At 72.5% G+C, this 54073-nt stretch carries 50 protein-coding genes and 1 pseudogene; 31 read left to right on the plus strand and 20 right to left on the minus strand.

The genetic code is table 11. The annotated features are described in order from the left end of the window. On the plus strand, positions 1-762 hold a 762-nt coding region (gene tilS / locus B0E54_RS21075; RefSeq protein WP_234587417.1), incomplete at its 5' end, for a tRNA lysidine(34) synthetase TilS. Here the strand turns inward: tilS and B0E54_RS21080 are convergent. Beyond that, positions 749-1729 carry a GlxA family transcriptional regulator gene (locus B0E54_RS21080; protein WP_234587419.1) on the minus strand — a complete coding sequence of 327 codons (981 nt, stop codon included), beginning with the start codon at positions 1727-1729 and terminating at the stop codon, positions 749-751. The two genes, tilS and B0E54_RS21080, sit on opposite strands and share 14 nt — an antisense overlap. Before the next feature lie 138 nt (positions 1730-1867). Here B0E54_RS21080 and B0E54_RS21085 point away from each other — a divergent pair, with 138 nt between their 5' ends. From B0E54_RS21085 to folE, 4 genes are all read left to right on the plus strand, one after another. Continuing rightward, positions 1868-2017, plus strand: a complete 150-nt coding sequence (locus B0E54_RS21085; protein ID WP_234587421.1) for a hypothetical protein — start codon at positions 1868-1870, stop codon at positions 2015-2017. A 100-nt stretch (positions 2018-2117) separates the two neighbouring features. Next, the gene (gene hpt / locus B0E54_RS21090; RefSeq protein ID WP_030328005.1) at positions 2118-2693 is read left to right on the plus strand and encodes a hypoxanthine phosphoribosyltransferase; all 576 of its coding nucleotides are present in this window, start codon (positions 2118-2120) and stop codon (positions 2691-2693) included. Positions 2694-3264: 571 nt separating this feature from the next. Beyond that, on the plus strand, positions 3265-5283 hold the full coding sequence (gene ftsH / locus B0E54_RS21095; protein ID WP_234587425.1) for an ATP-dependent zinc metalloprotease FtsH: 2019 nt from the start codon (positions 3265-3267) through the stop codon (positions 5281-5283). 35 nt (positions 5284-5318) lie between these two features. Beyond that, positions 5319-5984: a GTP cyclohydrolase I FolE gene (gene folE / locus B0E54_RS21100; protein WP_234587526.1), complete on the plus strand. Its 666-nt coding sequence runs from the start codon at positions 5319-5321 to the stop codon at positions 5982-5984. 116 nt (positions 5985-6100) lie between these two features. Here folE and B0E54_RS21105 read toward each other — a convergent pair whose 3' ends face one another. Beyond that, complete coding sequence (locus tag B0E54_RS21105; protein ID WP_234587528.1) at positions 6101-6802, minus strand: hypothetical protein; 702 nt, start codon at positions 6800-6802, stop codon at positions 6101-6103. A 46-nt stretch (positions 6803-6848) separates the two neighbouring features. After that, positions 6849-9410: an FtsK/SpoIIIE domain-containing protein gene (locus B0E54_RS21110; RefSeq protein WP_234587427.1), complete on the minus strand. Its 2562-nt coding sequence runs from the start codon at positions 9408-9410 to the stop codon at positions 6849-6851. Positions 9411-9604: 194 nt separating this feature from the next. Between B0E54_RS21110 and B0E54_RS21115 the strand changes: the two genes are divergently transcribed. Then, positions 9605-10162: a hypothetical protein gene (locus B0E54_RS21115; protein WP_234587531.1), complete on the plus strand. Its 558-nt coding sequence runs from the start codon at positions 9605-9607 to the stop codon at positions 10160-10162. Here the strand turns inward: B0E54_RS21115 and B0E54_RS21120 are convergent, their stop codons facing one another. The 7 genes from B0E54_RS21120 to B0E54_RS21150 are packed head-to-tail and all read right to left on the minus strand — an operon-like array spanning position 10163 to position 18579. Further along, positions 10163-10762: a hypothetical protein gene (locus B0E54_RS21120; RefSeq protein ID WP_234587430.1), complete on the minus strand. Its 600-nt coding sequence runs from the start codon at positions 10760-10762 to the stop codon at positions 10163-10165. Between the two features lie 13 nt (positions 10763-10775). After that, positions 10776-11951 (minus strand): M23 family metallopeptidase, encoded by a 1176-nt coding sequence (locus tag B0E54_RS21125; protein ID WP_234587433.1) that lies wholly within the window; start codon positions 11949-11951, stop codon positions 10776-10778. Continuing rightward, positions 11948-12505: a hypothetical protein gene (locus B0E54_RS21130; RefSeq protein WP_234587435.1), complete on the minus strand. Its 558-nt coding sequence runs from the start codon at positions 12503-12505 to the stop codon at positions 11948-11950. The genes B0E54_RS21125 and B0E54_RS21130 overlap by 4 nt, the downstream gene beginning before the upstream one ends. After that, positions 12502-14454: an MFS transporter gene (locus B0E54_RS21135; RefSeq protein ID WP_234587437.1), complete on the minus strand. Its 1953-nt coding sequence runs from the start codon at positions 14452-14454 to the stop codon at positions 12502-12504. Before B0E54_RS21135 ends, B0E54_RS21130 begins: the two co-directional genes overlap by 4 nt. Position 14455: 1 nt before the next feature. Continuing rightward, positions 14456-17839 carry an ATP-binding protein gene (locus tag B0E54_RS21140; RefSeq protein WP_234587440.1) on the minus strand — a complete coding sequence of 1128 codons (3384 nt, stop codon included), beginning with the start codon at positions 17837-17839 and terminating at the stop codon, positions 14456-14458. Between the two features lie 49 nt (positions 17840-17888). Beyond that, a complete protein-coding gene (locus tag B0E54_RS21145; protein WP_007466101.1) occupies positions 17889-18251 on the minus strand; it encodes a hypothetical protein in 363 nt (120 codons plus the stop codon). Positions 18252-18264: 13 nt separating this feature from the next. Beyond that, positions 18265-18579, minus strand: a complete 315-nt coding sequence (locus tag B0E54_RS21150) for a hypothetical protein (protein WP_007466099.1) — start codon at positions 18577-18579, stop codon at positions 18265-18267. 346 nt (positions 18580-18925) lie between these two features. On the opposite strand from B0E54_RS21150, the gene folP reads away from it, so the two are divergent. From folP to B0E54_RS21185, 7 genes are all read left to right on the plus strand, one after another. Further along, positions 18926-19825 carry a dihydropteroate synthase gene (gene folP, locus B0E54_RS21155; protein WP_234587442.1) on the plus strand — a complete coding sequence of 300 codons (900 nt, stop codon included), beginning with the start codon at positions 18926-18928 and terminating at the stop codon, positions 19823-19825. Then, on the plus strand, positions 19822-20187 hold the full coding sequence (folB, locus tag B0E54_RS21160) for a dihydroneopterin aldolase (RefSeq protein WP_234587444.1): 366 nt from the start codon (positions 19822-19824) through the stop codon (positions 20185-20187). The genes folP and folB overlap by 4 nt, the downstream gene beginning before the upstream one ends. Further along, a complete protein-coding gene (gene folK, locus B0E54_RS21165; RefSeq protein ID WP_234587447.1) occupies positions 20184-20711 on the plus strand; it encodes a 2-amino-4-hydroxy-6-hydroxymethyldihydropteridine diphosphokinase in 528 nt (175 codons plus the stop codon). Before folB ends, folK begins: the two co-directional genes overlap by 4 nt. 19 nt (positions 20712-20730) lie before the next feature. Further along, positions 20731-21270 (plus strand): DUF3180 domain-containing protein, encoded by a 540-nt coding sequence (locus tag B0E54_RS21170; protein ID WP_234587449.1) that lies wholly within the window; start codon positions 20731-20733, stop codon positions 21268-21270. 120 nt (positions 21271-21390) lie between these two features. After that, positions 21391-22605 carry an ABC transporter permease gene (locus B0E54_RS21175; RefSeq protein ID WP_234587451.1) on the plus strand — a complete coding sequence of 405 codons (1215 nt, stop codon included), beginning with the start codon at positions 21391-21393 and terminating at the stop codon, positions 22603-22605. Between the two features lie 52 nt (positions 22606-22657). After that, a complete protein-coding gene (locus B0E54_RS21180) occupies positions 22658-22966 on the plus strand; it encodes a hypothetical protein (protein ID WP_234587453.1) in 309 nt (102 codons plus the stop codon). A 56-nt stretch (positions 22967-23022) separates the two neighbouring features. Continuing rightward, positions 23023-23523, plus strand: coding sequence for a hypothetical protein (locus tag B0E54_RS21185; protein ID WP_234587456.1), 501 nt, complete (start codon positions 23023-23025; stop codon positions 23521-23523). Positions 23524-23583: 60 nt separating this feature from the next. Here B0E54_RS21185 and B0E54_RS21190 read toward each other — a convergent pair whose 3' ends face one another. Continuing rightward, on the minus strand, positions 23584-24588 hold the full coding sequence (locus B0E54_RS21190; protein WP_234587458.1) for an ABC transporter ATP-binding protein: 1005 nt from the start codon (positions 24586-24588) through the stop codon (positions 23584-23586). A gap of 2 nt (positions 24589-24590) precedes the next feature. Here B0E54_RS21190 and B0E54_RS21195 point away from each other — a divergent pair, with 2 nt between their 5' ends. The 4 genes from B0E54_RS21195 (at position 24591) to B0E54_RS21210 (ending at position 29171) form a co-directional block, all read left to right on the plus strand. Continuing rightward, positions 24591-25277 carry an ABC transporter permease gene (locus B0E54_RS21195; RefSeq protein WP_234587461.1) on the plus strand — a complete coding sequence of 229 codons (687 nt, stop codon included), beginning with the start codon at positions 24591-24593 and terminating at the stop codon, positions 25275-25277. After that, positions 25274-26011, plus strand: coding sequence for an ABC transporter permease (locus B0E54_RS21200; RefSeq protein ID WP_234587463.1), 738 nt, complete (start codon positions 25274-25276; stop codon positions 26009-26011). Before B0E54_RS21195 ends, B0E54_RS21200 begins: the two co-directional genes overlap by 4 nt. A gap of 212 nt (positions 26012-26223) precedes the next feature. Beyond that, positions 26224-27228: a glycine betaine ABC transporter substrate-binding protein gene (locus tag B0E54_RS21205; RefSeq protein ID WP_234587465.1), complete on the plus strand. Its 1005-nt coding sequence runs from the start codon at positions 26224-26226 to the stop codon at positions 27226-27228. A gap of 110 nt (positions 27229-27338) precedes the next feature. After that, positions 27339-29171: a hypothetical protein gene (locus B0E54_RS21210; protein WP_234587467.1), complete on the plus strand. Its 1833-nt coding sequence runs from the start codon at positions 27339-27341 to the stop codon at positions 29169-29171. 56 nt (positions 29172-29227) lie between these two features. On the opposite strand, the gene B0E54_RS21215 is transcribed toward B0E54_RS21210, so the two are convergent. The 3 genes from B0E54_RS21215 to B0E54_RS21225 all read right to left on the minus strand — a co-directional run bounded on the left by B0E54_RS21215 (position 29228) and on the right by B0E54_RS21225 (position 32698). Beyond that, positions 29228-30415 carry an NADH-quinone oxidoreductase subunit D gene (locus B0E54_RS21215; protein WP_234587470.1) on the minus strand — a complete coding sequence of 396 codons (1188 nt, stop codon included), beginning with the start codon at positions 30413-30415 and terminating at the stop codon, positions 29228-29230. Next, on the minus strand, positions 30412-31689 hold the full coding sequence (locus B0E54_RS21220) for an SAM-dependent methyltransferase (protein ID WP_234587473.1): 1278 nt from the start codon (positions 31687-31689) through the stop codon (positions 30412-30414). The genes B0E54_RS21215 and B0E54_RS21220 overlap by 4 nt, the downstream gene beginning before the upstream one ends. 94 nt (positions 31690-31783) lie before the next feature. Beyond that, positions 31784-32698: an SDR family oxidoreductase gene (locus tag B0E54_RS21225; RefSeq protein ID WP_234587476.1), complete on the minus strand. Its 915-nt coding sequence runs from the start codon at positions 32696-32698 to the stop codon at positions 31784-31786. A gap of 119 nt (positions 32699-32817) precedes the next feature. On the opposite strand from B0E54_RS21225, the gene B0E54_RS21230 reads away from it, so the two are divergent. The 8 genes from B0E54_RS21230 (at position 32818) to B0E54_RS21265 (ending at position 40432) form a co-directional block, all read left to right on the plus strand. Continuing rightward, a complete protein-coding gene (locus tag B0E54_RS21230; RefSeq protein ID WP_234587478.1) occupies positions 32818-33384 on the plus strand; it encodes a TetR family transcriptional regulator in 567 nt (188 codons plus the stop codon). A gap of 128 nt (positions 33385-33512) precedes the next feature. After that, positions 33513-34484 carry a Rossmann-like and DUF2520 domain-containing protein gene (locus tag B0E54_RS21235; protein WP_234587480.1) on the plus strand — a complete coding sequence of 324 codons (972 nt, stop codon included), beginning with the start codon at positions 33513-33515 and terminating at the stop codon, positions 34482-34484. After that, positions 34481-35329 carry a pantoate--beta-alanine ligase gene (gene panC, locus B0E54_RS21240; RefSeq protein ID WP_234587482.1) on the plus strand — a complete coding sequence of 283 codons (849 nt, stop codon included), beginning with the start codon at positions 34481-34483 and terminating at the stop codon, positions 35327-35329. The genes B0E54_RS21235 and panC overlap by 4 nt, the downstream gene beginning before the upstream one ends. 45 nt (positions 35330-35374) lie before the next feature. After that, entirely contained in the window at positions 35375-35803 is a 429-nt protein-coding gene (panD, locus tag B0E54_RS21245) for an aspartate 1-decarboxylase (RefSeq protein ID WP_234587484.1), read from the plus strand. Positions 35804-35899: 96 nt separating this feature from the next. Further along, positions 35900-36796, plus strand: a complete 897-nt coding sequence (locus B0E54_RS21250) for a septum formation family protein (protein WP_234587486.1) — start codon at positions 35900-35902, stop codon at positions 36794-36796. A gap of 94 nt (positions 36797-36890) precedes the next feature. Further along, positions 36891-38588: an L-aspartate oxidase gene (locus B0E54_RS21255; protein ID WP_234587489.1), complete on the plus strand. Its 1698-nt coding sequence runs from the start codon at positions 36891-36893 to the stop codon at positions 38586-38588. 171 nt (positions 38589-38759) lie between these two features. After that, positions 38760-39656: a carboxylating nicotinate-nucleotide diphosphorylase gene (gene nadC, locus B0E54_RS21260; protein ID WP_234587494.1), complete on the plus strand. Its 897-nt coding sequence runs from the start codon at positions 38760-38762 to the stop codon at positions 39654-39656. Positions 39657-39673: 17 nt separating this feature from the next. Beyond that, positions 39674-40432 (plus strand): type III pantothenate kinase, encoded by a 759-nt coding sequence (locus B0E54_RS21265; protein ID WP_234587497.1) that lies wholly within the window; start codon positions 39674-39676, stop codon positions 40430-40432. 38 nt (positions 40433-40470) lie between these two features. On the opposite strand, the gene B0E54_RS21270 is transcribed toward B0E54_RS21265, so the two are convergent. Beyond that, positions 40471-41211: a class I SAM-dependent methyltransferase gene (locus B0E54_RS21270; RefSeq protein WP_234587499.1), complete on the minus strand. Its 741-nt coding sequence runs from the start codon at positions 41209-41211 to the stop codon at positions 40471-40473. An 89-nt stretch (positions 41212-41300) separates the two neighbouring features. Between B0E54_RS21270 and lysS the strand changes: the two genes are divergently transcribed. From lysS to B0E54_RS21285, 3 genes are all read left to right on the plus strand, one after another. Continuing rightward, positions 41301-42809, plus strand: coding sequence for a lysine--tRNA ligase (gene lysS, locus B0E54_RS21275; RefSeq protein WP_234587501.1), 1509 nt, complete (start codon positions 41301-41303; stop codon positions 42807-42809). A gap of 112 nt (positions 42810-42921) precedes the next feature. After that, positions 42922-43266, plus strand: coding sequence for an Lsr2 family protein (locus B0E54_RS21280; RefSeq protein WP_234587506.1), 345 nt, complete (start codon positions 42922-42924; stop codon positions 43264-43266). Positions 43267-43794: 528 nt separating this feature from the next. Beyond that, positions 43795-46338, plus strand: coding sequence for an ATP-dependent Clp protease ATP-binding subunit (locus B0E54_RS21285; protein ID WP_234587510.1), 2544 nt, complete (start codon positions 43795-43797; stop codon positions 46336-46338). Between the two features lie 725 nt (positions 46339-47063). Here B0E54_RS21285 and B0E54_RS21290 read toward each other — a convergent pair. Continuing rightward, positions 47064-47975 (minus strand): A/G-specific adenine glycosylase, encoded by a 912-nt coding sequence (locus B0E54_RS21290; protein ID WP_234587512.1) that lies wholly within the window; start codon positions 47973-47975, stop codon positions 47064-47066. Between the two features lie 96 nt (positions 47976-48071). On the opposite strand from B0E54_RS21290, the gene B0E54_RS21295 reads away from it, so the two are divergent. From B0E54_RS21295 to B0E54_RS21305, 3 genes are all read left to right on the plus strand, one after another. Further along, positions 48072-48584 (plus strand): glycine cleavage system protein R, encoded by a 513-nt coding sequence (locus tag B0E54_RS21295; protein WP_234587514.1) that lies wholly within the window; start codon positions 48072-48074, stop codon positions 48582-48584. Further along, positions 48581-49177, plus strand: coding sequence for a peptide deformylase (locus B0E54_RS21300; RefSeq protein ID WP_234587517.1), 597 nt, complete (start codon positions 48581-48583; stop codon positions 49175-49177). Before B0E54_RS21295 ends, B0E54_RS21300 begins: the two co-directional genes overlap by 4 nt. A gap of 118 nt (positions 49178-49295) precedes the next feature. Further along, the gene (locus B0E54_RS21305; RefSeq protein ID WP_234587519.1) at positions 49296-50042 is read left to right on the plus strand and encodes a hypothetical protein; all 747 of its coding nucleotides are present in this window, start codon (positions 49296-49298) and stop codon (positions 50040-50042) included. A 6-nt stretch (positions 50043-50048) separates the two neighbouring features. On the opposite strand, the gene disA is transcribed toward B0E54_RS21305, so the two are convergent. The 4 genes and pseudogenes from disA to B0E54_RS21325 form a co-directional block, all read right to left on the minus strand. Then, positions 50049-51230 carry a DNA integrity scanning diadenylate cyclase DisA gene (disA, locus tag B0E54_RS21310; RefSeq protein ID WP_007466050.1) on the minus strand — a complete coding sequence of 394 codons (1182 nt, stop codon included), beginning with the start codon at positions 51228-51230 and terminating at the stop codon, positions 50049-50051. A gap of 131 nt (positions 51231-51361) precedes the next feature. Next, positions 51362-52819, minus strand: coding sequence for a DNA repair protein RadA (gene radA / locus B0E54_RS21315; RefSeq protein ID WP_234587521.1), 1458 nt, complete (start codon positions 52817-52819; stop codon positions 51362-51364). 86 nt (positions 52820-52905) lie between these two features. After that, positions 52906-53700 carry a hypothetical protein gene (locus tag B0E54_RS21320; RefSeq protein WP_234587523.1) on the minus strand — a complete coding sequence of 265 codons (795 nt, stop codon included), beginning with the start codon at positions 53698-53700 and terminating at the stop codon, positions 52906-52908. Positions 53701-53839: 139 nt separating this feature from the next. Further along, positions 53840-54073: pseudogene (locus B0E54_RS21325) on the minus strand (hypothetical protein); the annotation flags it as partial.

Consider the following 54073-nt stretch of genomic DNA (forward strand, 5'->3'; position numbering starts at 1 on the left):
GGCTGGGCCCGCGAGTCCGGGTTCGCGCCCGTGACCGTCGCCCGGGTCGAGGTGGCCGGCCGGGTGGGTGGCCCCGAGGCGGCGGCCCGGGAGGCCCGCTACGAGGCGTTGACCGAGGCGGCTCGGCGGCACGAGGCGGTCGCGGTGCTCACCGGGCACACCCGCGACGACCAGGCGGAGACCGTGCTGCTCGCGCTCGCCCGGGGCGCCGGTCCACGCGGGCTGGCCGGCATGCCCGGCCGACGTGACCTGGGCGGGGTGCCGCTGCTGCGGCCGCTGCTGGAGATCGGTCGGGAGCAGACCCGCGCCGCCTGTGCCGCGCTCGGGCTCAGCCCGTGGCAGGACCCGCACAACACCGACCCGTCGTACGCCCGCTCCCGGGTGCGCGCCGACGTGCTGCCGGCGTTGGTGCGGGCGCTCGGGCCGGGCGTGGTGGACAACCTGGCGCGTACCGCCCGGCTGGTGGCGGCGGACAACGCCGCCCTCGACCAGACGGCGGCGACGGCGCTGGCGGCGGCCCGGCACGCCGCCGGTGGGCTCGCGGTGCCGGAGCTGGCCGGTCTGGCCGCCGCCGTACGCACCCGGGTGCTGCACGCCTGGGCACGGGAGCTGGGCGCGGTGCCCGGGGCACTGTCGCACCGGCACGTCGCCGCGCTGGACGCCCTGGTCACCGACTGGCACGGTCAGGGTCCCACCGACCTGCCCGGGGGTGTGCGCGTACTCCGTCGTGGCGACCGGCTGACGGCCCTCAGCTCGGGCTGAGCGCCCCGGCGGCGTCGGCCCGGTCCCGGAAGGTGGTCCGGTAGCTGTGCGGGGTGGCGCCGACCCGCCGGCTGAAGTGGTGGCGCAGCGCGGCGGCGTCGCTGAAGCCGGCCTGGTCGGCGACGGCCTCCACGCTCAACGGGGTCTCCTCCAGCAGTCGCCGGGCGAGCAGCACCCGCTGGTTGGTGAGCCAGTCGTGCGGGGTGGTGCCGGTCTCGGCGCGGAACCGGCGGGCGAACGTGCGCGGGGCCATGCCGGCGCGGGCGGCCAGCTCCTCCACCGTGATCGTCCGGTCCAGGTGCCCCATCAGCCACTCCAGCACCGGTTCGAGGGTGGGCGCCTCGGGGGCCCGGGGGATGGGCGCCTCGACGTACTGCGACTGGCCGCCGTCGCGGTGCGGCGGGACCACCATCCGCCGGGCCAGCCGGGTCGCGGTGGCCGAGCCGTGCACCTGGCGGATCAGGTGCAGGCAGGCGTCGATGCCGGCCGCCGTGCCGGCGCTGGTGAGCAGCCGGCCATCCTGGACGTAGAGGGAGTTGCAGCGCACCCGGGCGCGGGGATGCCGGCGCTGCAGCTCGTCGACGTAGCGCCAGTGGGTGGTGCACTCCCGGTCGTCCAGCAGGCCCGCCGCGCCGAGCAGGAAGGCGCCGGAGCAGACGCTGAACAGGTGCGCGCCGCGCGCGTCGGCGCGGCGCAGCGCGTCGAGCACCGCGTCGGGGATGACGGTGCCCGCGCTGTGCGCGGGGACGGCCACCAGGTCGGCCTCCTCCAGCGGGCTGAGGTCGGCGTTCGGGGTGAGGTGGAAGCCGGCGGACGTCCGGACGGCAGCGCCGTCGGGGCTGCACACGTCGAACCGGTACCCCGGGAAGCCGTCGGCCGTCCGGTCGGTGCCGAACACCTCGGCCAGCACGCCGAGCTCGAAGGGAGCGACCTGGTCGAGGGCGAGGACGGCGACGGATCGGAGCATGTGACGAGGGTAACCCCAGAGGTGGCAGTAAATCGATGCCCAGTGGCATCTCTGCCACTGTCCGGCCGACGGGAGTCGGCGGAGACTGGTCTCAGTCCGGTGCGCACCGGCGGCGAAACCGACAGCAACCATGCGAAAGTGAGCGCCGCCATGGAGTTCCTGCTCTTCCTCCTGTTCCTCGTCCTGCTCGTCGCCGCCTCGGCGGCCGGCCTCACCGCGGACAGCCACGACTCGGCCGACTGGAAGCCCAGCGAGGACGGCCGCCGCTGGCGGTCTCGCACCAGCTGATGCGTTTGATGTCCTTTGCGCCGAAGATCCCCGGCGGGACCGCGCCGAAAGGTGCGGCCCCGCCGACGGAGGCCATCGGACGTACGGCAGGCTAGGAGTCATGGCTGACGGCTCCTGGTACGACGCCGACATCGACCACGTGATCATTTCCGAGGCGCAGATCCGCGAGAAGACAGCGGAGCTGGCCAAGCAGGTCTCCGCCGACTACGCCCACGTGGGCGACGGACTGCTGCTGGTCTGCGTGCTCAAGGGTGCGGTGATGTTCATGGCGGACTTCGCCCGGGCGTTGGGCCGCAACGGCCCCCCGGCCGAACTCGACTTCATGGCCATCTCGTCCTACGGCCAGGGCACCACCTCCTCCGGGGTGGTCCGCATCCTCAAGGACCTCGACCGGGACATCGCCGGTCGGCACGTGGTGGTCGTGGAGGACATCGTCGACTCCGGCCTGACGCTCTCCTGGCTGCTGCGCTACCTGGAGTCGCGCTCGGCGGCGAGCGTCGAGGTGGTCGCGCTCTTCCGCAAGCCGGACGCGGTCAAGGTGCCGGTTCCGGTGAAGTACGTCGGCTTCGACATCCCCACGGAGTTCGTGGTCGGGTACGGCCTCGACTTCGGCGAGCGGTACCGGGAGCTGCCCTACGTCGGGGTGCTCAAGCCCGAGGTCTACGCCCGGTCCTGACGGCCGGCAGCCGGTCTTGGCCGCCGCTCGCCTGGTTCTGACGCCGCCCGGGCCGGCCCGGACGGGTCGCGCCCCGGTCGAGTGAGAGCAACTCGCATCGGTATTCGTCAAGCCGACGTTCAGCGGGCTCTCAGCTGTTCCGGTTACCGTGGAGCCCGGTGGCGCGGAGGCAACTTCGCGCCCGGCCCCTCGACCGCGTGACCGGGCGTGCGGGTGGCCGGGCCGGATTCCCCGCCACGCCGGTTCTTGCCCGGACCCGCCGTACGCCTGGTGCGGGGCTGGCGAGGCCGCTCACGGAGCCCGTCGTCGATGGCGACGGACAACCGGGGGTGGGACTCGCGGGCCTGCTCCTCACGTGCACGGGCCTTCGATTGATGCACCACTGCGGGGCTCGCAAGCTCACTCCTCGCGTACACGGTGTACCGTCGAATGACCGCGGCGCGGCAGTTTTCGCGCCTCGGGGTCGAGGCCGGCCCGCACGGCGGCTCCGACGCCGCCCAGGGCGGCGACACCATCAGACGGTCAGGACGTCGATCAGGAGGATGCGGGCGCTCCGGCGCTCGACAACAGTATGGAACGTACGCGTTTCTTCCGCCGACCGGTGGTCTGGATCATCCTGGTCATCCTCGGCGCCGTTGTGCTCAGTCAGCTGTTCACCGCTGGTCCCAGCTACCACCGCGTGGACACTTCCGTTGCGCTCGACCAGCTCCACACCGCTCAGATCAACAAGGTCGTCTTCCAGGACAAGGAGCAGACGCTCCAGCTGGACCTGAAGAACAAGACCAAGTTCGGTGACACCAACACCGACCGGATCGAGGCCCAGTTCCCGTACCAGGCTGGGGACGAGATCTGGAATGAGGTGCTGGACGCCAAGGCGGCCAACCGGGTCACCGGCCCGGCCGACGCCAAGGTCTCGTCGGACAGCATCTGGGTGAGCCTGCTGGTCAACCTGCTGCCTATCGCGCTGCTCGTGCTCCTGCTGCTGTTCTTCATGTCGCAGATGCAGGGCGGCGGCTCCCGGGTGCTCAACTTCGGCAAGTCCAAGGCGAAGATGATCACCAAGGACACTCCGAAGACGACCTTCGCGGACGTCGCGGGTGCCGAGGAGGCCGTCGAGGAGCTGCACGAGATCAAGGACTTCCTGCAGAACCCCGCGAAGTACCAAGCGCTGGGCGCCAAGATCCCGAAGGGCGTGCTGCTGTTCGGCCCGCCCGGCACCGGCAAGACCCTGCTGGCCCGCGCGGTCGCCGGCGAGGCCGGGGTGCCCTTCTACTCGATCTCCGGCTCCGACTTCGTGGAGATGTTCGTCGGTGTCGGCGCGAGCCGGGTCCGCGACCTCTTCGAGCAGGCCAAGTCGAACGCCCCGGCGATCGTCTTCGTCGACGAGATCGACGCCGTCGGCCGTCACCGCGGCGCCGGCATGGGCGGCGGCCACGACGAGCGGGAGCAGACGCTCAACCAGCTGCTCGTCGAGATGGACGGCTTCGACACCAAGGGCGGGGTCATCCTGATCGCGGCCACCAACCGGCCGGACATCCTCGACCCGGCGCTGCTGCGCCCGGGCCGGTTCGACAGGCAGATCCCGGTGGACGCCCCCGACATGGAGGGCCGCAAGGCCATCCTGCGGGTGCACGCCAAGGGCAAGCCGTTCACCCCCGACGTCGACCTCGACTCGGTGGCGCGGCGTACCCCGGGCTTCAGCGGCGCCGACCTGGCCAACGTGATCAACGAGTCGGCCCTGCTCACCGCCCGCAAGGACCAGCGGGCGATCACCAACGACTCCCTGGAGGAGTCGATCGACCGGGTGATCGCCGGTCCGCAGCGACGGACCCGGGTGATGAGCGACCAGGAAAAGAAGATCACCGCGTACCACGAGGGTGGGCACGCGCTGGTCGCCTGGGCGCTGCCGCACGCCGCGCCGGTGCACAAGGTGACGATCCTGTCCCGTGGCCGCTCGCTGGGCCACACCCTGGTGCTGCCGACCGAGGACAAGTACACCCAGACCCGCGCCGAAATGATCGACACCCTGGCGTACGCGCTGGGCGGCCGGGCCGCTGAGGAGCTGGTCTTCCACGAGCCGACCACCGGCGCCGGCAACGACATCGAGAAGGCCACCCAGCTGGCCCGCGCGATGATCACCCAGTACGGCATGAGCTCGAAGCTCGGCGCGATCAAGTACGGCACGAGCGGAGACGAGCCGTTCCTCGGCCGCAACATGGGCCACGAGCGGGACTACTCGGACTCGGTGGCCGCCGAGATCGACGGCGAGATGCGGGCACTTGTCGAGCTGGCGCACGACGAGGCCTGGGAGATCCTGGTGGAATACCGGGACGTCCTGGACAGCATCGTGCTCGAGCTGATGGAGAAGGAGACCCTCTCCACGGCCGACATGGCGCGGATCTGCGCGCGGGTCGTCAAGCGCCCGCCGCTGGCTCCGTACAACGGCTTCGGCAAGCGCCAGCCGTCCACCGAGCCGCCCGTGCTCACCCCTGCGGAGAAGGACAAGCTCAAGGCGCAGGCCCAGGCCGACGGCGCGCAGGCGTCCGTTGGTGGCGGCACGCCGTCCAACAACTCGGACGGTACGCACTGAGCAACGACCCGACGGCCAGCTCCCCTCACCGGGAGCTGGCCGTTTCCGCGACCGAGCCCGACGGCGACGACGGGCTGGACTACGTTGCCGCCCGGCTGATCAGCGGCCGGTTGACCGGCCGTCCGGTCGAGGACGCAGTCGACCTCGGCCGGATCGAGAAGGCCGTCCGGGAGATCCTGATCGCCGTCGGCGAGGACCCGGACCGCGACGGGCTCCAGCAGACCCCGGCCCGGGTGGCCCGCGCGTACGCCGAGCTCTTCGCCGGCCTGCGCGTCGACCCGGCCCAGGTGCTCAGCACCACCTTCGAGGCCAACCACGAAGAGCTGGTGATCGTCCGGGACATCGACGTGATGAGCCTCTGCGAGCACCACCTGCTGCCGTTCCGGGGCAGCGCGCACATCGGCTACATCCCCGGCCCGGACGGGCGGATCACCGGCCTGTCCAAGCTGGCCCGCCTCGTGGAGGTCTTCGCCCGCCGACCCCAGGTGCAGGAGCGGCTCACCTCGCAGGTCGCCGACCTGCTGATGAGCAAGCTCGCCCCGCGCGGCGTCGTCGTCGTGCTCGAATGCGAGCACATGTGCATGGCGATGCGGGGCATCCAGAAGTCCGGTGCCAAGACCATCACCTCGGCGGTGCGCGGCATCCTGCAGTCCGACTCCAAGTCGCGGGCCGAGGCGATGGCGCTGATCATCCCCCGCTGACCTGGCGAACGCGACAACGGCCGGCCGTCCCCTCCGGGGTGGCCGGCCGTCGCATATCCGGGTGTCGCCTCTGCGGTGGCCGGCGCTCGTTTCGGGTTGGCCTGCGCGGCGGCGGGTCAGCCGGCCAGCAGGGCCAGCAGCAGGCCGGCCGTGACCAGCACCGCCGGCACCAGACAGACCAGCGCACCGAGGCGTACCGTCCGGTCCAGCCGCTCGCCGGGGCTGGCGTGGAACACCCGACCGACGGTCACCCAGCCGGCGACGAAGGCGACCGCCGGCATCGGGAGCCCAGCGATCAGGGCTGCCACGCTGGCCGGGCCGGTACCCGTCGTCGCGTACACGATGACCTGGATCAGCGGCACCAGCAGCGCCAACGGCCCGTACACCAGGAGGTTGCGCGCCCGCGCGGGCCAGGAGGCCGGTCGGAGGCCGCGACGTGCGGCCAACGCCGCGTCCGCGGCCTCGGCCTGACCCCGCGCGGCCCGCAGCGCCGCCAGCACGGCGGCCGGACCGCCGGCCATCGACCGGGCCGCCTCGGTCAGCTCCGGCGGCGACGGCACCAGCGAGATCGCCGGTACGCCACGCTCCCGCAGCCGCTCCTGCTGACTCGCCAGCCCGGCGCGCACGACAGTCAGTTCCTCCCGGGCGGCCTCCGCCGAGCGGGCCTGCTCACCGGCAGCGGCAGCCGCGCCGCGCCGGATCGCATCCAGTTGCCGCGCCGCCGCCAGATACTCGGCCCACCCGCTGACGGGTTCGGCAGCCGCCGGCGTGCCATCGCCGTCCGACCCGGCGGTCCTCTGCCGCCCCGGCCCGGTCACCGTAGCGTTCGACCCCACACCGACACCTCCCGCGCGCACCGCCCGCTCACCCCACCCCGTCGGCGAACGGCACCAGGACCGTGCCCCGCTCGTCCGGACCGTCCCACAGCGCCGCCCGCTCCGGGTGCGCCCGCCACTCCACCGGCCGGCCGAAGACGGCGGCGAGCTGCGCCGCCGGCACGTCCAGCACCACCACGGCGGCGAGCTTGTCGACCTCGCCGTCCGGCTCCAGCAGCGCGGCGAACGGGGGCACCGCCCGCCACCAGCCCAGCAGGTGCCGCCCCGCCGGCGGCCCGTCCCGCAGCAGCGCGCGCAGCCGGTCGGCCGGCAACTCCCGCGGCCCGGGCCGATCCAACCCGAAGACCACCAGGTACGTCGGCAGCTCCCCGTCGGCGTCCGCGAGCAGCGTCGGCACGTCCACCAGGCACGCCGGATGGCGGGCCGCCAGCTCGGTCGTCAACTCCTCCGCCAGGGGGCGTGCCCCCTGGTCCGGGGCGGCCACCAGGAACCGGGCGGTGCCCGGCGGGTGATGAGCCGCGGTGCTCCGGGCCGCCGTCGCCAACAGCCCACCCGCCGCCGGTCCCGAGCCCAGCACGGCGAGGTTGCGACCGGCCGCCGGCCCCATCGGAACGGCAACCGTCGTACGGGCCACGTCCACCGCCCGGCCGAGCAGAGCCGCCGGCCCGTGCGCCTGGCCCGCCAGGGCCGCCCGGTGACGCGGATCGTTGCTCAGCAGCGGACGAGCGTAACCGGCGAACACCACAGGTGGCGCCGACCCGGCCGGCCGGGCCGCCCACAGCTCGTGCCGCAGTTGCTCGACGACCTCCGGATGGTCCAGCGGATCCGGGTGACGGATCAACCGCTCGTGGCCACGGATCGCGCCCCGGGGGCCACCCAGCCCTCCGGCGGTGTTCACCACCGCGCTGCCCACCGGCAGCCCCGCGGCCGAGTCGTTGGTCGGCTCCAGCACCGGGCCGCCACCCGGCAACGCCACCCGCACCGGGAACTGTCCGAGAACCGAATCCCGGTGCCCGGCGTCCGCGCGGCCACTCAACCCCAGCTCACCCGCGCCGGCCAGCACCAGGTGTACGCCGTACGCCCGACCGGTGCGGGCCAGCTGGTCTACCTGCGCGGTCAGCTCGCCGGCCAGCCGATCGCGCTCAGCGAAGAGCAGCGGCACATTGTCCACCATACAGACGATGCGGGGCAGCGAGCGGTGCTGGCGCAGCTCCGCGAAGCGCTGCCCGCCGGCCCGCCCGGCCGCCTCCGCACGGCGCTGCACCTCGGCCGTCAACTGGTCGAGCAGATCCCGGACGTACTCCCGGTCGGCCGCCATCGCCGCAGCCCGCACGTGCGGGATCCAGGAACGGTCCCGCTCGGTCTGCAGAAACTCCACGAACGACTCACCGTCGCCCAGATCCGCCAGGTACAGCGCCAGGTCGTCCGGGCCGTACCGCGCAGCGAGCCCCAGCAGCGCGGTGGTCAGGAACGCCGCACGTCCCGCCCCGGAACGGCCGCTGACCAGCCAGTGCGGGGTCAACTCGGTGAAGCCCAGCGGCACCGGCCGGCCCCCGGCGTCACCCACCATCGTGGTGAGGCTGTCCGAGGAGTCCGCCTCCCAGAGTTGCTCACCCGTCGCCGGCAGGAGATCGGCCAACGCCAGCCGGGAACCCGCCTCCACCTGGGCTGCGAGCCGTCGACAGACCGCGTCGACGAGATCCGCCGGCGGGTCCGTCTCCACGAAGACCGGTGAGTTCAACCCGCCAGGTGGCTCGGCACCGGGGCTCGCGAACGACGCCCCCGGCGGATCGCCGAGCAGCGCGTACGCGTTGCGCAGCACCAGCGAGGTCGCCTGCGGCAGCGGCGCCCGGGACGCGTACGGGCCCGGTGGCGGCCAACCGGCCACCACCAGGTGCAGGCCGGCCGCGGGCCCCTGCTCGGCCAGCGCCTCGATCCGGGCCAGGTCGGTCGGGCCGGTCAGCTCCGGCAACGCGGCGACCACCAGCAGCAGGGTGCGGTCGTGGCGACGACGCCCGCTCGCACCCGGGGTCACCCACTGCTCCGCCTCCGTCAACACCGCCCGCAGACCCGCCACGTCCACCGCCGGTGGCGGCAGCAGCCCGGCATCGCCCAGTGCGGCGAACGGCGTCAGCGCCGCACCCGTGGCGTCCACCGCGCGCACCAGCAGCGCACCGGCGGGCGCCCCGCCCAGCAACCGCAGCAGCACGGCCCGCAGCAACCCCGCCACCCGGGGCTCCCGCGCATCGGCGTCCACGCTCAGATGCCCGGCCCCGATCAGCGGCACGAGCGCCGGGAAACGGGCGTCATCCAACGGTGCCGCCGTACCCACCCGCACGAAGGGCGGCGGGCCGTCACCCGCCGGGGAATCCACGGTGAGCGAGTCCAGATTGGCGCCCGACCAGCCCGGGGCCAGCCGCGCGGCAACCACCCGCAGCCGGTCGGCCAACTCGTACTGGCGGCGCTGATCCGCGGGGGCCGGTCGAGTCTCGTCGAGGATGCCGGCCGCGGCGGTCACGACAGCTGCGGCCCGGCGGTGCAGCGCCGCCGCTCGGTTCGTGCGTGCCTTCGGACCGGCCACCGTGTCCACCCCCTCACCCGAGGTTGGCAACCCCTCCCCGAGCAGTGACGGTAACCCAGCCCGAGCCGCTCCTCCGGGAGGTACCACGGCGGTGCGCCGGTGTTGTCGCGGATCTCACCGGTGGGGAGGGGTCCGTCACGATCCGCTGGATCTGAGGCATTGGCTCCGGGCCGTCCAGCCGATAACTTCAGGAGGTGGAATCAGTGCAGCCCCCCGCCGGTTCCCAGGTCTCCCGCGTACCGGCCCAACGGACTCCGTCCGAGCAGCTGCCGCCGGCCCCGCCAGCGCCGGCACCACAACCACGCCGCCGCCGACTGCGAACCGTCCTCACCGTGGTCGGTGGGGTGCTCGCCCTGCTCTGCCTCGGTGCGGTGGCGACGGGGTACGTGTTGTACACCCGCGCGGCCGCCCCCGACCGCAGCGCCCCCGACGTGGTTGTCGTCAACTACCTACAGGCGGCGCTTGTGTCTCGCGACGTCAACAGGGCCAAGCAATTCACCTGTGACGGTGCAGTTCCGGCGCTGGATGAGTTCGGCGCACAGGTAGTCCGACGAGAACGAGAACTGGATGTATCGTTTTCGATCAACATCGAAGGTGTCGTCGTTTCCAAGGTCAGTTCACGTGACGCTTCGGTTATCGCTGTTATCCGCCGTAGCGCATCAATCGACGGAGTTCAGCAAAGTCTGGCTGACACCTGGCGGTTCGATGTTCAAGACAGAGATGGCTGGCGTGTGTGCACCGGCAGCAGGGTCAGCCAGTAGTCATTCGATCCACAGCAGATGGACCGGAACCTCCAGGGTGGTGGGTGACTGGCCACGCCAGGCCCAGCGGTACCACTCGACTTCGGGCGTGATCCGCACGCAGATGTCGCCCTCGGCCCCGGAGTAGGTCTCGGTGACGGCCCGCATGTCCCGGTGCTCCAGCCCACCCTCGACGTGCACCACCCGGCGGCCGGTGACCGCGTCCGCCTCGAACACCGGCGTGGGGGACCGGTGGGACGGCCCGTCCAGCGAGACCAGCCGGATGCCGGTGTCCCGGGTGCCGTCCGATCCGGGCCGTTCACCGACAGTCTCCACCCAGACCCGCTCCACCGGCACCAGCGGCGCGAACACCTCGACCTGGTCGGCCTCGGCCCGGTACCACTCGTGCTCGGGGATGACCGGCACGTAGGTCCGGGCACCCTGCACGACGCGGTCGTCCGCGCGCAGGTCCCCTCGCCAGCCCAGCCCGGGCAGGCCGACGAGCACCCGCTGCCCGCGTAATTCCACACGTCCGGTGGCGGGCACGATGGCGAGTGGGCGGGGTGGCCGGGGCGCCCAGTCGGGCTGGTCGGCGAACGGGTCCGGCATCGGTCCGGTCATGCCCGCGACAGCCTCACTCCGCGGCGCGCAGCGGGGCGCCCCGCGCGCGCATGAACGGAATCGGGTCGGTCGCGCCCCGGCTGGACCTGTCGTTTCGCAGGTGCACCTCGAAGTGCAGGTGTGGACCGGACGAGTTACCGCTGCTGCCCACCTGCCCGATCACCTCGCCGGCCGGCACGATCTGATCGGGTGTGACCCGGGGGCGGACCACCATGTGGCAGTACCGGGTGATGTAGCCGCCGGCGTGCAGGATGTCGACGAACCAGCCACAGCCGCCCTTGCCGGGGTACCCGTCCACGTCGCAGCTCCGCCGTCCGCGCTTGTCCGGGTCGCAGCGGGCTACGAGCACCCGGCCGGCGGCCGCGGCACGGATCTCGGTGCCCTTGCCCGCTCCGATGTCGACGCCGTTGTGGCTGGGTCGGTCGGCGGTCTGGAAGCCGGAGCCCACGTCACCGGAGATCGGCGCGGTCCAGCCGGAGGCGGCGATCTGGCCGCGCTCGGCCGCATCGCACACCGCCTTTCCGTTGATCTCGACGGTGCGGGCCGCGCCACCGGCCAGCGCGTCCACGATCTTGCTGGCCAGCTCCTCGTGCTTGGCGTACGCGTCCGGATAGGCGCTGACCTGGACCTGCTGGGCCACGACGGTCAGCGGTCGGCGCTGCCAGCTGCGCACCTTCACGAGCTTTTCGTAGAACTTCCGCGCCGTGTACGCGGGAGTCATCCGCTCGGCGACCGAGCCCCATCCCGGCCGCTGCTGGAACAGACCCAACGAGTCGTGGTCCGCGCCGACGCCCTCGTGCGGCAGGGCGAGCGAGGCGGGCACCCCGGTGTTCGCCAGATTACGCAGCGCGGACTCCTGCATGGCGGTGGCCAGGGCGATCACCCAGCCACGCGAGGGCACCCCCATGTCCTGGCCGACCTTGATGATGATCGCCGCGTTGCGGACCTGCGCGTCGCCATACTCGGCGAACCGGGGCAGCTCGCCGACAATGTCCACCGGGTGCACTGGTCCGCAGCCCCAGCCGGCCAGGGCGTCCCCGTTCTCCGCATCGCCGCCGAGACCGCTGAGAAAGAACGCCGCGGTGCCTCCGGTGCAGCAGAGCAGGAGCAGCACCCCGGTGAGCACCGAGGCGATCACGCCGACCCGTATCGGGCGGCGAAGAGCGCGGCCCGCTCGGCCGGCGGTCACTGTCGCTCCCAGTCGATCACGTCGACCAGCCAACCCTCGTCCGCAACCACCAGCTCCAACCGGAGCCGCCCGGTGTCGAGCGGTAGCAGGACCTCCACGAACGTGTCGGTGCGCGATCGCACCGATGGTGGGCCGGTCACCTCCCCGTCCGGCACACCACCGGGCTCGGCACCGGCCAGCTTCTCGGTCAGCGCCGGGGTCGACAACGGCCGCAGGCCGGCCTGCCACTGTTCGGTGGTCATGCCGGGTCGACCGAGCCAGGCCGAAGCGAACCGGTCGGCGGTCTGCTCCGGCGTGCGGGCGCCGGGCCGGGTGACCGGCGACGGCGGAGCCTCGGTGGAGATCACCCCGTCGTCACCGGCCGTCGGGTCGACGGTGGTGATCGGCCGGTTCGGTCGGCTGCTCAAGCCGTCCGCCGGGTCCATCGGGCCGGACGCGAGGCGGGCCGCCCCGATCACCCCGAAGACCAGTACCGCGATCACCACCGCCACTCCCAGCCGAGACCGCAACGCCCGGGTGAAGAGGAATTCCAGGGCCCGTCGCATCGCTGTCACCGAGCCTCTGAGCGCACCCGAGGTCCGGTGCGGTCCGGCACACGTTCGGTGGAGCCCGGCCGGTAGACCACGAACGACGGGTTCTCCGACGGTACGTCCGGTTCGGTCCAGGTCGCCGGCTGCCGTCGACGCGGCTGCGGCGGCGCCTGACGACCTCTGTTGCCGGTCTCCTTCGCCGGCGCCTCATCGGCGCGTTCCTGACCGTCCGGTCGACCGTCGCTGCCGCGTCCGCCCGCGACCGGGGTTGGGGTCGGCGCCGGGGCCGGGTCTTCCCGGCGGGCCTCCGGACGCAGCCGGGTCTGCTCGGCGACCGGCGACCGGCGGCGTCCGCCCACCGGTTCCATCGTCCCCCCGGGCTCGGCCACGTCGAGCCGGGCCGCCGTCCGCATGTCCCGGAAGAACCGGCGGTGCCAGGACCCGGCCGAGCTGACCGCCTCGCTGCTGTCCTTGCCACCGAGCTGGGTGATCCGCCGGTACGGCCGCAGCAGCAACCAACCGACCACTCCGCACAGCCACACCAGCACGACCTGGAGCCAGCCAGGCAGCGTGGGCGTACTCATGATCAGATCGACCGCGAACAGGTAGATGGCGGCCCCGGTGCCGAAGATGGCGATGTTGAAGATAGCGGCGACCACGGCGTTCGCGAGCCGCCGCAGGCCGGCACTGGCCGGTCGGAGCAACCCGACAGTGCCCAGAATGGGCGCCGCGATCACTGCCCATCGGAAGATCAGGAAGCCCAGCAGGACCAGCAGCGACGCGGTCAGGTCGAACATGGCGAACAGGATCGAGGCCAGCACCGCGATGAACCCGGCACCGACCCGGTCCATGTCCCGGACACCCTGGAGGTACTCGTACGCCTCCGGGTCCTCGGTCTGAATCTGCTCGGCCACCCGCGCCCACTGCTGCTGCTTGGCCTTGATCGTCGCCTCCCGGGTGGCCGGGTTGGCGCGCATGGACTGTGCTTCGCCCCAGGTCAGAGATCGCGCGTCGTAAAGTGCCGGACCGTACTTGCGGGCCGTCTCACTGTCCGCCGAACCGAGGACCCCCCGGACCCAGTTCCGATAGAGCATGGTCTCGGTAGCGGTGTCGCTCGCGCGGACGGCCGGGGTTCTGAGGTCTTTGCAGCGATCTGGGTCGATGCAGCGTCCGGGGGCCGGTTCCTTTGCCTGCGGGCCCACCGCGTCGTGCACCACCCCGAGGCTGGTGACGAGTGCGCCGTCTGCGATGTTCGCCGATTTCACCGGCCATGCGGCGAGGGCGGTTACCGCTACCATCACCAACAGAGCCCAGCCCGCGGTGGTCATGGCGTTGCTCATGTCCGACTGCCGAGATCGCCAGAGCAGGTAGAGCCCTACCACGCACAGCGTGACGATCCCGAAGACACTGAACACCTTCTCGTAGACGGACTTGGTGGCCTTCTCGACCAGGGGGTCCGCCCAACCCCACATCGAGCCGGGATCCCAGGCGCGTTCTCTGAGGGCGTTCGAGGCACCGATGACCGCCGTGGCGACCATGAATTCGCCGTTCGCCACTGTCGTAGTGAACTTGTAGTCCGGATGCAGCACACTCGACGCGCAGCCGCCGTCGATGTCGTAGGTGTTGTAGCTGTAACCCGCGTAGCCGTAGAGGCTGTACCGACCGGCTACTCCGTTCGCCGCCTCAGCCGGCGGCGCGGCGGCGAACCAGCCGGCGAGGCCGGAGTCCGGTGCGCCCGGGGTCGGCGCGTTGCGGCACTTGACCTCGTCCTCGCTGACCGCCTGGAGCTTCCCTACGCAGGCCCGGAAGTCCGCCTGCCATTCGGCTGTCGTGCAGAGGTCGGCGCGGGCCTGGGCGACCGGTGGGGCGGCCGCGGCCGCCTCCGCGCCGAGCAGCGGCCAGCTGAGGGTGGCCCCGGCCAGCACACCGAGCGCGAGCAGGAACGATGCGATCCGTGCCCGGGGCCCAGCCATGTCACGCCTCCAGATCCGGCAGGGAGATGCTCGGCAGGACTCCGGCCGCCGCGGCGATCGCGGCGGGCGTCGTGTCGAGGTGGTCCAGCAGGCCTTCGACGTACGAGACGTCGACGCGGACCTTCTGCACCCGGCCGTCGACGTCGCGCATCACGAACTCGCGGAATCCGAGGCGGTTGGCCGAGTTGGTGTCTGCGGCGGAGAGCGAGGCCAGGGTGGCCTCGTACCCGTCGTTGACCGGCACCCGCAGCAGCCGCAGCGCTTCGGAGGCGATCTCGGCGTCCTCGGCGATGCGGCCGACGAAGACTGTGGAGACCAGGTTCTGCACGTCGAGGCCGAGGATGTCGCGGGGGTTCTGCGAGGCGACCAGCGCGGCGAGGTTCCACTTGCGGGAGTCCCGGGCGAGCCGGACCAGGAACGACCGGCCCGACCGCCAGCCCTCCATGAAGTGCGCCTCGTCGAGGCCGACGAGCTTGCGGGACGACATCGACCCGCCGTAGCAGCGGCGGACGGCGAGCCGGTGCGCGGTGTGCAGCATCGGCAGGGCGAGGGCCTCCTCGGCCGACCAGTACTCTCGTTCGATCTTGAGGTCGGGCAGCCGGAGCCCGGCCATCGTGATCACGGTGAGCGCCGCGTCGGCACCGAGCAGACCTTCGGGCGGCCGACCGAAGAAGAGCATGGCCAGCGGCATTTCCGCGGTGTCCAGGAGCAGGTTGGCCAGTTCCTTGCCGGCGTCGTCGTCGAGCCGCCCGAGGCAGCTCACGACGTCGTCCAGGGTGGACGTCTCCTCGGCGGGGACCTGCCGGACGGCGTGCCGGAACAGGGTGGCGGTCGACGCCTCCCGGGCCACCTGCGGCGGCACGAGCATCATGCAGATGTCCTGGACCAGCATGCGCCGCTCGGCCCGGGCGTTGGAGACCGCGATCTCGAACTCGCGGTCACCTGCGGCGCCGGTGGCGAACTCACTGCGCAGGGGCGTCGGGATGAGCGAGTAGGGCGCCAGGGTGCCGTGCTCCGAACCGGTCAGGTTCAACACCCGGGAGTACGGCCGCAGCTCGGGCATGGCGCAGAGCCGGGCCAGCGGCCCGGACGGGTCGAGCAGGGTCACCTGGACCCCTCGGCGGGCGGCGAGATAGCCCAGCGCGCCGAGCAGGGTCGACTTGCCACCACCCGGTTCGGCCACGAAGACCGCGAGCCCGGAGCGTTCGCGTACCTCCATGGGGAAGTGCAGGTCGAGGAAGACCGGGCGGCGGCAGGTGCCGGCGGTACGCCCGATGAGGTCGCCCCTGCGGTCGCCGACGGTGGACGCGGCCTGGGGGAGCGCGGCGGCGAGCAGCGGGACCGGCATCCGGCGGACGTAGCCGGTGTTGGCGATGGGCTCGCCGGGGATGAACTCGCGAGCCAGCCAGTCCTGGTTCTTCGGGTGCTGCAGGGAGATGCGCAGCTCCCGGGAGTAGAGCTGGATGAGCCGGCGGGCCCGCTCCAGGCACTCCTCCCTGGTCCGGCCGCCGACCGCGATCCGGTGCCAGCCGTGGGCGCGGGCCGAGTCGACGGGCAGCCCGGTGGTCATCTCGTCGCCGATCACCAGCGCCCGCTTGGCGAGGCGTTCCAGCTCCGGTGGTGCGTCGATGCCGTGCTCGGCGTAGTCGAGCTGCTGGGAGCGGATCATCCGAAGCCGGTGTTCGAGGTTGCGGAACGAGTCGCCGGAACCGAGGATGTCGACCCGGGTGGAGATCTCCATCGGCCAGGGCAGGCGCTCGTGGAAGTGCAGCCAGGGCTCGTGCCGCTCCGGGATCTCCAGCGGCTCCATCCGGCCGACGGCGAGCACGGCCACGTGCCGTTCCTCGCCGGTCATCCGGTTGACCAGCTTCACTGTCGAGCCGTACGGGGTGCGGTAGCGCTCGACCTGCTCGGTCAGCGCGAGCAGGTCACCGCGCTCCCAGTGCCCGTCGGTCACCGGGGAGAGCCGGCCCGGGGGTGCCATGCACAGCGCCACCGAGCGGTAGAGCAGCCACTCCAGCTCCTGGGCGGTGACTCGTCGGCCGCGCATGCCGAACGCGCCGAGCACCTCGTCGAACTGTTCCACGGTGCGGCCCAGCTTGCGGCGCTCGCCCTCGGCGGTGCCCCGGCCGAAGGTGCGGAGCAGGCGTTCGGTCATGGAGTCGCCGAGGGAGCGGCGGGCGAAGGTGACGCCCAGGTAGGTCTGCCCCTCGGCGTGGTTGACGGCCATCAGGTGCCGCTGGGCGGCGACCAGGTGGTCCGCCCAGCCGGTGGTGCCGGCCACGTCGGGCAGCGGTGCCGGGGTGTGCGCGTCGATGGTGCGCGCCCACTCGTCGGCGGGGAACGGTCGGGTGGTCCGGCGCAGGTGCAGCCGGAAGCCGGCCAGGCCCGCGTACTGCTCGGAGATCGCCGACAACAGCGCCTCACGCTCGGCGTCCGGGCGGAAGGCCCAGCGGACCTCGGGCAGCCAGTACCAGGCGGTGACCGTGTTGGGGGTGAAGGTCAGGTGGCCGGCGATCTCGGTGATGGCCAGCTCGACCGACGGATCCCGGTCGCCGAATTTGATTTTCGGAGCGCGGACGCGGGTCGGCTTGATCGGCCGGTCCTGGTTGCTCGCGGCCCGCTGACGGGGCGGGGCGACCTCTTTCCCGGCCTCCCTGGACCGCTCCGACCCGGAGCGGCGTGGCGCCCGCTCCAGCGCCGGCCGGTCGCTCGGGGCGGCGGTGGCCGGCCGTTCCGCCGGCACGGTCGGCCGGTCCTGCGTGGCGGTCGGACGCCGCACCGATGCCGCCGGTGGGGCGACGGGCGCGGTGCTGGACGTCCGAGGTGCCGAGCCGATGGCTGCGGCGCTCGGCTCGGGGTCGTCCGAGGGGTGCGGCATCGGGTGGCGGTCGCCCGCCTGATGCGGCACCCGGGATTCACCGGCCGGGTAGACGTCCGCCCGTCGTGGCTCGACGGCCTGCCGGTCGCTGGTGGACCGGTCGTCGGGCGTCCACGGTGGCTCCAACTCGGGAGCCGGCCGGGCCGGCGTCGGGGCGGCCGCGGGCGGCTGCTGCGGGATCGCCGGCTGGCTCCGGGTCGCGGGGCCTGCCGTCACGGCCCGTGGACCACCAGGTCGCGCGCCACCGAACAGGTCCAGGAACGGCGAGTCGATGTCGGCGTTCTCGCCGGCCGAGACCGTGCTGGGCTCGGCGGGCGGCGTCCGGCGGGTGACCGGCCGAGGTGCCTGGAACACACCTACCGCGCCGTGGCCGGGCGAGGTCACCAGCGCGGGATCGAGCGCCACCTCGTCCTCGGCGTCGGGGTAATCGAATGACTGCGCACGGTGACTGGCCGGCACGGCCGGGCGGCCGGCCGGGGGACCCGGCGGGGACGAGCGACTCATGCGACCGCCTCACCCGCGTCGTGCAACAGACCGCTCGGCGTACGCCCGGTCATGCCAGCTCCTCCCGGATCCTGATCCGGCTGCCGACCAGACGCGGGTCGCGCTGCTCGATCGCCGGCTCCCGGGTGCGTCGCCAGTCGGTCAGCGCGGTGCGGATGACCACCCGCGCCGGCCGGTCGGGGTCGACGTGCCGGAAGATGAACGACGTGGTCACGATGGCTAGCGCGATCTCCCACGCTGGGAAGAGCTCGACAGTCAACGTGAACAGCCAGTGGATGAACATGTAGAGGGGGACGAGCAGCATGAAGAGCCCGTACTGGGCGTAGGGCAGGTGGACCGGAAGGGTGTAGCCGGGCGGCCCGAGGTAGACCAGGCGGGCCCGGTAGATGTCGTCGTCGGTGCGTAGCCGCATCTGGTGAACGCGCCTATTCGAAGATCAGGTCGATCAGGTAATCGCCGACGAAGAAGAGTGTTGCCGCGCCGGCGATGAAGGCGAGCCCGACGATGGCGATCGCGGAGCTGGTCAGCACCTTGGAGATCTCGCCTCGGCTGGCGCGACCGATGAAGATGACGCCCAGGACGGCGAGCAGGATCGGCGCGATCTTGCTGGCGAAGAAGGTGACGACACCGCTGGTGTCGATCCCCTTCGGTGCCGGCTCCGCGAGTGGAGCCGACGCCAGAGTGGAGAGCGCGTGGGCGACGCCGGAAGACGCCGTCTCCATGAGCTCGAAGGCGATCACTGGAACCTCCCCATAGCGCGGCCGGCGGTGCCGCAGCGGTGCAATGGACGAGCCTGGCGGGAAATGTGCTCCACAGGGCGCAGCGTTCTTGACCCTGCGTTCGTTACTCACCACGGAGGGTGGCGAGGTTTGGGCGGTTTTCCCCCGCTTCGGCCCTCCCTCCAAGCTTCGCCATCTCGATGCTGGCCAATTCCAAAGCGTACGGGCCGCCCCGCTATGCGACAAGCCGCGAAGGGACTGCCTGATGCTGCCCGGATGACCGATCGTACACCTGTTCTAATGAGCACGTCAGGGGTGGTCGACCCGGGCCGCCGGGTGCCGCCGCCGCGACCGGTACCGTCTAGTCGTGACCGATCTGGTGCGGGCTCCGGGCCCGGTGGTGATGGGCGTCCTCAACGTCACGCCGGACTCCTTCTCCGACGGCGGACGGTACGCCGACCTCGACGCGGCAGTCGGACACGGCGTCCGTCTGCGCGAGGCCGGGGCGCACCTGATCGACATCGGCGGCGAGTCGACCCGCCCCGGCGCCGAGCGGATCGACGCGGTCACGGAGGCGGAGCGGGTGCTACCGGTCATCCGCGAGCTGACCGCCGCCGGTGTGCCGGTCAGCATCGACACCAGCCGGGCGCGCGTGGCCGAGGCCGCGCTGGGTGCCGGCGCGGCAGTGGTCAACGATGTCTCCGGTGGGTTGGCCGACCCGGACATGGCCCGGGTCGTCCGCGACGCCGGCTGCCCCTGGGTCCTGATGCACTGGCGGGGGCATTCCCGGCAGATGCGCGACCTGGCCAGCTACACCGACGTGGTGACAGATGTGCGGGACGAGCTGGCCCAGCGGATCGACGAGGCACTGGCCGCCGGGGTCACTGCGGACCGCATCGTCATCGACCCCGGCCTCGGCTTCGCCAAGACGGCCGCCCACAACTGGGAACTCAGCGCCCGACTGCCGGAGCTGCTGGACCTCGGGTACCCGCTGCTCTTCGGCGCCAGCCGCAAGTCCTACCTCGGTCGACTGCTCGCCGGGGCCGACGGCACACCACGACCCACCGCCGAACGGGAGGCCGCCACCGTGGCCACCAGCGTGCTCGCCGTAGCGGCTGGTGCGTGGGGTGTACGCGTGCACGACGTGCGGGCCACCGTGGACGCGCTCGCCGTCTGGGCCGCCACCGGCAGCCCGCGTCTGGTGCCGGCCGGCCCGGCTGGGCCGGCCGTACGCGCAGCCGCCGGCCGACGAGAGGGAGACCGATGAGCGACCGGATCCAGTTGACCGGCCTGCGGGCCCGCGGCCGGCACGGGGTGTACGACTTCGAACGGGCCCAGGGGCAGGACTTCGTGGTCGACGCCGTCCTGGAGTTGGACCTCGCCCCGGCGGCGGCCAGCGACGACGTCACCGCCACGGTCCACTACGGCGAGCTGGCCGAACGTCTGGTGGCGGTGGTGACCGGCGAGCCGGTCAACCTGATCGAGACCCTCGCCGACCGGCTGCTCGCCGTCTGCCTGGCCGACGAACGGGTCCGCACCGCCACGGTCACCGTGCACAAGCCGGAGGCGCCGGTGCCGCACACGTTCACCGACGTGGCGGTCACGATGACCCGGACGCGTACCCGATGACCCGGGCCGTGCTCTCGCTCGGCAGCAACCTCGGCGACCGCCTGGAACACCTCCGGACGGCAGTCGCCACGTTCGGCGACACCGTACTTGTGGTCTCCGGCGTGTACGAGACTCCACCGTGGGGGGACGCCGACCAGCCCGCGTACCTCAACGCTGTGCTGCTGGTGCAGGACGCCGCCGCCACGCCCCGCGACTGGCTGGAGCGGTCCCGGGTCGCGGAGCGCGCGGCCGGCCGGGTCCGCGACCCGGGGCGGCGGTTCGGGCCGCGGACACTCGACGTGGACGTGATCGCGGTCTGGGGCGACGACGACGAGCCGGTGCTCAGCGACGACGAGGAGCTGACCCTGCCGCACCCCCGGGCGCACCTGCGCGCGTTCGTGCTGCGACCGTGGATCGACATCCAGCCGTACGGGCGACTGCCCGGCCACGGTTGGTTGACGGACCTGCTCACCGCCGGTCCGGTCGCCGACGACGCGCTGGAACTGCGTCCCCGGCCCGAACTGGCGTTAGAGTCGACGGCATGACCCAGTGGAGCCGGCCGGCATGACGCAGGCGAAGTCCCCACCACCGGGCGGGCCGGGCCCGGACCGGTCGCGGATGGGCCCCACCCGGATCTCGACCCTGGTCGTGGCCGCCCTGGGCGCGGCGGCTGTCGCCTGGCTGCTGATCAGCACCCTCTACTACAGCGGCATCCCCCGTCTGCCGTGGCTGCCGGTGGTGACGCTGGCCGCGCTCGCGGTGCTGGAGGCCTACGCGGCCGTCAACACCCGTGGTCGCATCGAGCGCAAGCCCGGCCGGGATCCGGTGAACCCGCTGATGGTCGCCCGGTTCGTGGTGCTGGCCAAGGCGTCGGCGCTGGCCGGGGCCATCTTCGCCGGTTTCTACGCAGGTCTCAGCGGCTGGCTCTTCGTCGAGACCACCCGGGCCGCCATCGAGGACCGGCCGGCCGCCGGGGGCGGGTTGCTGGCGTCGCTGGCGCTGGTCGGGGCCGCACTCTGGCTGGAGCGATCCTGTCGGGTCCCGGAGCGCCCGGACGACGAGCACGAGCCCGACCAGCGTCAGAGCCGTCCCGGCCAGCGCTGAGCAGGGGGTTACGCCCGGCTCCGGGCGCGGGTACGGTGCCTCCGATCGGAGAGCAACGGCCGCCCCCGATCCGTCCGTGCGCCGGACCGGGGGGCGGCCGGCCACTGGGGAGGCGGTGCCATGGGGTACGAAGACACGGGCCGGGACCGGTCGGTCGAACCCTCGTCCGGGGTTCCTGCCGCCGTCCTGGAGAACGTCTTCGACGATCCCACCCACGGCGAGCCGGGCCGGGACCGCGTCGGCGTGCACATGATCTGGGAATTCCTGCTGCTGGTCGGTCTCGCCGCCCTGGGCTGGCTGCTCTGGCGGGTCGACCCGGACGCGCTGCGCGGCGCCGGCCTGCGTGCGTTGCTGGTCGGCGCGGTCGGCCTCGGGCTGCTCGCTCTCGCCGCCGGGCTGAGCCTGCGCACCTCCGCCCCCAACCTGGCCGTCGGACCGGTCGCGGTCGCCGCAGCGCTGCACTACGCGGAGCAGGGCGACCGGGGTCTGACGGCGTCCGTCGGGTCGGCTGTCGTGGTCGCCGCGGTGGGCGGTCTCGTGTTGGCGCTGGCCGTGGTGGTGTTACAGGTGCCCGCCTGGGCGGCGAGCCTGGCCGCGGCGGCCGGGGTCGTGGTGTACATCGAGCGCCGTTCGACGTCGATTCTGGTGCAGGGGGACTACGACCCGCGGCGCTCCGCCGGCTACCTCTTCGTCGGGTTCGCCGCCGTCGCGGTCCTCGGCGGTCTGTTCGGCACGATCAGGTCGATCCGCCGGCTGGTGGGTCGGTACCGGCCGGTGGCCGACCCGGCCCGTCGCCGGGGCACGCTGGCAGCCGTGGTAGCCGCCGTCGCGCTTGTCGGTTCCACGGTGCTGGCCACGCTCGCCGGTGTCCTGCTCGCCGCCAACGGCCCCGGGGCGGTCACGCCCACCTCCGGGCTGGACTGGACCGTCCTGGCCATCGGCGTGTCCCTGCTCGGCGGCACCAGCGCGTACGGCCGCCGCGGCGGGGTGTTCGGCACGGTGCTGGCCGTCGGCCTGGTCACCGTCTTCCAGGCGTACGCGCCGGAGCGCGACTGGACGGTGAGTCGCTGGGCGCTCGGTGGCGTGGCGCTCGGCGTCGGGCTGCTGGTGACCCGGCTGGTGGAGACGTTCGGGCGACCCCGGCCGGGCAGCGTGGAGAGGATCGAGCCGGTGGGCGACGGCACGATCAGCACGGGATGGAACGTGCCCCGGCAACCGCCGGCCGAAAACTGGCCTCCGACGCTGCCGACACCGCCCGCACCGGAACCGGCCGACCCGTGGCGTGACCCCCGTTGGGAGACCGGCCCGCGGCACTGGGACGCCGACGGCAGGTGAGCCGTGTCCCGTCCGCCGAGCCGGCGCTGATCTCGACCGTTAGGCTCGCCGCATGACCGACACACCTGCCGCCACCCCCGGCGGAACCTCGTTCGAGGAACTCGACGCGCTGTCCACGGAGGAACTGCGGGAGCGGGCGTTCGCCCGGGCCCGGGAGCGTCGCGACGTGGGCTTCTACTGGTCGGTGCTGCGGCACCTGCCGAACGCGGACGAGGCCACGGTGCTGGACGGTGCGCCGAACTCGATCGGCCCGACCATCGACGAGGCGAACGCCCTGTGGCGGGAGCTGACCGGGCACGGCTACGAGGAGTCGGCGCCGCTGCTGCGGGCCGCCTTCATCGACTACCTGCTGAAGCACTGAGCCGTTCGGGGCAGCCCAGGTCCGCCCGGCCGGCCGGCACGGGACCTGGGCGGATCATGGGGCTCGTCCGCACGGGTCCGGTCAGCGGCTACGGGACGGCCGCCGGCACCGGCGCGCTCGCCGTGCTGCTGCTGGTCGGCATCTGTGGCAGTCCGGCGTACACCGGCTGGGCCGCCGCCACGCTCACCGACCCGGACTCGGCAGGTGGCTTCTATCTGCGACTGCTCGCCTGGCCGGCCTGGCGGCTGGACGCGGACGGGCAGGCCGGCGGACTGTTCGCCGCCGACCTGCGGGCCGTCGCGCTGGTGGTCCTCGCGGTGGCGCTGCTCTATCTGCTGCCGGCCGCCCAGGTGGCCCGGGTGCCCGGTCCGGTCAGCCAGTTCTTCTCCGGCTGGGCCGCGTACGTGCTGGCCGGCGGGCTCGCCGCCGTGCTGGCGGCGCTGCTCGGCCCGGACCCGTCGCTGCTGACAGCACTGCGCGACGCCAGCAGCGGCGCCGGCTACGGCTTCCTCACCGGCTGGATCATCGGCACCGCGAGCCTCGGTGGTCGCGCCTGACCCGAGCGACACCCGGCCGGACGGGTGCCGCCGACGGCCGGCCGGGTCACGGGCCCCGGGTCAGCTCGGCGAACGGCCCAGGTCGAGCAGACGTTGACGGCTGAGCGCGCCCACCGGACGACCGTCGTCGGTCACGACGAGCCGGTCCCGTCCCGACGTGAGCAGCACCGCCAGCGCGTCGTACGCCGTGCCGTCCAGCGCCACGGTGGGCAGATCCGCGGCGGCGCCTGAGGGCACCGGCTCCAGGGACTCCCGGTCGAGCGGGGTGACCGCCAGCCGGCGGATGCCCCGGTCGGCCCCGACGAATTCGCGGACGAACGGGGTGGCCGGTGCGCCGAGCAGGGCGGCCGGCGTGTCGTACTGCTCAAGATGCCCGCCCTGGGACAGCACGGCGATCCGGTCGCCGAGCCGGACGGCCTCGTCGAGGTCGTGGGTGACCAGCACGATCGTCTTGCGGACCTCGGCCTGGAGGCGGAGGAACTCCTCCTGGAGGCGGGCCCGGACGATCGGGTCGACTGCCGAGAACGGCTCGTCCATCAGCAGCACCACCGGGTCGGCGGCGAGCGCGCGGGCCACGCCGACCCGCTGCCGCTGGCCGCCCGACAGCTCGTGCGGATAGCGGCGGCCGAACTGGCTCGGATCCAGACCGACCAGGTCGAGCAGCTCGTCGACGCGGGCCCGGGTCCGATCCCGGGACCAGCGCAGCAGGCCCGGGACGGTTGCCACGTTCGCGCGAACGGTCTGGTGTGGAAAGAGGCCGACGTTCTGGATCACGTAGCCAATCCGGCGGCGTAGCCGCACCGGGTCGACGTCGGTGACGTCCTCGTCGCCGAGCATGATCCGCCCGGCCGTCGGCTCGATCAGCCGGTTGACCATGCGGAGCACTGTCGACTTGCCGCAGCCGGACGGGCCGATCAGCACCACCAGCTCGCCGGCCTTGACGTCCAGGCTCAGGTCCCGCACGGCCTCGGTGCCGTTCGGGTAGCGCTTCTGGATGCCCTGCAGGGAGATCGACGCCGCGCGAGGGGATTCGGCCACGCTGGCGGCCTCCGGGGTAACGTCCACGTATGTCCTTCCGCCTGAGCTACCGGGCCGACCCGGGTAACCCCTGGTTCTCCTGGCAGTACGTGCGGGACAACTCTGACACGATCCTCGCCGCCGTGCGCGAACACGCCTCCCTCACGGGACGCGCGGTGCTGATCGCGGTGCTGATCGCCCTGCCGTTGTCCGTGCTCGCGTACTGGGTCCGCCCGCTGGCCGGCCCCATCCTCGGCGTCACCGGCGTGATCTACACCATCCCGTCACTGGCGCTGTTCGCGTTCATCGCGCCGTACCTGGGCACCGGCGCCACCACGGTGCTGGTCGGGTTGGTCCTGTACGCGCTGCTGCTGATCGTCCGCAACGTGGTGGCGGGGCTCAACCAGGTGCCGCCGGAGGTCGGCGAGGCCGCCGAGGGCATGGGTTACGGCCGCTGGCGACGGCTCTTCCGGATCGACCTGCCGCTGGCGATCCCCGGCATTCTGACCGGCCTGCGCCTGGCCACCGTGTCGACTGTCGCGCTGGTCACTGTCGGTGTGCTGGTGGGGCACGGCGGCCTCGGCCAACTGATCTTCGCGGGCTTCCAGAACAACCTCTACAAGGCCGAGATCATGACCGGTACGGTGCTCTGCGTGGCGCTGGCGGTGCTGCTGGACCTGCTGCTGGTCCTCGTCGGCCGGCTGCTCACCCCCTGGTCCGCCCGGGGTGTCCGGTGAGCGCCGCGGCCAACCCCGTGCACCAGGCGGTGCTCTGGCTCAACGACCCCCTGAACTGGAGCAACCCGGGCGGCATCCTGGACCGGCTCGGCGAGCACCTGACGATCTCCGCCCTGGCCGTGGCGCTGGGCTGCCTGGTGGCCTGGCCGGTCGGTCTGTGGCTCGGGCACACCGGCCGCGGCGGTGGCCTGGTGGTGCTGGTGTCCAACGCCACCCTGGCCATTCCCACCCTGGCGCTGCTGACCATCCTGCCGCTGACCTTCCTCGGCTTCGGGCGTACGCCGGTGGTGGTGGCGCTCGCCGTCTTCGCCGTCCCACCGCTGCTGGCCAACGCCTACACCGGCGTACGTCAGGCCGATCCGGAGGCGCGCGACGCGGCCCGCGGGATGGGCCTGTCCGGCGGGCAGTTGCTGCGCCGGGTGGAGCTGCCGCTCGCGGTGCCGTACCTGGCTGCCGGCTTCCGAACCGCCGCCGTGCAGGTCATCGCCACGACCGCGCTGGCCTCGTTCGTCAACGGTGGCGGTCTCGGCGAGATCATCCGTACCGGATTCGGTCTGAGCATCGCCGCCGGTGGCGGGCAGATCGTGGCCGGCGGTGTGCTGGTGGCCGGGCTGGCACTGCTGGCCGAGTTGCTCCTCGGGATCGTCGAACGCCTGGTCACTCCCCGTCCGCTGCGACGCGGACGGCAGCGCGCGGGCCGCCCCCGGCCCGCCGACGCCACCGGCCGCGCCTGACGCCCTTCTGATCCGTCCGGGTGAGTGGACGCCGAAGCGGCGACCAGCGGCGGGCCGGTCGGTGACGATGCGGTGACGAAGCCCATCTCAGGTTGTCGGTCGCTCGCGGACCATGTTGGGTGGAAGACGCGGGCGGCCACAGTCAGGTTCGCCCGTCGGACACGCGGCCGGCCCGGGACGGGTCGCGCCGGGACACGGAAGGCGGGCGACACATGCGCGCACGTACACGTCTGGCGATGGGCGCCATCGGCGCCGTCGCCGGGGCAGCACTCCTCACCGGGTGTGGTGATGCCGGCTCGTCCGGCACCGACGCCCCCCAGACGAGCGCCTCCGGCGCCGGGTGCGCCCCGGTCGCCGGTCAGCAGCTCATCGCCCTGACGGACGACAAGAAGCTCCAGAACTCCGACAACGTCATTCCGGCGGTCAACAGCAAGGTGGCCAACCCGCAGTTGATCGCCGCGCTGGACAAGGTCTCCGCGGCGCTCGACACCCCGAAGCTGGTCCAGCTCAACAAGGCCGTCGACGCCGACCGCAAGACTCCCAAGGTGGCCGCCGAGGAGTTCGCCAGCGCCAACAACATCACCGAGGGCATCGCCAAGGGCCCGGGCGGCGAGATCGTGGTGGGCGCCGGCAACTTCAGCGAGAGCCAGACCCTGGGCGAGCTGTACCGGATCGTGCTCACCGCCGCCGGTTACCAGGTCAAGGTGCAGCAGATCGGCAACCGGGAGCTGTACGAGCCGGCGCTGGAGAAGGGCGAGATCCAGGTCGTCCCGGAGTACGCGTCGACCATGGCCGAGTTCCTCAACACCAAGGCCAACGGCAAGAACGCCCAGCCGGTGTCCTCGCCCGACATCAACGCGACGGTGACCAAGCTCAAGGCCGAGGGCGACAAGGTGGGCATCACCTTCGGCGCACCTGCCGCCGCGCAGGACCAGAACGCGTTCGCGGTCACCCAGCAGTTCGCCGACAAGTACGGCGTGCGGACCCTCTCCGAGCTGGCCGCGAAGTGCTCCGGCAGCGCGACGGTGCTGGGCGGCCCGCCGGAGTGCCAGCAGCGTCCGTTCTGCAAGCCGGGCCTGGAGAAGACGTACGGGCTCTCGGTGGGCTCGTTCTCCTCGCTTGACCAGGGCGGGCCGCTGACCAAGAACGGTCTGCGTGAGGGCAAGATCAGCGTCGGTCTGGTCTTCTCCTCGGACGGTGCCTTCGCCACCAGCTGAGGCCCTCCTCGGTTGTGCCGCGGACGCCCCCTCCCCAGCTCGGGGCGGGGGCGTCCGCGCGTCCGGGGACCCGTTCCCTCCGCTGGGGATCGTCGGTAGGCTGCACACCCATGCCAGCCCCGGTCACCCCCGACGCCCGGCGTCAACCGCTGCTGCTGACCGTGCTCTTCTGGGGCGGCGTGGCCCTGGCCCCGGTGGCGGCGCTGATCCTTCTGGTCGCCGACGGTAACGGCCCGCTGCGCTTCGCGGCGGTGCTCGCCATCGCGGCGGTGGTCCTGATCGGTCTCTCCATCGCGTTGCGCCCTGACGGTGACGACGCTCGGGCCGATGAGCTGCTGGACGAGATCGAGGAGCTGCGCCGGGAGTTGCGCGCCGAGATCGTGGCCGCCGCGCAGCGCGGCAACCAGGCGCTCGACCAGGCGCAGCGAGCCCAGGAGGGGATCGCGGCGGTCCGCCGTCGCCTCGATGCCACCGGAGCGGCCCTCGCCGGCGCCGCCCCGCCGGCCGAGCCCGTCGGTGCCGGCCGGGTGCGGGTTCCGGCCGCCGATCAGGTGGACGAGACTCCGCCCGCCCGCAGCCGCGTACCGGTCCCCGGCGACGCCCCGGTCGCCCGGGTCCGGGTGCCCGCTCCGGATGACGCCGGCCGGGTTCCGGGACGCGGGCCGGACGAGATGGCCGGTCGGGTTCGGGCGCCGGCTCCGGACGACGTCGCCGGTCGGTGGGGTCGCGACGAGCGCGCCGACGAGGAACCGGCGTACCGCCACCGCGCCGTCGCCGACGTGCCACCCGAGCCGACCGCCGGCGGTGTCTACGGCGCCGAACGGCCCACGCCCGGGTACGCCGCCACTCCCCGCCCTCGTGAGCACGACCGCCCTCGTGAGCACGATCGCTCCCGTGAGCACGACCGCCCTCGTGAGCACGACCGCCCTCGTGAGCACGAGCGTCCGGAGCCGGCGCACCGGCCGGTCGGCGTGGTCCGGCACACCGAGACCGTGCACGTCACCACCCGGCACACAGTCGTCGACGGCGGACCGGCCGAGCCGGGCGGGCGCTACGGCGGCGGGTACGCCGGCCAGTGGAACCCGCCGGCCCAGGAGTGGACCCGGGGCGGCGGCACGGAGGGACGTGCCCGCCCGGCCGACCGCTCGTGGGGCGACCCGGAGAACCCCCGGTCCACGTACGCCGACGACCGTGCCCGCCCAGCCGACGACCGGTCCTGGGGTCAGCAGCCCGCCGCCCGGGGTGAGCCCGGTTTCGGGGGCGCCCGGGACGGCTCGGGCTCCGACCGGAACGGGCCCGACCGCGGCGACGAGAAGCCGGGCTGGACGGCTCGCCGCGACGAGCCGGAGTGGACCGGGCAGCGCGACGGGTACGCCCAGGCCGACCAACCCGCCTGGGGCGGCCGTTCGCCGCGCGACGACCGTGGCTGGTCGGAGCAGGCCGAGCCCGACCACGCCGGTGCGCCGCAGCCCGGTCCGGCCCTGCGAGCTGACGACACCGGCGAGTACTGGTCGCAGCTGCGGGCCGGCGACCGGTGGGCGGCCGTCCGGGACGACGAGAACGGCAGGGAGCTGCACGTCGGGGAACGCCGGGCCGAGGTGCACGCCGACGCCACGGGGACCGAGTACCGGATGGCGGACCGTTGGGCGTCCGTCCGGCACGAGGACCCGCGCCGCCACGAGGACCCCCGCCGCCACGACGAAGCCCGCTGGCAGGACGAACGCGAGTCGTACCACCGGTCCGAGCCGGGCGGCCGGGCCGCGCTGCCGGTCGGCGGCGTGCCCGTGCCGGACGAGTGGCGCCCGCCGCGCCAGCGCGGTCACGAACCGGAGCCCGCCCCCGAGCGGGCCGGCCGACGCCGGGTCGAGGAACGCTACGGCTACCCGCCGCAGGACGACGTGCCGCGTGCCGGCGGCGCCCCGCCCGGCGACCGCTGGCGCTGACGCCCCGACCAGCCCCGGTCACCGACCGCTGGCGCCGGCGCTCTCACCGGCGACGGTCACTTGTCGATGTCGCCGACCACGAAGAACATCGAGCCGAGGATGGCGATCAGGTCCGGCACGAGGCAGCCGGGGAGCAGGGTGGCAAGCGCCTGCACGTTCGCGTACGAGGCGGTGCGCAGCTTCAACCGCCACGGGGTCTTCTCGCCCCGCGACACCAGGTAGTAGCCGTTGATGCCGAGCGGGTTCTCCGTCCAGGCGTACGTGTGCCCCTCCGGCGCCTTGAGCACCTTCGGCAGGCGGGTGTTGATCGGCCCGATCAGCTGGTCCACCCGGTCCAGGCACCGCTCGGCGAGATCCAGCGAGACGTACACCTGGTCGAGCAGCACCTCGAAGCGGGCATGGCAGTCCCCGGCGGTCTTGGTCACCACCGGCACGTCCAGCTCGTCGTACGCCAGATAGGGGTCGTCCCGGCGCAGGTCCAAGTCGAGCCCGGAGGCGCGGGCCACCGGCCCGGACGCCCCGAACGCGGCGGCGTCGGCGGCGGACAGCACGCCCACGCCCACCGTGCGGGCGAGGAAGATCTCGTTACGCCGGATCAGGTGGTCGAGGTCGGGCAGCCGCCGACGGACCTCGCCGATCGCCGCGCGGGCCCGCCCGGTCCAGCCGTACGGCACCTCCTCCTTCAGCCCGCCCACCCGGTTGAACATGTAGTGGATCCGGCCGCCGGAGACCTCCTCCATCACCGCCTGGATGGTCTCCCGTTCCCGGAAGGCGTAGAAGACCGGCGTGATGGCCCCGATCTCCAGCGGGTAGGAACCGAGGAACATCAGGTGGTTGAGCACCCGGTTCAGCTCGGCGAGGGCCATCCGCAGCCAGGTGGCCCGCTCCGGCACCTCCATGCCCATCAGGCGTTCCACAGCGAGCACCACACCCAGCTCGTTCGAGAACGCCGAGAGCCAGTCGTGCCGGTTGGCCAGCACGATGATCTGCCGGTAGTCGCGCACCTCGAAGAGCTTCTCCGCGCCCCGGTGCATGTAGCCGACGATCGGTTCGCAGGCGATGACCCGCTCGCCGTCGAGCACCAGCTTCAGGCGCAGCACGCCGTGCGTCGAGGGGTGCTGCGGGCCGATGTTGAGCACCATGTCGGTGCCGAGCTGCTGATCGCCGGTGCCGGCGACCAGACCGGCCCCGGTGCCGACGGTCAGTTCACGAAGGGCCCCGGCGTCGGTGGTCATGCCCGTCATCGTGCCACGGCCGGCGGTAGCCCGATGCCGACCGGTTGGTGCAGCCACAAGTGTCCGCCGAGCCCGGCCGGGTCGGTCAGCTCGGCCACCGCCGACGCCGCGGCCAGCGCCCGCACGTAGCCGGCCGGGTCGGTGCCGGCCAGGCTCAGCGGCGGTCGCCCACCGTCGGCCCCGAGCGCCCGCAGCACCTCGGCCTGCGAGATCAGGGAGTACGCACACCGGGCGACCGCCGCACCGGCGGAGGCGACCGAGTCCATTGCCACGTGCGCTGTCACATCACTCGACCCGTCCGGCACCGGAGGCACCTGCCGTCCACCCCGATACCCGGTCAACGTCCCGTCCACCGGCCGACCCTCCCGCAGATGCCCGTAGTCGACAGCGACCGCCAGCCCTCGGCTGATCTGTCGCACCGCGTTGGCCCAAGCCTCGTCTCTGCTTCGGCCGATCTCTGCTCGGTGGTCGCTGTGGAGGGTTTCGGGGCAGCCCGGCCGGCTCCGGGCGGTCAGGCTTGATCCCTGCGCCGGCCGGGCTGCCCGGAAACCCGACTCGTCCCGGCTGGTCGCGTCCGACCAGGTCAACCCCAGATCCGGGTCACCGGTAGCACTCGAAGGGCTCGCGGGACTGGGCCACCAGGTGGTCAGCCAGTCAACATCGGCAGCGTTGACCAACTCGCCAACCGTCTCCACGCCGCTGTCGGGGTCGACCAGCACATATCGCCAGCCATCGGTGGTGTGCACCGCCACGTCGAGTGGGACGTTGTCCAACCATTCGGTAGCGATCAACAGTCCGTTGATCTCGTCGGGTATCTCAGCGGTCCAGTTGATCTCTTCGGGCAGGTTCTCGGGGCGGTGGGCGTACTCGACTGCTGTGAACCGCACGCGTTCCGCGAGCGAGCGACGGACGGTGCCGCACGACGGACCGTCGGGCGACCGACGGACGGAGGCCGTGGAAGTCGGGGTTTCCGGGGAGCCCACCCACGCAGGGATCAAGCCTGACCGCCCGGAGTGGGTGGGCTCCCCGGAAACCCCCACCGCGAGCCCGACGAGAGCCCGCAGCAGCTCCCCCCGCCCAGCCCCCACGTCGACGACGTCGAGACGGGGAGGGTGGCCGAGAGCCGCGTCGACCTGCGAGAGGAGGCGCAGCAGCGCGGCGGCGAAGGCGGGGGAGGCGTGCACGCTGGTCCGGAAGTGGTCGGCCGGACCGCCGCCGGCTACGAAGAAGCCGTCCTGCCCGTAGAGGGCGTGGCTCATCGCGTCCCGCCACGGGATCGACATCAGCTCACTCCGGGTTCAGGAGGCGTCACCGTGCCGACCCTACGGCCACCCGGCGGGGCGACGACTCCCGATCCCCGCCGGGCGGCTTCCTCGCTCATGCCGTCCGGAAGTAGTGCCCTTCGTGCAGGTCGGCGATCAGGCCGGGGTGGGTGGGGGTCCAGCCCAGCAGTTCGCGGGTGAGGGCGGACGACGTCGGGTTGTCGAGCTGGACGAACGATCCGAGGAAGCCGAAGTGGTCGTCGGCCTCGGCGGGGCTGATGCTCCGTACCGGAATGTCGAGCTTGTGGCCGATGGCCTCGGCGATCTCCCGGAAGGGAACTCCTTCGTCGTCGGCGCCGTGCAGGCGCGTGCCGGCCGGGGCCTTTTCGAGAGCGAGTCGGTACAGCACGGCCGCGTCGAGTGTGTGGACGGCCGGCCACCGGTTGGCGCCCTCGCCGACGTAGGCGGAGTACCCCGTGCGTCGCGCCGCGGCGATGACGGCGGTGATGAAGCCGTTGTGGTCGAGCGAACTGTGCACCGTGGGCGCGAGTCGGACAACGGACGAGCGCACACCGTGGGAGGCGAGGCCGGCCACGAAGTTCTCCGCGTCGATCCGGTAGCCGCCGCCGGGGAAGATGTCGCGTTCGGTGCCGGGGCGGCCGACGACGCCGCCCATCACGAGCATGGCCGTCCCGCCGGTGCCGACCAGGGGCTTGCCGGAGCCGGCCAGGCCGTCGGCGAGTGCCGTGAGGGCGTCCAGGTCGGCCTTGGCGGCGCTGGCCAGGTCGCCGTTGACCATGAGGTCGTGACGGAACGCCAGGTGGATCACTCCGTCGGCGGCAGCCGCCTCTTCCCGGAGCACGTCGAGGTCGGAAAGGTCGCCGCGGTGTGCCTGGGCGCCGAGCTTCTCGATGGCGGCGGCGGACGTGTCGGAGCGGGCGAGGCCGACGACCTCGTGCCCAGCAGAGAGGAGTTCCGGGACGACGGCGGAGCCGACGTGGCCGGAGGCGCCTGTGACGAATACGCGCATGGTGGGTTCCTTCGTGAGTGCCGATGTCACCTTGCGACATCACGCTACCTCGCACGATGTCGCCGCGCGACATCGCGGCGGAAGTAATGTCGCAGTGTGACGTCGGATACCATCGCCGCATGGCCCGCTGGCAACCCGACGCGCGCGGCCGCCTGGAGGCGGCCGCCTTCGAGCTGTTCCGCGAGCGCGGCTTCGAGCAGACCACCGTCGCCGACATCGCCGGCCGCGCGGGCCTCGACAAGCGCACCTTCTACCGGCTCTTCGGAGACAAGCGCGAGGCGCTCTTCAGCGGCAGCGCGCACTTGGAGGAGGTCCTGGCCAAAACGGTGGCCGAGACGGACGCCGGCCCGTTCGAGGTGGTCATCGCCGCCTTCCGCCGGGTGGCGGAGGAGATCTTCGCCGACCGCCTCGAACTGGTCCGGGCGCGACAGGCCATCATCGAGAGCAGCCCCGAGCTCCAGGAGCGTGAGCTGCGCAAGACGGGTTCGCTGGTGGCCGCGGTCACCGCCGCCCTGCGTGCCAAGGGCCTCGACGAGAGCACGGCCACCCTGGCCACCGAGTCGGGTGCCACGGTCTTCCGGGTCGCGTACGCCCGCTGGGTCGCGCCCGGCGGTGACGTTCCGCTCACCGACCTGATCGCCGAGGTGGCCACCGAACTACGCGCGATCACGTCGGCCTCCGGCTGAGCCCGACCGACCTGCGCCGAGCCCCTTGCTTCGGCGGTGAACGTTTTCACACATCCTGTCTCGGCTCTGTGGCGCGGGCGCATACTTGCGATCGACCGGTACCCCTTCTCGAGGACTGGATCGTCGTCATGAGCGCACCGCTGCGCCCGCGTCCGGCCGCCCAGCTTGGGCCTGCCGCACCGCGGGATTCCGCCGTCACCGGCACCCCCACGTCCCGCCTGCTCACTGTCGGCGTCGTCGGCGCCGGCCGGGTCGGTGCCGTCCTGGGCGCCGCGCTCGCGGCCGCCGGGCACCGGGTGGTGGCTGTGGCCGGTGACTCCGGGACCAGCCGGGCACGGCTGGCCCTGCTGCTGCCCGAGGTGCCCCGCCGCCAGGTCACCGCCGTCGCGCGCGCCGCCGCCGACCTGCTGCTGATCGCGGTGCCGGACGACGCGCTGGCCGCAGTGGTCGCCGACCTCGTCGACCGGGGTGCCCTGCACCCGGGCCAGGTGGTCGCGCACACCTCGGGCGCGCACGGTCTCGCCGTGCTGGCGCCGGCCGCCGCGGTCGGCGCCCGGCCGCTGGCCCTGCACCCCGCCATGACCTTCACCGGTACGCCGGACGACCTGCCCCGGCTGGCCGGCATCTCGTACGGGGTGACCGCCCCGGCTGACCTGCGTCCGCTGGCCGCCCGGCTGGTCGCCGACCTCGGTGGCGTCCCCGAGTGGGTGGCCGAGGGGGATCGCCCGCTGTACCACGCCGCGCTCGCACACGGCGCGAACCACCTGGTGACCCTGGTGAACGAGGCGACCGACCGGCTGCGCGACGCCGGCGTGGCTCGTCCGGAGAAGGTGCTCGCCCCCCTGCTGCGGGCCGCCCTGGAGAACGCGTTGCGCCTCGGCGACGACGCGCTGACCGGTCCGGTGTCCCGGGGCGACGCGGGCACCGTCGAGCGGCACCTGGCCCGGCTGGCCGCCACCGCGCCGGAGTCGGTCCCCGCGTACCTGGCGCTGGCCCGGCGTACCGCCGACCGGGCGATCGCCGCGGGCCGCCTGCGTCCGGTGGACGCCCAGCCGCTGCTCGGTGTGCTCGCCGGGACGAGCCGGGAGGTGGCCGCATGACGCAGCTTGTCCACACGCGCGCCGAGTTGGCCGAGGCCCGGGCGGCGTTGAAGGGCACCGTCGGCGTGGTGATGACCATGGGCGCCCTGCACTCCGGCCACGAGACGCTGCTGCGCGCCGCCCGGGAGCAGGCCGACCACGTACTGGTGACGATCTTCGTGAATCCGCTGCAGTTCGGGCCGAACGAGGACTTCGACCGCTATCCGCGCACCCTCGACGCCGACCTGGAGGTGTGCCGGCGGGCCGGCGCCGACCTCGTCTTCGCGCCGTCGGTGGCCGACATGTATCCGGACGGCCAGCCCCGCGTACGCCTCGACCCGGGTCCGCTGGGCGGGGAGCTGGAGGGAGCGAGCCGTCCCGGCTTCTTCCACGGGGTGCTCACCGTGGTCCTGAAGCTGCTCCAACTCACGCGTCCTGACCTGGCCTTCTTCGGTGAGAAGGACTATCAGCAACTCACCCTGGTGCGGCGGATGGCCCGGGACCTGGACGTCCCGGTCGAGGTGATCGGCGTACCGACCGTCCGGGAGGCGGACGGGTTGGCGCTGTCCAGCCGCAACCGTTACCTGAGCGAGCCCGAGCGGGCGGCGGCGCTGAGCCTGTCCGCCGCGCTGCGGGCCGGGGCCCGGGCCGCCGACGACGGCCTGGACGCGGGGGAGGTGCTGTCCGCCGCGCACGCCGCGTTCGGCGCCGGTACGCCCGGTGCCCAGCTCGACTACCTGGTGCTCACCGACCCCGAACTGGAGCCGGGGCCGGTGTCCGGGCCGGCCCGGCTGGTGATCGCCGCCTGGGTCGGCGCCACCCGGTTGATCGACAACGCGGCGATCCACCTCGCCCCTCGTCCCTGACCCGGCCGCACCCCACCACCACTTCTTTCGCGAAAGGCGAGCCCGATGCTGCGGACCATGCTCAAGTCGAAGATCCACCGGGCCACCGTGACCCAGGCCGACCTGCACTACATCGGTTCGGTGACTGTGGACGAGGACCTGCTCGACGCCGCCGATCTGCTCCCGGGGGAGCAGGTCGCGATCGTGGACATCACCAACGGCGCCCGGCTGGAGACGTACGTCATCCCGGGCGAGCGGGGCAGCGGCGTGATCGGCATCAACGGGGCCGCCGCGCACCTCGTGCACCCCGGTGACCTGGTCATCCTGATCTCGTACGGGCAGATGGACGACGCCGAGGCCCGGTCGTACCGGCCGCGGGTGGTGCACGTCGACACCGACAACCGGATCGTCGAGCTGGGGGCGAACCCGGCAGTGGCGGCCCCGGGCACGGCCGGCGACCCTGTGCCGAGCCCGTTCGCCGTGTCCGGAGTCTGATCTCGCGCGAGCCGATTCCGGTCTGTCACCGGAAGGTCATTTGCGGTTACCCTGGGCACGCTGGCGGAAGCCGGTAGGTGGCTGGGGGAGGCCGCGATGCGCCGTGCCATGACGACCCTGTTCGCCACTGCCGTCACGGCAGTGCTGCTGGTCGGCTGCGCCGGGTCCGGCGGTCTGGACGGTGACCTGACCGACGACTGGGCGGCACTGCCACCGGCCATGGCGTTCACGCCGGCCGTCGGGGTGTGTCAGGCCGCCGACTTCGTCGAGGTGGTGACGCTGGCCGCCTATCAACCGATGGACTGCGCCGGCCCGCACCGGGTGGAGACCGTGCACGTCGGGGTGTTCCCGCCGGAGCGGGCTGCCGCCCCGGCCAACGGGTCGGTGGAGCTGCGCGGGGCGTTCACCGAGTGCGACACCCGGGCCTCGGCGTACGTGGGCGACGACTGGCGGGCGGGGCGGCTGCGGCTGTCGGTGGCGCTGCCCTCCGGGCCGGGCTGGGCGGCCGGTTCCCGCTGGTTCCGGTGCGACCTGACCGAGTTGACGACCGTCGAGGCGGCGGCCACGGTGGTGGTCCGGTCGGGCAGCCTGCGGGACGCGTTGAAGGGGGCCTCCGGGCTGCGGTTGGGCTGCCAGCAGACCCGCTCCGGGGCGGGCCGGGGTGTGCAGACGCTGGTCCCGGTGGAGTGCGGCGGTCGGCACGACGCCGAGTTCGTCGGGGTGTGGCGCGCGCCGGACCGGCCGTACCCGGCCAAGGATGCCGACTGGGCCCCGCTCTACACCGGCTGCCGCACCGTCCTCGGCCGCTATGTCGGCGTGCCTGACGACTCCGACCTGCGGTTCCGCAGCGGGGTGGTGGTGCGCCCGCCGGGTGCGGGGCGTTGGCGGGTCGGTGACCGGGGAGTGCGCTGTTACCTGTGGCTGAGCGACCGTACGGTGACCGCGTCGTTGAAGGGCGCCGGTCCGGCCGGCCTGCCGGTGCGGACGAAGTGAGCGGCGCGGCACGGTTCGGGCCGGACGGGGTAGCCCAAACCACTCGTTGAGCCCCCGCCTCCCCCGGCGAGGATCCTTCGGGTTGACTGGTGGGATGGACGTTCCGACGGTCGATCTGCCGGCCCTGCCCAGACTGCTGGCCGCGCCCGAGCCCGGCTGGGTGGAGACCACCGACGTGATCGTGGTGGGGTCCGGGGTCGCGGGACTGACCGCCGCGTTGCACCTGCGTGAGGCGGGCCTGCACGTCACGGTCGTCACCAAGGTCAACATTGACGACGGCTCGACCCGGTGGGCGCAGGGCGGCATCGCCGCCGTGCTCGACCCGACGGACACCCCCGCGGCGCACGCCCGGGACACCGAGATCGCCGGTGTGGGGCTCTGCGACCCCGCGGCGGTCCGGGTGCTCGTCGAGGAGGGGCCGACCCGGCTACGGGAGCTGATGCGGATCGGGGCCGAGTTCGATCGCCACCCGGACGGTTCGCTGATGCTGACCCGGGAGGGTGGACACCGGGCGGACCGGATCGTGCACGCGGGCGGGGACGCCACCGGCGCCGAGGTGCAGCGGGCCCTGCACGCCGCCGTGCAGCGCGACCCGTGGATCCGGCTGGTCGAGCACGCCCTGGTGCTGGACCTGCTGCGGGCGCCCGGCGACGGCCCGGACGGTCTCGGTCCGGCCTGCGGGATCACCCTGCACGTGCTCGGTGAGGGCAGCGAGGACGGCGTCGGCGCGTTGCTGGCGCGGGCCGTGGTGCTGGCCACCGGCGGCATGGGGCAGATCTTCGCGGCCACCACCAACCCGGCGGTCTCCACCGGCGACGGGGTGGCGCTGGCGATGCGGGCCGGTGCGGCGGTGACCGACGTGGAGTTCGTCCAGTTCCACCCGACCGCCCTGATCACCCCGCCCGGCGCGGGGGTGCCCGGCGCCGGGCACGCGCAGCAGCCACTGGTCTCCGAGGCGCTGCGCGGCGAGGGCGCGTACCTGGTGGACTCCGACGGCAAGCGGTTCATGGTGGGCCAGCACGAGCTGGCCGAGTTGGCCCCCCGGGACGTGGTGGCCAAGGGCATCCACCGGGTGCTGATGGCCAGCGGCGCGGACCACGTCTTTCTCGACGCCCGCCATCTGGGCGGCGATTTCCTGGCCGGGCGGTTCCCGACCATCGTGGCGTCCTGCCTGGCGATCGGCGTGGACCCGGCCACCGACCTGATCCCGGTCGCCCCGGCAGCCCACTACGCCTCCGGCGGCGTCCGCACCGATCTGCGTGGCCGCACGTCGATCCCCGGCCTGTACGCCTGCGGCGAGGTCGCCTGCACGGGCGTGCACGGCGCGAACCGGCTGGCCAGCAACTCGCTGCTGGAGGGGTTGGTGTTCTCCCGGCGGATCGCCGACGACATCGCGGCCGGCCTGCCCGAGCAGGCCCAGCCGGCGGACGTCGGCGCGTGGCGCGGCGGTGCGGGCTGGGTCGTGCCGGCCGGGGTGACGCCGACGCTCCAGCGGGCGATGACCCGGGGGGCCGGGGTGCTCCGGTCCGCAGCGACGCTGGCCGAGACGGCCGGGACGCTCACCGAGCTGGGCGCGGCCCGGGGCCGACCGCGCACCGCCGACTGGGAGGCGACCAACCTGCTCACGGTGGCGTCGACGCTTGTCGCGGCGGCGTACGCCCGCGCCGAGACCCGGGGCTGCCACTGGCGGGAGGACTTCCCGACGGCCGACGAACGGTGGCTGGGCCACCTGGTCGGGTCGGTCGGGGCGCAGGGCCTGGTGACGGAGCAGTGGGAGGGGAGTGCACAGTGAGCGCGAGGAGTGAGCCGGGGTTGCGAGCCCCGCAGTCGCGAACGGAGATGGCCCAGTGAGCGCGAGGAGTGAGCCGGGGTTGCGAGCCCCGCAGTCGCGAACGGAGATGGCCCAGTGAGCGCGAGGAGTGAGCCGGTTTCGCGAGCCCCGCAGTCGCGAACCAAGGTGGCATTGACGGGGTCGACAGAGGCGGCGTTGCGGGCGACCGGGCTGGACCCGGAGCAGGTGCGGCGGGTGATCGAGGGCGCGCTGGTCGAGGATCTGGGGCCGGATTTCCTCGACGTCACCAGCGTGGCCACCATCGGAGCGGAGCAGACCGACACCGCCGACCTGGTGGCCCGTGCCGACGGCGTGGTGGCCGGGATGGCCGTGGCCGCCGCCGTGTTCGAGCTGGTGGGCGAGGTGACCGGCTTCGGTCGTACCGTCGAGGTGTCGGTGCTGGCCCGCGACGGTGAGCGGGTGGCCCGCGGCGACGTGCTGGCGACGGTGACCGGCCCGACCCGGCTGCTGCTGACGGCCGAGCGGACGGCGCTCAACCTGCTCTGCCGGATGTCCGGGGTGGCCACCCATACGCGTGCCTGGGCGGACGCCCTGGCCGGCACGAAGGCGATGGTGCTGGACACCCGCAAGACGACGCCGGGCCTGCGGGCGCTGGAGAAGTACGCGGTGCGGGCCGGCGGAGGCACCAACAAGCGGATGGGCCTCTACGACGTGGCCATGATCAAGGACAACCACAAGCTGGCGGCCGGGGGCATCACTGCGGCGTACCGGCGGGTCCGGGAGGCGTTCCCGGAGGTCCCGGTGCAGGTCGAGGTGACCACTGTCGCCGAGGCGGTGGAGGCGGTGGAGGCGGGGGCGGACTTCCTGCTCTGCGACAACATGACGCCGGAGGTGCTGGCCGAGGCGGTGGCCGCGGTGGGCGACCGGGCGGAGCTGGAGGCGACCGGCGGGCTGACCCTGGAGGTGGCCGCCAGGTACGCGGCGACCGGCGTCGACTTCCTCTCGGTGGGCGCGTTGACCCACTCGTCGCCGATCCTGGACATCGCGATGGACCTGCGCACCGAGTAGTTGTCTAGGCTGCGACAGTGCTGCTCTGCATCGACATCGGAAACACCAACACCGTGCTGGCGACCTTCGACGGCGACAAGCTGGTGCACTCCTGGCGGATCAAGACCGATGCCCGCTCGACGGCGGACGAGCTGGGCCTGATGTTCCGGGGCCTGCTCGCCGGGGACAACGTCGAGATCACCGGCGTGGCCGCCTGCTCCACGGTGCCGGCCGCGCTGCGGTCGCTGCGGACCATGCTGGGCCGCTACTACGCCGACCTGCCGAGCGTGATCGTCGAGCCGGGCGTGCGGACCGGGGTGCAGCTGGCGATCGACAACCCGAAGGAGGTGGGTGCCGACCGGGTGGTGAACACGCTTGCCGCGTTCACCCTCTACGGCGGGCCGTCGATAGTTGTGGACTTCGGCACCACCACCAACTTCGACGTGATCAGCGGCCGGGGCGAGTTCCTGGGCGGGGCGTTCGCCCCGGGCATCGAGATCTCCTTCGACGCGCTGGCCGCCCGCGCCGCCCAGCTGCGCAAGGTCGAGGCCACCAAGCCCCGCTCGGTGATCGGCAAGAACACCGTGGAGTGCCTGCAGGCCGGTCTCTACTTCGGGTTCGCCGGGCAGGTGGACCGGATCGTCGAGCGGATGACCGAGGAGTTGGGCGAGGTGAAGGCGGTGATCGCCACCGGCGGCCTCGCCTCCCTGGTGATCAACGAGTGCAGCACCATCACCCACCACGAGCCGATGATCACGCTGATCGGCCTGCGGATGGTCTACGACCGCAACCTGTGACCCACGGCCGCCGCCGGGGCCGGCCCGCGGGCGGGCCCTCAGCGCCGCCGGGCCCGCAGCACGACCGTGCGGTACGGCAGGTCGACGGTTTCCCGCCCGGCCAGCTCGGGATGGCCCGCGAAGAGGTCGCCCAGTTCCCGGTCGATGCGCTCCCGTCGCTCGGGTCCGGCGGTGAGCCAGTACGAGCGGGTGTGCAGCATCGCGATGAACTCGTCCGGCGTGAGCGTGGTGTGGTGGGTGAACTCGCCCAACTCGATCGGCTCGAACGCGGGGCCGAAGTCGGCGTACCTGTCCAGCACGCTGCCGGCGCTGTCCCCCATGTGGGCGATCCGGCCCAGCTCGGCGACCCACTCGATCCGATCGTCCCGGAGGTTCCAGATCGGGGCGAATGTCCCGCCGGGCCGCAGCACCCGTGCGATCTCGGCGTGCGCCAGCTCCCGGTCGAACCAGTGGTACGCCTGGCCCACCACCACGGCGTCGGCGAGCCCGTCGGGCAGCGGCAGCGACTCGGCGCCGCCGGCCAGAGCGGTGACGCCGGGGGTGGCGGCGTCCAGCTGGGTGCGCATCTTGGGGTCCGGCTCCACCGGGGTCACCCGGTGGCCGAGAGCGAGCACTCCCCGGGTGAGGATGCCGGTGCCGGCGCCCAGGTCGACGACCTCGGCGGAATCGCCCAGCCCGTCGAGCGCCCACCGCACGGCCGGCACCGGATAGCGGGGCCGAAACCGGTCATAGTCGGCTGCGGCCACGCCGAACGAGAGCGCCTGAGTGTGATCCGCCATGGCGGGCAGGTTATCCGATAACGACCACCTGAGCGCTTGAGTACGCTCGGGCCTGACCCCCCGTAGTCTTCGTGACGAGGAAGCGTGCCGTGACCGAGCAGAACGCCGTGCCAGTGGACCCCGCCGACGACCTTCCCGAGCAGATGAAGGTCCGCCGGGAGAAGCGGGACCGGATGCTCGCCGAGGGCGTGGAGCCGTACCCGGTCGGTTTCCCCCGCACCACGACGCTCGCCGAGATCCGCGCCAAGTACGCGGACCTGCCCACCGACACCGCCACCGGCGACCAGGTGTCGGTCACCGGCCGGGTGATCTTCGTACGCAACACCGGCAAGCTCTGCTTCGCCACCCTGCGGGACGGCGACGGCACCGAGTTGCAGGCCATGCTCTCCCTGGACCGGGTCGGTCCGGAGGGGCTGGAGGCGTGGAAGCGCCTGGTCGACCTGGGCGACCACGTCGGCGTGACCGGTGAGGTGATCACCAGCCGCCGGGGCGAGCTGTCCGTGCTCGCGCAGCGGTGGGAGATGACGGCCAAGGCCCTGCGGCCGCTCCCGGTGGCCCACAAGCCGCTCTCCGAGGAGGCTCGGGTCCGGCAGCGCTACGTCGATCTGATCGTCCGGCCGCAGGCCCGGCAGATGGTCCGCACCCGGGCGGCGGCGGTGCGTAGCCTGCGCGATTCACTGCACGGCCAGGGCTTCATCGAGGTGGAAACGCCGATGCTGCAACTCCTGCACGGTGGCGCGACGGCCCGACCCTTCGTGACCCACAGCAATGCGTTGAGCACCGATCTGTATCTGCGAATCGCTCCGGAACTGTTTTTGAAGCGCGCGGTCGTTGGTGGTGTGGACCGCGTCTTCGAGATCAACCGTAACTTCCGTAATGAGGGTGTCGACTCCTCGCACTCACCGGAGTTCGCGATGCTGGAGACGTACCAGGCGTACGGCGACTACGACACGATGGCCGAGTTGACCCGCAATCTCGTGCAACAGGCGGCGATCGCGGTCAGCGGGTCGACGGTGGTGACCCATGCCGACGGGCGGGAGTTCGACCTGGGCGGCGAGTGGCGGTCGGTGACCCTGTTCGGTGTCCTTTCCGAGGCACTCGGCGAGGAGGTCACCGTCCGCACCGACCGTTCCCGGCTGGTGGAGTACGCGGACAAGGTGGGATTGGCCGTGGACCCGAAGTGGGGCCCGGGCAAGCTCGCCGAGGAACTGTTCGAGGAACTGGTCGTCCCGGGCCTGCAGGCGCCCACCTTCGTACGCGACTACCCGGAGGAGACCAGCCCGCTGACCCGGGCGCACCGCAGCGAGCCGGGGCTGGCCGAAAAGTGGGACCTCTACGTTCTCGGCTTCGAGCTGGGCACCGCGTACTCCGAGCTGGTCGACCCGGTGGTGCAGCGGGAACGGCTGGTGGCCCAGGCGCAGTTGGCCGCCCGTGGCGACGACGAGGCGATGCGTCTCGACGAGGACTTTCTCCGGGCCATGGAGTACGGAATGCCGCCAGCCGGGGGTATGGGAATGGGAATCGACCGGCTGTTGATGGCCCTGACCGGCCTCGGAATTCGGGAAACGATCCTCTTCCCGTTGGTCCGCCCGGAGTAGTCGTCCGCCGACTCCCAGCGAGTCGTAACGGCATCCTATTGACGGGGCGAGCAGCGCGGGGGTTATTGTGCTCTCGTTAGCAGGAGCGCCCTGCTCGAAAGGAATGTGGGACGTGGCCAAGCAGATCATTCACAAGCTGGTCGATGACCTGGACGGTGGGGACGCTGACGAGACCGTCAAGTTCGCGCTCGACGGCGTTCAGTACGAGATCGACCTGTCCGGTGCCAACGCCGCGAAATTGCGCGACGTATTCGCTCCGTACGTCGGCGCCGGCACCAAGGTGGGTCGCGGTGGTGTGGTGATCGGTGGGCGGGCCGCCCGCGGTCGGGGTGGCGCCACCGCCGACCGGGAGCAGAACAAGGCGATCCGGGAGTGGGCCAAGAAGTCCGGCAAGGACATCTCGGACCGGGGCCGTATCCCGCAGGAGATCGTCGACGAGTACCACGCCAAGCGCTGATCCGTTCAGCTGACCGGTGGCAGCCGCCACCGCAAGGGCGACATCGACGCCGGGCCGGAGCATCCTCCGGGCCGGCGTCGCCGTATCCGCGCCCGGGACGGGCCGGCCGGAATGTTTCCCGGCCCGGCCGGCGTTGTCCACAGGCGGTGGAGTAACTATCCACAACCTGTGGACAACTTCCCGAAAGGGGTCGGGTGCGGCAGCCCGAACGGTGCCGACGACCGGCGCTCGCCCCCCGCGACACCCGCTGGAGGCCGTCGAAGGCCCTCCCCGGGCCCTGCGGAGCCTTCCGTGGGGTCGGTCGGATTTCGCTCTGCGCGTAGCGCCAGGGGTACCGGAACACCTCCTGAGCGCGGACGGTTGTGCAAAACGACGTGGAACTGACCCAGACCGGAGAGACACGACCTCAGCTGAGTCGGTCAGCGACGATAGAGTAAGGAGGCACGGACGCCCGTCCTGGACGTTCGTGCACCGGCCCCGCCAAGATCTTGACCATCAAGGCGCACGGCACGTGAGGAGCACGAGGGCATGTTCGAGCGGTTCACCGACCGAGCGCGACGGGTTGTCGTCCTGGCCCAAGAAGAGGCCCGGATGCTCAACCACAACTACATCGGTACGGAACACATCCTGCTGGGCCTGATCCACGAAGGTGAAGGCGTCGCGGCAAAGGCCCTGGAGAGCCTCGGCATCTCCCTGGAGGGCGTCCGCCAGCAGGTCGAGGAGATCATCGGCCAGGGCCAGCAGGCGCCGAGCGGGCACATCCCGTTCACGCCGCGGGCCAAGAAGGTGCTGGAGCTGTCGCTGCGCGAGGCGCTGCAGCTCGGCCACAACTACATCGGCACTGAGCACATCCTGCTCGGGCTGATCCGTGAGGGCGAGGGCGTCGCCGCCCAGGTGCTGGTCAAGCTCGGCGCCGACCTCAACCGGGTCCGCCAGCAGGTGATCCAGCTGCTCTCCGGCTACCAGGGCAAGGAGCCCGCCGCGGCGGGTGCCGCGCCGGGTGAGGCCGCGCCGTCGACCAGCCTCGTGCTGGACCAGTTCGGCCGCAACCTGACCCAGGCCGCCCGTGAGGGCAAGCTCGACCCGGTCATCGGGCGCGAGAAGGAAATCGAGCGGGTCATGCAGGTGCTCTCCCGCCGTACCAAGAACAACCCGGTCCTGATCGGTGAGCCCGGCGTCGGTAAGACCGCCGTGGTGGAGGGGCTTTCCCAGAAGATCATCAAGGGCGAGGTGCCCGAGACTCTCAAGGACAAGCAGCTCTACACGCTCGACCTCGGTGCCCTGGTCGCCGGTTCCCGCTACCGCGGTGACTTCGAGGAGCGCCTCAAGAAGGTGCTCAAGGAGATCCGCACCCGCGGCGACATCATCCTGTTCATCGACGAGATCCACACCCTGGTGGGTGCGGGTGCCGCCGAGGGCGCGATCGACGCCGCGAGCATCCTCAAGCCGATGCTGGCCCGCGGTGAGCTGCAGACCATCGGCGCCACCACGCTCGACGAGTACCGCAAGCACCTGGAGAAGGACGCCGCTCTCGAGCGCCGGTTCCAGCCGATCCAGGTGGGTGAGCCGTCGCTGGCGCACACCATCGAGATCCTCAAGGGCCTGCGCGACCGTTACGAGGCGCATCACCGGGTGAGCATCACCGACGCCGCCCTGGTGGCTGCGGCGACGCTTGCCGACCGGTACATCTCCGACCGCTTCCTGCCGGACAAGGCGATCGACCTGATCGACGAGGCCGGCGCCCGGATGCGGATCCGTCGGATGACCGCGCCGCCAGACCTGCGTGACTTCGACGAGCGCATCGCCCAGGTGCGCCGCGACAAGGAGTCCGCGATCGACGCGCAGGACTTCGAGCGCGCCGCCCAGCTGCGCGACAAGGAGAAGCAGCTCCTCGGCCAGAAGGCTCAGCGGGAGAAGGAGTGGAAGGCCGGTGACCTGGACGTCGTCAGCGAGGTTGACGACGAGCAGATCGCCGAGGTGCTCGGCAACTGGACGGGCATCCCGGTCTACAAGCTGACCGAGGAGGAGACCTCGCGCCTGCTGCGCATGGAGGACGAGCTGCACAAGCGCGTCATCGGCCAGGAGGACGCGGTCAAGGCGGTCTCGAAGGCGATCCGGCGTACCCGGGCCGGCCTGAAGGACCCGAAGCGCCCGTCGGGCTCGTTTATCTTCGCCGGCCCGTCCGGTGTCGGTAAGACCGAGCTGTCCAAGGCGCTCGCCGAGTTCCTCTTCGGCAGCGAGGACGCCCTCATCCAGCTGGACATGTCCGAGTTCCACGACCGGTACACGGTGTCCCGCCTCGTGGGTGCCCCTCCCGGCTACGTCGGCTACGACGAGGGCGGGCAGCTGACCGAGAAGGTGCGGCGTCGGCCGTTCTCGGTGGTTCTCTTCGACGAGATCGAGAAGGCCCACCCGGACGTGTTCAACACGCTCCTGCAGATCCTGGAAGACGGTCGGCTCACCGACGGTCAGGGTCGGATCGTGGACTTCAAGAACACGGTCATCATCCTGACCACCAACCTGGGCACCCGCGACGTGGCCAAGGCGGTGTCGCTGGGCTTCCAGGCGTCGGAGGACTCCGAGTCCAACTACGACCGGATGAAGCAGAAGGTCAACGACGAGCTCAAGCAGCACTTCCGGCCTGAGTTCCTCAACCGGATCGACGACACCATCGTTTTCCACCAGCTGCGCCAGACCGAGATCCTCTCCATCGTGGACATCATGATCCAGCGGATCGAGACGCAGCTGCGCAACAAGGACATGGGTCTGGAGCTGACCGACAACGCCAAGAAGTACCTGGCGGCGAAGGGCTTCGACCCGGTGCTTGGTGCCCGTCCGCTTCGTCGCACGATTCAGCGCGACATCGAGGACAACCTCTCCGAGCGGATCCTCTTCAACGAGCTGACCCCCGGTCAGATCGTCGTGGTGGACTGCGAGGGCGACCCGAACGACATCGACAAGTCCAAGCTCGTCTTCCACGGTGCGGACAAGCCGGTCGAGGTTCCGGACGCCGTCCCCGCCGACCTCGGTGGCACCGCCGCCGGCACCGCTGCGGCGGGCGCCGACGAGTAGCACGACCAGCAGCAGGGGGCGGGGCCCCGGTGGCGCAAGCCACCGGGGCCCCGCCTTTGTGCGCTAACCGCACAGGCAACACCCCGCCCCCGCTCGACACCCCCCGCGACCACCCCGGCCGGCCACCGCAGCCGACGACCGGCCGGAACCCAAGGCTCGGGTGATCGGCGAGGAGCAGGCCGTCGCCGAAGCCGATCTCCAAGCCGCCCTCCCCGACGCGCAGCACCCACCCACCCGCCCGCCGTCGCCCGCCCACCCGCTCGCGTCGCCCGCCCACCCGCTCGCCCGCCGTCGCTCGCTCGCCCGCCGTCGCTCGCTCGCTCGCTCGCGTCGCCCGCCTGCTCGCCCGCTCGCCGTCGCCGTTCGTGCTGCCACGGCCGACAAGATCCGCGCAACATCAGGGAAAGTGTCGCCTCAGGGCGTCCGGAGGCAGCAGTTTCCCTGATGTTGTGGCCTGCGACGGGGCCTCCGTCCGCAAGATCGTGCTCGATCCAGGATGTAGTGGCATTCGCCGGGTCTGACACCACTACATCCAGGATCGAGCACGATCTTGGGGTGAGCTGCCAGCGGAGCGCGGCATGCAGCGAGAAGGTGCGTGGGCGAGCGTGGTGTGGGCCTGCGGCGGGGCTTGGAGCGCGCGCGGTTGTGCATGCCGGTGCGGTCCCGACCGGAGTTGGCGGGCGGCCAGCGGGTCGCTGGGCAGGATGCGCGGGGCGGAAGGCAGGTCAGGTCGTGAGGTCGGCCGTTGGCAGGGCCGGGCCGTCGCCGGCCAGCCGGAACGAGTCGGTGCCGACCGGTTCCACCAGCCCGTCCTGTACGAGGCCGGCCAACGCCCGGGCGCGCTGCACGTCGTCGGTCCAGACCTGGTCGAGGCGCTGGTGCGGGACCGGCCCGGTGGTTTCCCGGAGAACCCCGAGCAGCAGTCCGCGTACCTGCCGGTCGGTGCCCGCGTACCGCTGGGGGCGGCGGGTCGGGCCGGTTGCCGGCGCCTGCCCGGAGGCCCGCCACGCGCAGACCGACTCGACCGGGCAGGCCGTGCACCGTGGTGACCGGGCCGTGCAGAGCACCGCTCCCAGCTCCATGAACGCGGCGCTGGCCAGTGCCGCGGCGGCGGGCTCCGCGGGCAGCAGTTCCTCGGTGGCGACCAGGTCGGCGGGTCGGGTGACCGGTCCGGCGTCCGGTTCACCGGCAACGGCGCGACAGACCACCCGTCGTACGTTGGTGTCGACCACCGGATGTCGCTGCCCGTACGCGAACGCGGCCACCGCACGCGCCGTGTAGGTGCCCACGCCGGGCAGCGCCAGCAACTGCTCCAACCGGTCCGGCACCTGACCGCCGTGCCGGTCCACGATCGCGATCGCGCACTCCCGCAGTCGGACGGCCCGGCGGGGATAGCCGAGGCGCCCCCACATGCGGATCGCTTCGGCCGGGGTGTCGGCTGCCAGCGCGGCCGGGTCGGGCCAGCGGGCCAGCCAGGCGTGCCAGGCCGGCACGACCCGGACGACCGGGGTCTGCTGGAGCATGACCTCGCTGACCAGGATGGCCCACGGGCTGACCCCGGGTTTCCGCCACGGCAGGTCACGGGCGTGCTGCTGGAACCACCGGCTGACCACTGTGGCGAAATCGGGTTGAGTCATGGCGCCGTCGATGATGTCACGCGGTCCGGTCCCGCTGGATGGGCGGCTCGGGCGGGGTGTCGCGGTGGCGGTGGGCGGATCGGGCAGAATGCGCGGATGAACGAGCTCGCGATCACCGTCATCGGTCGGGACCGGCCGGGCATCGTGGCCGACGTCGCCGAGGTGCTGGCCCAGCTGGGCGCGAACCTCACCGACAGCACGATGACCCGTCTGCGGGGGCATTTCGCGATGACCCTCATCTGCACCGGGCCGGACGCCGCAGGTGTGGAGGCGGCGCTGGCGCCGCTGGCCGCCGAGGGGCAGCTGTTGGCGACAGTCCGCGCGGTGACGCCCGACGGTGAGGTGGCCCCGGCCGGCGAGCCGTACGTGCTTGCGGTGCACGGGTCGGACCGGATGGGCATCGTCGCGGCGATGACCCGGGTGCTGGTGGACGCCGGTGGCAACGTGACCGACCTGAGCACCCGCCTGGCGGGTTCGCTCTACGTGGTGTTGGCCGAGGTCGAGTTGCCGGCGGGGGTGGCCGAGGCGGTGACGGGACGGCTGCACCGGACGGCCGCCGAGTTGGGGGTCGAGGTCACCCTCCGGCCGGCAGACCCGGATCTGCTGTGAGCGACGGGCGGAGCGGGCCGGACGCCGGCCGGGATGTCGAGGCGTACGCCGGTCTGGGGGACTGGACGCCGGAGTCGCTGGCGGTGGCGGGCGAGGTGCGGGCCGTGGTCTCGGCCCCGCATCCGGTGTTGAGCCGGGCCGGGGACGATGTCGATCCGACGGCCGAGGAGACGGTCCGGCTGGCCGCCGACCTGGTCGCCACGATGCGGGTGTCGCCGGGCTGCGTGGGGTTGGCGGCGCCGCAGGTCGGTGTGCCTGCGCGGGTCTTCGCCGTCGACGTGACAGGGCATCCGAAGGCGGTCACCGTGCACGGCACCTTCGTGCTCTGCAATGCCCGGGTGGTCGAGGCGACCCGTTGGAAGCCGGGCCGGGAGGGGTGCATGTCGGTGCCGGACCTGACCGGGGATGTGAAGCGGGCCAGTCGGCTGGTGGTGGAGGGTGACCTGCCGGGCACCGGCGCGGCGGTCCGGTTGGTGACGGACGGCTTCGAGGCGCGGGCGTTGCAGCACGAGATCGACCACTGCGCGGGGCTGCTCTTCCTGGATCGGGTGGCCGGCGCGCACGCCGTCTACCAGCGCAAGGTCTACCTCTGAGCGGGCTGCGGACCGTCGGCGCTTCCGTCCTTTGTGGAGATTGGCCACGGTGGCCCGGTGACGCTCCGGCGCGTCGTGACGGGCTGGTGGGTGCCGCGCGGCTACGGTGGGGGGCATCATGCGTCTGACGGTCGGCCCCCTGCCACCCGCCGTGTACTGGCGGCGTCGCGCCGTCGTACTCGGAGCGGGGCTTCTTTTCCTGATTGTCCTGCTCTACTCCTGCACCGGGTCGAGCCGCTCCGGCGACAAACCGAATGCGGGGGCGGGCTCGACGTCGACTCCGACGTCCACGGCGAGTCCCGGGCCGGGCGGTCCGCTGTTGAGCCCGCAGACCGGGGCGCCGTCGGCGTCCGCGCCCGCCGAGTCGAATGCTCCGGACGGGTCGGCCGGTCCGAACACCACGGACCCGAGCCCCGAGACCACCAGCAACGACCCGCCGCCGGGCGCGGCCGGATCGGTCGACGACGGCACCTGCACCGACGCGGAGATCAGCGTGACCTCGGTGGCGCGGCCCACGTCGGTCCAGCGCGGTGCGGTGGTCGACCTGCAACTGAAGATCAAGAACACCTCGCAGCGGACGTGCAGCCGCAACGTCGGCGCCGACCTTCAGGAGATCTTCATCAAGGCCGGCGCCGAGAAGGTGTGGTCCTCGGACACCTGCGGCAAGGTCCAGGGCTCGGATGTCCAGTCCTTCACGCCCGGGTTCGAGCGCTCCTACCAGGTGGGCTGGAACGGGCGGGACACCACCCGCTGCGACGGCGCCGGGCTGGCCGCCGGCCCCTTCCCGCCGGCCGGGACGTACCAGGTGTTCGCGCGGGTCGGCACCAAGTACAGCGCACCCGTGAAGATCACCATCACCGGCTGAGCCGGATCAGACGTACCGCTCCAGGATGGATGCCTCGGCGAGCCGGGACAGGCCCTCCCGGACGCCCCGGGCACGGGCGTCGCCCACGCCCTCGACGGCCTGCAGGTCTTCCACGGTCGCGCCCAGCAGCCGCTGAAGGCTGCCGAAGTGCAGCACCAGGCGGTCGACCACGGCCACCGGCAGACGCGGCACCTTGGCCAGCAGCCGGAAGCCGCGCGGGCTGACGGCGGCGTCCAGCGCGTCCGATGCGGCCGGGTAGCCGATGGCCTTGGCGACCGACACCAGGTCGATCAGCTCGGTGGCGCCGAGCAGATCCAGCTCGACCAGCGCCTCGTCCAGCGTGCGGGACTTGCGGCCGACCGGGAGGTAGTCCCGGATGACCAGCGTGCGGTCGGCGTCGACCCCGGCCATCAGCTCGTCGAGCTGAAGGGCGAGCAGTCGCCCGTCGGTGCCCAACTCGACGACGTAACCGGCGATCTCGTCGGCGATCCGGCGGACCATCTCCAGACGCTGCACAACCGCCACCGCGTCCCGCACGGTGACCAGGTCTTCGATCTCGAGCGCGGAGAGCGTGCCGGAGACCTCGTCCAGGCGCAGCTTGTACCGCTCGAGGGTGGCCAGCGCCTGGTTGGCCCGGGACAGGATCGCCGCCGAGTCGTCCAGCACGTGCCGCTGACCGTTGACGTAGAGGCTGATGATCCGCATCGACTGGCTGACCGAGATCACCGGGTAGCCGGTCTGCCGGGCGACCCGCTCCGCGGTGCGGTGCCGGGTGCCCGACTCCTCCGTCGGGATGGACGGGTCGGGCATCAGGTGCACGGCCGCCCGGACGATGCGGGTGCCGTCGCTGGAGAGCACCACGGCCCCGTCCATCTTGCACAGCTCCCGCACCCGGGTCGCGGAGAACTCGACGTCCAGCGGGAAGCCGCCGGTGCAGAGACCCTCGACGACCTTGTCGTAGCCGAGCACGATGAGCGCGCCGGTGCGCCCCCGCAGGATGCGCTCCAACCCGTCCCGCAGCGCGGTGCCGGGTGCCATCAGGGCGAGGTTCGCCCGCAGCGGATCGCCGGCGCTCCCGGCAGCGGCGGTCACACTCACGCTGATCGGGCGGGCTGGCGAGCCCACGGCGCCGGTGCGGGCCTGGGGCGGCGCACCGGCAGGCTTGGTGGTATCGCGGTCGATCGGCACGGGCACAGTCTACGGACTGCCGTGCGGTGGGTGCTGTCGTGGTTACTGTGATGTGTCACGATGCCGCCCTTCGAACCGTTTCCACTTGCGCCGATGCTGTCCGGTATCGCCGCTCGCGTCGACACGCTCGGTCACTCAGCGGACGCGCGGGCCGCATGGTGCAGCGCGGAGCGGACATCAGTGACCTCGGTCACCCGCATCCCGTCGGGCCCGGCGCCCGTGCTGGCCGGCCCACAGCCGGTCGGCACCAGCGCCACCTTGAACCCCAGGCGGGCCGCCTCGGCGAGCCGGCGCGGCACCGCTCCCACCCGGCGCACCTCGCCGGTCAACCCCACCTCGCCGATCGCCACGAGGTGCGGCGCGATCGCCAGGTTGAGCCCGCCGGAGGCGACCGCCAGCGCGACCGCGAGGTCGGCCGCGGGCTCCACCACCCGGATGCCGCCCACGGTGGCCGCGAAGACCTCACGGTCGTGCAGGGTCAACCGCTCGGTACGCCGTTGCAGCACCGCGAGCACCATGGCCAGGCGCGCAGAGTCGAGGCCGGAGACCGTACGACGGGGTGAACCGGCGACAGTCGCGCCGATCAGCGCCTGCACCTCGGTGACGAGGGCCCGCCGCCCCTCCATGGCCACTGTCACGCAGGTGCCGGGCACGGGTTCCGAGTAGCGGGTGAGGAACAGCCCGGACGGATCGGCCAGGCTGCTGATGCCGCCCTCGTGCATCTCGAAGCAGCCGACCTCGTCGGCCGCGCCGAACCGGTTCTTGACGCCGCGCACCAGCCGCAGCGAGGAGTGCTTGTCGCCCTCGAAGTGCAGCACCACGTCGACCAGGTGCTCCAGCACCCGGGGCCCGGCCACCTGGCCGTCCTTGGTGACGTGGCCGACCAGCACGGTGGCGATGCCGCGTTCCTTGGCGACCGAGACCAGGGCGGCGGTGACCGCGCGCACCTGCGTGACGCCACCGGGCACGCCCTCGGTGCCGGTCGTCGAGATGGTCTGCACCGAGTCGAGCACCAGCAGGCCGGGCTTGACCGCGTCGAGGTGCCCGAGCACCGAGGCCAGGTCGCTTTCGGCCGCCAGGTAGAGCTGGTCGTGCAGGGTGCCCATCCGCTCGGCACGCAGCCGGACCTGGCTTACCGACTCTTCGCCGCTGACCACCAGGGAAGGGCTGCCGGCGCCCACCGCCCACTGCTGTGCCACGTCGAGCAGAAGTGTCGACTTGCCCACGCCGGGCTCGCCGGCGAGCAGCACCACGGCACCGGGGACCAGCCCACCGCCGAGCACCCGGTCGAGCTCACTCACGCCGGTGGGCCGGGCGCGCGCCGGAGCGGCGCTGATGGTGGCGATCGGCCGGGCCGGCTCGGCCGGCAGCCGGGAGCTCACCACCCGACCGGAGACGGTCGGGCCGGTCACCGTGGACTCGACCACCGAGCCCCACTCGCCGCACTCCGGGCAGCGACCCACCCACTTGGGCGGCTGGTGCCCGCAGGCGTCGCACTCGTACGCCGGACGCGGGTCGCGGGTGGCGGACCGGCCGCGGGCGGCACCGGCCGTGCCGCCACGGCCAGAGGTCGTTCGGGAGGTGGTCACCACAGGGACGCTAGCCCTCTCGTACGACGAAAACACCCCGGCGTGGTGGTTCCCACGCCGGGGTGTTCGTCGATGTCGGGGTCGGGTCAGCCGTGGGTGGTGCCGCCCTCGTCGCCCTCGTAGCCGCCCTCACGCTCGATGATCGGCGAGGCGGGCGCGGCCGGGGTGAGCGGGACGGCGATCGGCGCCTGGCCGGTGACCGTGTTGCCGTTGCCGAAGTCGAAGGTCACGACGACGTTCTGGCCGGAGCGCAGCGCCTCGGTCAGGCCGACCAGCCGCAGCTGGGTGGTGGCCTCCGAGTTGAGCTGGAGGTAGCTCAGCGGGGCCAGCTCGATCCGGGCGGGCTGACCCGGTGCGGCGGCGCTCGCCGAACCCGACGCCCGCGCCGACTCCGGGGCCGACGGCGTCGCCGACGACGAACCGGTCTCGGACGGGGTCGCCGACGGGCTGGCCGAGCGGGACTCGGGCGCCGACGGGGTGGCCGAGCCGGACGCGGAGGCCGACGGAGTGGCGGACGCCGACTCCGACTCCGACGCCGACGGCGTCGGGCTCGCCGAACCACCCGAGATCAACACCTCCCGCGCGCTCTGGGTGGTGACGGTGACCGTCACGGTGCTCTTCGAGTCGTTGTAGATCACGGCGTTGAGCGGGGCGTCCTGACCGGCCCGGTAACCCTCGGTGCCCGGGTAGGTGACCAGCAGACCACGCACCGAGTAGGCGCCGTTGGGGGTCGTGAGGTTGACGCCCTGGACCGACGGCTCCTTCAAAGCCGTTTCGGCGATCTGGCCGGCGCCGCATCCGGACGCGAGCAGGCTGGTAGCCGCCGCCATCCCGGACAGCAGCAGGGCCGCCCGCCGGGATCCCCTGATCGAGCGCGTCACGTCGGTCCTCCTCGTTACGATCCCCACCCGGCCGCTCGCCGGGCACGGTGGCCATACCCGCGCAGACCGCGCTCCAGGGTAGTTGGAGCTGATCGAGGCCCGCACGGGGACCCGGCAATGCCACCTTCCCGGGTGCCCGTCACACCACCCGACCGCTCGCCACCAGCAGAACGACGTCGATGAGGGCCACCAGCATGACCGCCCGGAAGGCGGACACCGGCCGCCGGCCCGCCCGGGCCGCCGAGCGTCCGGCGTACCAGCTCAGTGGCGGCACGACGGCGGCCGTGCCGACCGCCGCCAGCCCGAGGGCCGACGGCGGCCCGGGCGGCCCGAGGACCAGGATGGCGGTCGCGGCGAGGAGCAGGCCCGCGGC

Source organism: Micromonospora sp. MH99, from assembly GCF_021442385.1.
Lineage (GTDB): Bacteria > Actinomycetota > Actinomycetes > Mycobacteriales > Micromonosporaceae > Micromonospora.

Coding starts and splice junctions, on each gene's coding strand:
- folB (WP_234587444.1), top strand. CDS start 19,822: ATGAGCGACCGGATCCAGTTGACCGGCCTGCGGGCCCGCGGCCGGCAC.
- B0E54_RS21270 (WP_234587499.1), bottom strand. CDS start 41,211: ATGGCGGATCACACTCAGGCGCTCTCGTTCGGCGTGGCCGCAGCCGAC.
- B0E54_RS21225 (WP_234587476.1), bottom strand. CDS start 32,698: ATGCGCGTATTCGTCACAGGCGCCTCCGGCCACGTCGGCTCCGCCGTC.
- B0E54_RS21285 (WP_234587510.1), top strand. CDS start 43,795: ATGTTCGAGCGGTTCACCGACCGAGCGCGACGGGTTGTCGTCCTGGCC.
- B0E54_RS21080 (WP_234587419.1), bottom strand. CDS start 1,729: ATGCTCCGATCCGTCGCCGTCCTCGCCCTCGACCAGGTCGCTCCCTTC.
- B0E54_RS21220 (WP_234587473.1), bottom strand. CDS start 31,689: ATGTCGATCCCGTGGCGGGACGCGATGAGCCACGCCCTCTACGGGCAG.
- B0E54_RS21210 (WP_234587467.1), top strand. CDS start 27,339: ATGCCAGCCCCGGTCACCCCCGACGCCCGGCGTCAACCGCTGCTGCTG.
- B0E54_RS21305 (WP_234587519.1), top strand. CDS start 49,296: ATGCGTCTGACGGTCGGCCCCCTGCCACCCGCCGTGTACTGGCGGCGT.
- B0E54_RS21195 (WP_234587461.1), top strand. CDS start 24,591: ATGTCCTTCCGCCTGAGCTACCGGGCCGACCCGGGTAACCCCTGGTTC.
- B0E54_RS21235 (WP_234587480.1), top strand. CDS start 33,513: ATGAGCGCACCGCTGCGCCCGCGTCCGGCCGCCCAGCTTGGGCCTGCC.
- B0E54_RS21230 (WP_234587478.1), top strand. CDS start 32,818: ATGGCCCGCTGGCAACCCGACGCGCGCGGCCGCCTGGAGGCGGCCGCC.
- B0E54_RS21250 (WP_234587486.1), top strand. CDS start 35,900: ATGCGCCGTGCCATGACGACCCTGTTCGCCACTGCCGTCACGGCAGTG.
- B0E54_RS21290 (WP_234587512.1), bottom strand. CDS start 47,975: ATGACTCAACCCGATTTCGCCACAGTGGTCAGCCGGTGGTTCCAGCAG.
- hpt (WP_030328005.1), top strand. CDS start 2,118: ATGGCTGACGGCTCCTGGTACGACGCCGACATCGACCACGTGATCATT.
- B0E54_RS21145 (WP_007466101.1), bottom strand. CDS start 18,251: ATGCGGCTACGCACCGACGACGACATCTACCGGGCCCGCCTGGTCTAC.
- panD (WP_234587484.1), top strand. CDS start 35,375: ATGCTGCGGACCATGCTCAAGTCGAAGATCCACCGGGCCACCGTGACC.
- B0E54_RS21215 (WP_234587470.1), bottom strand. CDS start 30,415: ATGACGGGCATGACCACCGACGCCGGGGCCCTTCGTGAACTGACCGTC.
- B0E54_RS21120 (WP_234587430.1), bottom strand. CDS start 10,762: ATGACCGGACCGATGCCGGACCCGTTCGCCGACCAGCCCGACTGGGCG.
- B0E54_RS21255 (WP_234587489.1), top strand. CDS start 36,891: ATGGACGTTCCGACGGTCGATCTGCCGGCCCTGCCCAGACTGCTGGCC.
- B0E54_RS21175 (WP_234587451.1), top strand. CDS start 21,391: ATGGGGTACGAAGACACGGGCCGGGACCGGTCGGTCGAACCCTCGTCC.
- B0E54_RS21295 (WP_234587514.1), top strand. CDS start 48,072: ATGAACGAGCTCGCGATCACCGTCATCGGTCGGGACCGGCCGGGCATC.
- B0E54_RS21170 (WP_234587449.1), top strand. CDS start 20,731: ATGACGCAGGCGAAGTCCCCACCACCGGGCGGGCCGGGCCCGGACCGG.
- B0E54_RS21180 (WP_234587453.1), top strand. CDS start 22,658: ATGACCGACACACCTGCCGCCACCCCCGGCGGAACCTCGTTCGAGGAA.
- ftsH (WP_234587425.1), top strand. CDS start 3,265: ATGGAACGTACGCGTTTCTTCCGCCGACCGGTGGTCTGGATCATCCTG.
- panC (WP_234587482.1), top strand. CDS start 34,481: ATGACGCAGCTTGTCCACACGCGCGCCGAGTTGGCCGAGGCCCGGGCG.
- B0E54_RS21135 (WP_234587437.1), bottom strand. CDS start 14,454: ATGGCTGGGCCCCGGGCACGGATCGCATCGTTCCTGCTCGCGCTCGGT.
- folK (WP_234587447.1), top strand. CDS start 20,184: ATGACCCGGGCCGTGCTCTCGCTCGGCAGCAACCTCGGCGACCGCCTG.
- B0E54_RS21185 (WP_234587456.1), top strand. CDS start 23,023: ATGGGGCTCGTCCGCACGGGTCCGGTCAGCGGCTACGGGACGGCCGCC.
- B0E54_RS21140 (WP_234587440.1), bottom strand. CDS start 17,839: ATGAGTCGCTCGTCCCCGCCGGGTCCCCCGGCCGGCCGCCCGGCCGTG.
- B0E54_RS21205 (WP_234587465.1), top strand. CDS start 26,224: ATGCGCGCACGTACACGTCTGGCGATGGGCGCCATCGGCGCCGTCGCC.